This is a genomic window from Nonomuraea sp. NPDC050556 (assembly GCF_044457355.1).
Taxonomy (GTDB): Bacteria; Actinomycetota; Actinomycetes; order Streptosporangiales; family Streptosporangiaceae; genus Nonomuraea.
The window spans coordinates 1021987-1078199 of the sequence record NZ_JBITGU010000004.1; the positions used below are offsets into that span (position 1 = coordinate 1021987).

A 56213-nucleotide genomic window follows, 5' to 3' on the forward strand; every position below is an offset into this window, starting at 1 on the left:
GTGAGCGGCACCAGGTAGGCGGTCGGGTCGCCGGAGACGTCGGTGACCACCATGAACTCGATCCCGACCTCGCCCTGCGGGTCGTCCAGCCGGAACCCGCCGGCCTTGGCCAGCTCGGGCTCGCCTGCGCCGAGGTACCAGGGCCGGGTGGGGAGCCAGGCGGTGAGCAGCTCCAGCTTGGTGGGCGTGACGACGGTGTGGTGGATGACGGCCATGACGAGAACCTACAGTTCCTTCCTCATGTGGAGGGCGTGGCGGTTGCCGATGGACTCCTCGTGGAGGCGCCGGTAGCCCAGCGACTCGTACAGGGCGATGTTCCGCGCCATCTTCACGTTCGTGTAGAGCCGTACGGCAGGCAGTCCCAGGCGTTCGGCCTCCGCCTCGGCGTACGCCATGAGGGTGCGCCCCATGCCCCGCCCGTGCAGCTCCGGCCGGACCGCCACGTTGTCGACGAGCAGCACGCCGTCCTCGGGGACGAGCACGATGAGGCCGCCGAGGTCGTCCAGGTGCACGTGCCCTGCGGCGATGAGCGCCGGGTAGTCGGCCTCCATCGGCAGCGGGCGCATCCCGATGACGTCGATCCACGGCGTGTAGGCCGCCTGGACGATCTCCTGCACGACCTCAAGGTCCTCGGGTGTCGCGAGACGCATGCCGAGAGCCTAGCGGCCATTGACTTGCCATAGTGCAATCTGCAATATAGAGAAATGCGTATCCTCATTATCGGCGCCACCGGGCGCACCGGCAGGCATGTGGTCGCCCAGGGCATCGAGCGTGGTCACGAGATCACCGCCTACTCCAGGAAGCAGACCGTCGTCGACGGCCACGAGACGGTCACCGACCTCGCCTCGGCGGTCGAGGGGCAGGACGCGGTGATCTGCGCGATCGGGGCGAGCGACCTGGCCAGGCGGCTCATCCCGGCCATGCGGGACGCCGGGGTCGGCAGGCTGGTGATGACCAGCAGCCGCTCGGTCCCCGCCACCCGGCCGCGGCTTCCCGTCGCGCTGGCGTGGCTGGTGTTCCGCTCGGCGTACGTGGACCTGGCCAGGGCCGAGGGGATGCTGGAGATGAGCGGGCTCGACTGGACGGTGGCCAGGGGCACGATGCTGACCGACAAGCCGGGCGTGGGGCGGGTCCACATCGACTTCGCGGCCAACGCCACAGGCGGCAAGACGACCCTCCCCAGGGCCGACTACGCGATGGCGTTGCTCGACGCGGCGGAGAACCCGGAGCTCATCGGCAGAGCCCTGGGCGTGTGCGGCGCCCAGCGCGACTAAACGTAGGTCGAGCGGCCGCCGTCGACCAGGATGCGCTGGCCGGTGATGAAGCCCGCGCCGTCGGAGGCGAGGAAGCTGACGGCGTGCGCGACGTCGTCTGGATCGCCGAAACGCCCTGCGGGCACGGTGGCCAGGTAGGCGGTGCGGTCGGCCTCGGGGACGTCCGCGTGCCGTTCCACAGGGATGAATCCCGGCGCGACCGTGTTGACGGTGATCCCGTGCGGTGCCAGCTCGTGCGCCCACGCGCGGGCCAGCCCGATCTGGGCGTTCTTGGCCGTCGCATAGGCGGACCTGCCGACCGGCGGCCGGTCGGCGACCTCGGAGTCGATGTGCACGATCCGCCCGAACCCGCGCTCGATCATCCCGGGAATCACCGCCTTCCCGAGCAGCAACGGGCTGCGCACGAAGAAGTCGAGCTGGTCCAGATGGTCCTGCCATCCGGCTTCGAGGATCGGCGCCTCGGGCTGCGGCCCGGTGGCGTTCAGCACCAGCACGTCGATGCGCCCGATCCGGGCCACCAGGTCGGCGACCTCGTCCGCCGAGGTGACGTCCGCGTAGTAGACATCGTCGGCCGAGCCGTCCAGGCCGTTGCGCGCCACCCGCATGCCGTCGGCCGCCAGCCTGTGCGCGATCGCACTGCCCAGCCCCCGCGTGCTTCCCGTCACCAGCGCGACTCGCTCCATAGCCCCCTTCTACCTGTTTGATGGCCGGGACCGCCAGGGGCGGGGACCAGCGAGCGGCCCCGGCCTGGCGCGGGCAGGCACTCCTGCCCGCACCCCCCTCGCCGACCATCACATCGCGCCGGACGGCCACGCCGACAGGACCACTCCCCCGCGAAAACCGCTACTCAGTGGAGAACGCCGCGTCGAAGGCGGCCGTCGGCGGGGTGATCGCGTTGAGCTTCCTGATGTACGCCAGGGCCTCGGGAGCGCCGTCGAGCCGGTCCATCCCGGCGTCCTCCCACTCGATCGAGATCGGCCCGGCGTAGCCGATGGAGTTGAGCGCGCGGAAGCAGTCCTCCCACGGCACGTCGCCGCGCCCGGTCGACACGAAGTCCCACCCCCTGCGCAGGTCCGCCCAGGGCAGGTGCGACGACAGCCGGCCGCGCCGCCCGTCGCCGACCCTGACCCTGGTGTCCTTGCAGTCCACGTGGTAGATCCGGTCGGCGAAGTCGAGGATGAACCCGACCGGGTCGAGGTCCTGCCACACCATGTGCGAGGGATCCCAGTTCAGCCCGAAGGCGGTACGGTGCCCGATCGCCTCCAGCGTCCTCTGCGTGGTGACGTAGTCGTAGGCGATCTCCGACGGGTGCACCTCGTGCGCGAACCGCACCCCCGCCTCGTCGAACACGTCGAGGATCGGGTTCCAGCGGTCGGCGAAGTCCCGGTATCCCGCCTCGACCATGGAGGCGGGCACCGGCGGGAACATCGCCACCGTGTGCCAGATCGACGACCCGGTGAACCCGACCACGGTGTCCACGCCGAGGGCCGCCGCCGCGCGCGCTGTGGTCTTCATCTCCTCGGCCGCCGCCTGCCGTACCTGCTCTGGGTCGCCGTTCCCCCAGATGCGGGCGGGCAGGATCGCCTGGTGCCTGGCGTCGATGGGGTGGTCGCACACCGCCTGCCCGAGCAGGTGGTTGGAGATCGCCCAGACCTTGAGCCCGTATTTATCCAGCACCTCACGCTTCCGGCGGATATATCCGTCGTCGGAGGCCTGGGTGACGTCGAAGTGGTCGCCCCAGCAGGCGATCTCCAGCCCGTCGTAACCCCACTCGCCCGCCAGCCTGCACACCTCCTCGAACGGCAGGTCAGCCCACTGGCCGGTAAACAGCGTCACTGGTCTTGAGCCCTCCTTCGTCGGGCTCAAGACCAGGTCGCTGTTCCTATTGATGCCTTCGCTTCGCTCAGTCATGGGATCTCCTTGTAACAGCCGTCGGCCGCCGACGCCTCGACCGCCTCCAGCACCCGCTGTACCCGCAGCCCGTCGGCGAACGACGGCGACGGCTCGGCGCCGGTCCCGATCGCCTCCAGGAAGTCCCTGATCTCGTGGGTGAAGGTGTGCTCGTAGCCCAGCCCGTGCCCCGGCGGCCACCAGGCGCCGACGTACGGATGCTCGGGCTCGGTCACCAGGATCCTGGTGAAACCGGCGTCGCCCTCGGAGACCCACAGCTCGTTCATCGCCTCGAAGTCGAAGGACAACGATCCGTCCGAGCCGTTCAGCTCGATGCGCAGCGAGTTCTTGCGCCCGGTGGCGAACCTGGTGGCCTCGAAGGAGGCGACGGCGCCGCCGTCCATCCTGCCGAAGAACAGGGCGGCGTCGTCGACGGTGACCTCGCCGCCCGGCCTGTCCTTGATGAACGTCTCGGTGAGCCCGGAGACGCCGGTCAGCAGCTGTCCGCTGATGAACTGGGCGGTGTCGATGATGTGCGCGCCGATGTCGCCCAGCGCCCCCGACCCGGCCAGCTCCTTGCGCAACCGCCACACCAGCGGGAACTCCGGGTCGACGATCCAGTCCTGCAGATACTGCGCCCGCACGTGCCTGATCGTGCCCAGCCTGCCCTCGGCGACCAGCTTCCTGGCCAGGGCCACGGCGGGCACCCGGCGGTAGTTGAAGGCCACCATGCTCTTCGCCGTCGAGGCGGCGGCGGCCGACGCCATCGCCGACGCCTCCGCCACCGTGTTCGCCAGCGGCTTCTCGCACAACACGTGCTTGCCCGCTTCGAGCGCGGCGATCGCGATCTCGGCGTGCGAGTCGCCCGGCGTGCAGATGTCGATGATCTGCACGTCGTCCCGCTCGATCAGCCTGCGCCAGTCGGTCTCCACCGACGCCCAGCCGAACCTGTCCGCCGCCAGCTTCACGTCGGCGGCCGACCTGCCGCAGACAGCCGTCATCGACGGCTTCACCGGCAGGTCGAAGAAGGCGGCGACGCTCCGCCAGGCCTGCGAGTGGACACGGCCCATGAAGGCGTAGCCGACCATGCCCACACCCAGTCGTTCCTCGGTCATTCCGCTCCCCGATCGCGTGATGTCACTACTTCTTACCGCCCCAGTACTCGGGGAACCCGGGCATGCTCTCGCAACCACACAGCGCGTAGTGCAGCGGAGGCATGTTGGGCTGCAGGTACTTGTCCAGGTTCTCGGCGGTGATCTTGGGCTGCGGGAGGTTCCAGACCTTCGGCACCTCCTCCCCCTTGAGGATCTTCAGCGCCGCGATGATCGGGGTGCGCCACTGGTAGGTGGGGTAGGTCGGCGCCATCGCGGTGAGGTTGCCGTCCTTCCACTTCTTCAGGAAGTCCTGCTGGTCCTCGCCGTTGATCGGCGGCACCGGCTGGCCCGCGTCCTCGAACGCCTCGATCGCCGCGACGGCCGTGGCCCCGGCGTCCATCCAGATACCGTCGATCTTGCCGTGGCGGGCGATGTAGTCACTCACGATCGACTTGGTCTTGGCCGCGTCGCCGTCGGTGAACTCCACCCCGACGACCTTGAGCTGCGACTTGTCGAACGCGACCTTGGCCGCCGACCAGCGGGTCTCCAGCACGTCAACGCCGGGCAGGATGCGCAGCGCGAGGATCTTCCCGCCCGCCGGCACCTTCTCGATGAGGAACTCCGCCGCGTCCGCGCCGAAGGCATAGCCGCCGATGGGCTTGATGAACGTCACCGGGCAGTCGGTCTCGACCCCGCGGTCGAACACGATCACCGGGACCTTCGGGCACGCGCCACTGACCGCGGGCGTCAGCGTGGCCGTGGTGTTCGGCGAGATGATCAGCGCGTCGCACCCCTTGGCCTGCAGCTCGGCGATGTCGGAAATCTGCTTGTCGTCCTTGCCCTCGGCGTCCAGCGCGGTCAGCTTGGTGATCTCCTTGTGCAGCGCCACCTCGGCCTGCATGGTCTTCCAGCCGACCTGACGCCACGGGTTGTTGACCGCCGCGTTGGAGAAGCAGAGGTTGTACGGCCCGGCCTTCTTGTATTTGGCGGTATCCGCCATCTGCGGATTTATCGCCTGTTCCCAGGGTTTGTCCGCTGGGCCGGTGGGCTGCTGCGACCGCATGGCGAGCTGGGCGTCGTAGTCCGCCTGGACGAAGAACTTGGACTGGTCGCCCGTGCCCGCCGCCGTCTCCTGGGGAGCGGCTGACGCCGGTTTGGTGGTCGTCGCTGTGGGCTTGTCCGTGGTGCAGGCGGTGGCGGCTAACGCCACCACCACGGCGGTGAGGGCCAGTTGACGTCGCATGACATCCCTCCTAGTCGGTTCGTGCTGCTTTCGTCGTCAGCAGGCGCGGCAGCCGTACGGCTCCCGCCGCCACGGCGGCGATGATGATCACGCCCTGCACGGTGAACTCCAGCGCCCCGGAGATTCCGTACAGGTTGAGCAGGGTGAACAGCGCCTCAAGGGTGAACGCGCCGGCCATGGCGGCCACGACCGAGCCGCGCCCGCCGCCCAGCGCCACTCCGCCGAGGACGACCGCGGTGATGGCCGAGAACTCCAGCCCCTGGCCGACCTGCGCCGACACCCCGGCGAACCCGCCGAGCAGGATCCCGGCGACCGCCGCTGCCAGCCCCGACAGGACGAAGGCGATGATCCGTACCCGATCCGTCCTGACCCCGGACAGCGCCGAGGCCCGCTCGTTGTCGCCGGTCGCGATGAGCGTCTTGCCGAAGTCGGCGCGCATCAGCAGGATCGCCGCGACGCCCACGGCCGCCACGACGAGGACGGCCCACAACGTGTCGCGGCCGAAGACGCGGAACGCCTGCGACAGCGCGCCGCGCGGCGCCCCGCCCGTCCACAGGAAGACCGCGCCGGACAGCACGAGCATCATGCCGAGCGTCGTGATGAACGACGGCACCTTCAGCTTCGTGGTGATCACCCCGTTGACCAGCCCGACGGCCAGCCCCAGCACGATCAGGAGCGCGAGCACCGGCCAGGTCGCGGCCTCGTCGCCGTCGATCAGCCGCGCCGCGACCACCACCTCGACGGTCACCAGCGACCCGACCGACAGGTCGAACTCGCCGGACACGATCACGAAATACTGCCCGGCGGCCAGGATCACCAGCGGCGCGGCCCGCTTGACGAAGGCCAGGAACCCGGCCGGTTGCAGGAAGTAGGGGTTGGCCAGCGCGATCAGCACCAGCAGTACGGCCAGCACGGCCAGGATGGGGATCGCACGCTTCATACCCGGCTCCGTTTCGCCGCGCGGCGGGCGTAGACGGCCACGGCCGCGACGATCACCACGCCTCTGACGACGTCCTTGAAGAAGGAGTTGACCTCGAGCTGGTTGAAGACGCTGTCGAGTACGGCCAGCAGCAGCACGCCGCCCACCGTGCCCGAGATGCCGCCCCTGCCGCCCGCCAGCGCCGTCCCGCCGAGCACGACGGCGGCGATGGACTCCAGGTCGTAGCCGCCGTCCGTGCCCACGGTCGGCGCGCCGGCGCCCAGCCTGCTCGCCAGCAGCAGCCCGGCGATGCCCGCGCACACCGAGCACAGGATGTGGGTGACGATCACCACCCGGTCGGTCCTGACGCCGGACAGCCTGGCCACCTCGACGTCGCCGCCCACCGCGTAGGTGCGGTAGCCGTACCTGGTCCGCTTGAGCAGGAACCAGGCAGCGGCGGCCACGGCCGCCCAGAGCAGCGCCGACACCGGGATGGGGCCGAGCCTGTCGTATCCGAGATGCTGGAACGACTCGGGCACCTTGCCCGCCGGGCCGTCGTAGAGGTGGTCGAGGACGCCCTTGATGATCAGCGCGACGCCCAGGGTGGCGATGAAGGCGTGCACCTTGAGCTTGGTGATCACCACGCCGTTGACCAGGCCGACGAGCGCGCTGACGCCCAGGACTGCCGCGATCGCGGGGAGGACGGCGCCGGTCTCCATGATCTCGGCGGCGACCAGGGAGGCGAGGCTGATCAGGTAGGCGACGGAGAGGTCGAGCGAACCGGCGAGGATCGCGAGCGTCTGACCGACGGCGACGATCCCCAGGGCGGCTGACCGCTGCTGGACGCCGACGATCGTCTCCAGGGTGAGCAGGTTGCCCCCGTCGATCGCCACCAGGATGGCGCCGACGACCGTGACGAGGATGAGCGCCAGGAACACCACCCGGGCGTTCACGTCGCCACCTCGCTCGCCGCCAGGTGGATGACCGCTTCCTCGGACGGCCCCGCGGGCAGCTCGCCCGCGATCCGCCCGTCACGCAGGACCACGATGCGGTCGCTCATCCCGATCAGCTCAGGTAGCTCTGACGAGATCATCATGATCGCCATCCCGCCGTTCGCCAGCTCGCGCATCAGGTCGTGGATGGCCGCCTTCGCCCCCACGTCCACGCCGCGCGTCGGCTCGTCGAACAGCAGCACCCTCGGCGCCACCGACATCCACTTGGCCAGGACGACCTTCTGCTGGTTGCCGCCCGACAGGAAGCGCACCTCCTGCTCCTGGCGGGGCGGCGACAGCCGTACCCGCTGGAGCAGTTCCAGCACTTTGGGACGTTTCTTCTGCGTCCTGGCCACCAGCAGGGCGTTGTCGCGCACCGACTGCCGGAGCGCCAGGCCTTCCTCCTTGCGGTCCTCGGTCACCAGCCCGATGCCCGCCGCGACCCCCTCACGCACGGACCTGGGCATCGCGGGCGTCATGCTCCCCTGGGTGAACGGCTCCGCCCCGAACAGCGCCTTGGCCAGCTCCGTCCGCCCCGAGCCCTGGAGCCCGGCGATCCCCACGATCTCGCCGGCGTACAGCTCCAGGTCGATGTCGTGGAGCCGGTCATTGCCCCCTTTGGCGACGCTCAGCCGTACCTCGCCCCTCTGGGTGGACCGAGGCGGGTAGTAGGTCCCGAGCTCCCTGCCGACCATGAGCCTGACCAGCTCGTCCCGGGTGACGTCCGCGGTGGGCCGGGTGGCGACCAGGGCTCCGTCCTTGAGTACGGTCACCGTCGAGGCGAGATCGAAGACCTCCTTGAGGCGGTGGGAGATGTAGAGCACCGCGATCCCCCGCTCCTGCAGCCGTCTGACCAGCCGATAGAGCAGCTCCACCTCATGCTCCGCGAGCGCTGCGGTCGGCTCGTCCATCACCACGATGCGAGCGTCGACGGACAGCGCCTTGACGATCTCAACGACCTGCTGCTGGGCGACCGATAACCGTTTCACCAGGTCATCAGGGCTGAACGACTCCTCACCCAGCTCGTGGAGCAGCGTTCGGGTGGCTCTGGACATCGCCGCCCTGTCCACCAGGCCCCGCCGTACGGGCTCGCGCCCCAGGAAGACGTTCTCCGCGACACTGCGCTCGGGGAGGAGGTTGAACTCCTGGTAGATGATCGCCACACCGGCGCGCTGGGCCTGGCTGGGATGACTGAAGCCGACCGCCCGCCCATCGATCTCAATCGAACCTTCGTCCGGCGTGTACACCCCGGCGAGGACCTTCATCAGGGTCGACTTCCCGGCCCCGTTCTCCCCGACGATCGCATGCACGTGCCCTGAGTCGGCCGTGAGATCGACCCCAGTAAGAACCCGCACCCCCAGAAAGGACTTGCCGATGCCCTTCATCACCAGGGCAGGAGGTTTTTCGAGGACTGTCCGGCCTATGTCCGCCACATTTCAGGATCGTAAAGACCACTTATGCCGACGGTCAAGCAAAAGTCCAATCCACATCCCCAAAACCCGCCCGGCTCTGATGTGAAGGCGATCTCCCATGCATTGGGCACAGCGGAGCAAGAGCAGGGGCCTGGCGCGGTGAGGCGGCAGGCCCCCGCAGGCGTCAGAGCATCTGCTTCATCGAGTCCTGAGCCGTCAGGACATACGGCTGCTCCGTCATGATGGCCTCCCAGTGCTCCGAGATCGCCTCCGGCGTGAGGTCGTCGGTCTTCCACCCCGGCCCCTCCGCCACGAACACCCGCGCCACCCGCCCCCCGCCCACGCTGAAGACCTCGCCCGTCACCTCGCACGACTCGTGCACCAGATAAGCCACCAGCGCACTGACCCGCTCCGGCGTGAACTTGGCCTCGAACTCCGCCGGCAGCAGCATCTCCGTCATCCGCGTCCACGCGATAGGCGCGATCGCGTTCGCCTTGATCCCGCTACGAGCCCCTTCGATGCCGAGCGTCTTGGTGAGCCCGACGAGTCCCATCTTGGCCGTCGAGTAGTTGGCCTGCCCGAAGTTGCCGAACAGCCCGGCCGGCGAGGAGGTGTTGACGATCCGGCCGTAGCCGTTCTCCTTCATGTACGGATAAGCCGCCTGACTCACCAGATAAGACCCACGCACGTGTACGGCGAGCACCCCGTCGAACTCCTCGACGGTCATCTTGCCGAGCGACTTGTCGCGCAGGATCCCGGCGTTGTTGACGACGATGTCGATCTTGCCGAACGCGTCGACGGCCGCCTGGACGATCGCGCGCGCCCCTTCAGGAGTGGCGACGTTGTCGGTGTTGGCGACGGCCTCGCCGCCGTTCTTCCTGATCAGCTCGACCACGTCGGCCGCCGGACCGGTTGAGGCGCCGGTGCCGTCGAGCGCGCCGCCCAGGTCGTTGACCACGACCTTCGCCCCGCGCTCCGCCAGCAGGAGCGCGTGCGACCTGCCGAGACCGTGACCGGCCCCCGTGATGATCGCGACCCTGTCATCGAACCGAAGCATCGAACCTCCACCCAGAGGAGAATAACATTCTAGTAAGTGCACAATAACCCGCCCCACGCGAGACAGACCATCGTTGCGGATAGTGATCGTGCGGATCTTTTTCTGCTAGAGTTCTGGACCCCCGCACGGGCGCTGGTCACTGCGACTCGTCCCCCTTGAACGGCCACCGCCCTCCCTCGGGGCTGGAGGCCTCGCATGCGCACAAAGCCGCCCATCCGCGTGGTCCAGTGGGCCACCGGCGCCGTCGGCCGATATTCGTTGCGCGCTGTGCTGAGCCGACCATCGCTGGAACTCGCCGGGGTCCTCGTCTACGACCCCGACAAGATCGGCAAGGACGCCGGTGAGGTCGTCGGCCTCCCCCCGGCCGACGTGATCTGCACCGACGACGTCGAACGCATCCTGGCGCTGGACGCCGACTGCGTCCTGCACATGCCGCTGCCCGCCGCCTACTTCGGCGGCGACCACACCACGGATGTCGAGACCATCTGCGCGCTGCTCGCCTCGGGCAAGAACGTCATCACCACGACCGGGTTCGTCTATCCGAAGTCGTATGGTCCGGGAATCGTGGAGCGCCTCGAGGCCGCCTGCGAGCAGGGCGGGACGACGCTGCACGGCACGGGCATCAACCCGGGGTTCATGAGCGACTTCCTGCCGCTGGCGCTGACCGGGCTGTCGACCCGCCTCGACCACCTGTACGTGCGGGAGTCCTCCGACTTCCGCGGGCACCCTTCGCGGCAGATCGTGGTGGATCTGGTGGGATTCACCCGCTCGGCCAAGGACTACATCGCAGCGGTCCGGCCGTACAGGACCTTCCAGCGGGCGTTGTTCGCAGAGAGCGTCCAGCTGGTGGCGGACGCGCTGGACGTCCGGCTCGACGAGGTGGAGGAGAGCGACGAGTTCGAGCTGGCGACGGAGGAGTTCGAGATCGCGGCCGGGCTGGTGCGGGCAGGGACGGTGTGCGCATCACGATGGGTCTTCTGCGGGCTGGTGCGCGGGCGCCCGTTCATGACGATCGAGTGCGTGTACAAGGCGGACGCCACCAAGGTGCGCCGCTGGCCGGACCCGGGGTTCACGATCCACATCGAGGGCGTGCCGCAGATGACGGTGACGGTCGACGAGGTCTCCCACGGTCTGGCCGCGGCGGCGGCGCACGCGGTCAACTCGATCCCCGCGGTGGTCGCGGCCGCGCCCGGCATCCACACCCTCCTCGACCTCCCCCTCCCCACCGGCCGCGGAACCGTCCGCCTGGCCTGACAACCTTTTGGAGGTACGGCGAAGCCAGGAGACACCCAACCGCCGTAGGTGGCTGGCCTCCTTCCAGGGACACAGCCGACGAGCGCACCCCCGACCCACCGCAACGCCCGCCCGCTCCACCCCTTGCACGGACCAAACCCCGATCCACTACACGTCCGCGTGACCCACCCCCGCCCTCACACGGCCCCGCCACCATGCGGACCCCAGCCACACCCCACAAAGCGCGTGCCGCCCTCCGGTGCGGACCAAGCGCCCATTCGCCCCTGCCCGCCACTCGCCACCCCCACGCGATCCCAGGCCGCACCCCACGCGGCGCTGCCCCTACCCACCTCGCCCCCACGACCCCGCCCATCGCTCGCCACCCCCGTGCGGCTCCCGCCCCTTACTCGCCACACCCCATGCGGCCCCGCCCCTCACTCACCGCGCCTCCATGCAGGCCCCGCCGCACCTCACAGAACGCCCAGCACCACAAACGCCCATGCGGTTGTCTCAGGTCGCGTCAGGGGCCAGGAGGGCGTGGAGCCCGGAGCGGATGGTTCGTGCGTCGATGTCGCCCAGCAGCAAGTACTGGATGACGAACCCCGGCAGAAAGCACAGCAGCGTGGCCCCCACCGCGTGCGGATCCGCGTCCGCCGCCAGCAGCCCCTCCACCTGCATGCGCTCGGCCAGCCGTACCAGGTGGGCACGCAGCCCGGCCATGGGTTGCCTGGCACCGTCGAGCAACTCGGGGGACGCCAGCGCCGCCGACCACGCGTGCGGGGCCAGCCGGATCGCCCCGTCCGGCCCGGCGTTGTCCACGACCGCTGCTGCGTACTGCCCCAGGATCTCCTCCAGCGGCGGCATCGGCTCCTGCGCGGTGATCTCCTCCAGGAGCCGGTCCAGCGAGCCCGCGGTACGGGCGGCGAGGGCGGCGATGATGTCGTCCTTGCTCTTGAAATACCGGTAGATCGCCCCAGCCGACAGACCGGACTCCTTGATCACATCCTGCATGGACGACTGGTGGAAGCCCTTGCGCGCGAAGCAGGCGCGGGCCGACTCGAGGATCTGGTCCCGGCGCATCTCAAGGTGTTCATCGCTGACCTTCGGCATGCGCCCAAAATAAAACGAACATTCATTCTTGACAAACCCGCCACACCGGCAGACTCTCAAAAGAGAACGAACGTCCGCTTTTTATAGGAGCAACGACATGAACACCCTCCACGTCGTCGTGACCAGCGTCGCCATCGCCGCCACCGGGTTCTCGGGCGTCGCCGCGCTGGCCAGGTTCAAGCCGATCCTTCCCGGAATGGCCAGGGCGGGCGTGCCCGCGTCGTGGCTGGTCTTCCCGATCGGCACGCTCAAGACGGCGGGTGCGCTGGGACTGCTGGCGGGGTTACTCGGCCTCGCCCCGATCGGGACTGCGGCCGCGGCCGGCCTGGTCCTGTTCTTCGTATGCGCGGTCCACACCCACCTGCTGGCCCGCGACTACTCAGCCCAGTTCGCCCTGGCCATCGGCTTCCTGGCCCTGACCAGCACCACCCTCACCCTGAACCTGACGACCACAACCGCCTAACCCCCCCACCTGGATCTGACGACCACACAGACCCTCGCCGTAGACCCGACAACCCGCACAGGCCCCTCGCCGTAGACGCAGCGGGCCGCGGACGCGAAGCCCTGACGACCCGCACGCCCCTCGCCGGAGACGCAGCGGGCCCCGCACGCGGAGCCGCGCACGGCCCCGCCCCGCACGCGAGGGCCGCACGTGTATGACGCGCACCCCGGACCCTTGCGGCCCACGCATGGCCGCCCACGGCCCGCGCCTCGCGCGAAGGACGCACGCCCTTGGCGCCGGCCCAGCGGCCCCACGCGGCCATGTGCGACCCCCGCCTTGGCACTGACGGTCTCCACACATGGGCGCTCATGTCGGAGTGTCGGCCCGCCCTCGGCGCACACGCGCACGGACGAAAGGTCGTGCACGTGTGGCTGTGCAGGGTGATCGGCCCGCGCTAGCGGTCGCGCCGGGGGGAGGTGCGCGACCGCTCGCGGGGCCAGGGCGGGAGGGCATCGCGAGGCTTGTGCGGGAAGGGCTCGCGAGGCTAATGCCGGAGAGACTCGTGGGGTTAGTGCCGGAGAACTCGCGGGGCTAGTGCGGGAGGAAGCGGCCGTAGCGCCCCTGGTGGTACAGCAAGGGTCGGGCGCCGAAGACCTCCGCCTGTGCCACCTGTCCCACCACCAGGATGTGGTCGCCGATGTCCACCGTGGTGTGCGGCAGGCAGATGAGATGCGCCGACACGTCCTCCAGCAACGGTGCCCCATACGGCCCAGGTCGCCACCGGGTCGGTTCGCCGAAACGGTCTATGCCCTTGCGGGCGAACCGGGTGGCGATCCCCGACTGCTCCCCCGCCAGCACGTTCACCGCGAAATGGTCGGCCAGCCGCAACCAGGGCCACGTGGTCGAGGACCGGTCGACGTAGAAGGACACCAGCGGCGGCGCCAAGCTCACCGACGAGAACGAAGTGGCGGTCAACCCCACAGGCACCCCCTCCGACAGCGCCGTCACCACGACGACGCCCGCCGCGTGCTGCGCCAGTGCTCTGCGGAACCGGTCGGTGTCGATGGTCGTCACGGTCATCTGAGCGCTCCTTCTCTCAGCGTGATCTGCGGTGAGACGAGTTCGGCCCAGGCGGCGAGCACCTCGTCCCCGGGAAGGTCGGACTCCAGCAGCGCCAGCCCCGGGGTGGGGACGAACGCCCCCAACTCCACCAGCAGCGGGCGGAAGTGCACCTCGACCGCCAAGGCGTGCCGCGGATGACCCATCACGAGGATCGGCAGCGCCGTCTTGCCGGCCAGCGCCCCCGATGGCAGCCGGTCGAGGAACGCCTTGAGCAGCCCCGTGTAGGTCGCCTTGTAGGTGGGACTCGCCAGGACGACCACGGAGGCGGAGGTCACCAGCTCGATCGCGACCTCCAGCCCGGGATGGGCACCCGGGTCGAGCAGTACGGGCGCCAGCGCCGACAGGTCGATGAGGTCCTTCTGCCCGGGAAGGCCGAGCGCCTCGGTCGCCGCCACGGCGGCCGCGAGCGTCCTGGACCCGGCGCGCGGGTTGCCCACCACCGTCACGACGCTCATCGCGCCACCAGCTCACGGGTGGCGGGCCTGGCCAGGCCGTACCGGTCGCGCAGGGTCGTCCCCGAGTACTCCGTCCTGAACAACCCCCTGATCTGCAGCTCAGGCACCACGTGGTCGACGAAGTCGGCCAGCCCGCTCGGCAGCACCGGCGGCATGATGTTGAACCCGTCCGCGGCGCCGTTCTCGTACCACTCCTGCAACTGGTCGGCGATCTGCTCCGGCGTCCCGGCCACGACGCGGTGCCCGCGCCCGCCGGCCAGCCTGGCGATGAGCTCGCGGATCGTCAGCCGCTCCCGCGCGGCCAGCGAGGTGACCAGCTCGAACCTGCTCTGCTGGCCGTCCGGGTTGGGCGCCACGTCGGGCAGCGGCCCGTCGAGCTGGTCCTCGCTGAGCTCGACGCCGAGGATGTTGGACAGCTGGGCCAGGCCGTACGCGGGAATGATCAGTTCTTCCAGCTCGCGCTCCAGCAGGAGCGCCTCACGCTCGGTCGAGCCGATGATCGGCGAGATCCCGGGCAGGATCTTGACCTGGTACGGCTCGCGCCCGTAGGCGGGCAGCCTGCGCTTGAGGTCGGCGTAGAACTCCTGCGCGTCCTCCAGCGTCTGCTGGGCGGTGAAGACGGCCTCGGCGAAGCGGGCGGCGAACTCCTTGCCGTCCTCCGACGAACCCGCCTGGACCAGCAGCGGATGCCCCTGCGGCGGCCGCTGCACGTTGAGCGGCCCCTTGACCTTGAAATGCGTCCCCACGTGGTCGAGCGGTGTGATGCGCGAGGTGTCGGCATAAACGCCGGTCGTACGGTCACCGACGACGGCGTCGTCCTGCCAGCTGTCCCACAGCGCGGTCGCCACCTCCAGGAACTCCTCGGCCCGGTGGTAACGCTCGCTGTGCGAGGGCCGCTGGATGCCGAAGTTCAGCGCCTCGGCCTCGGTGGCCGAGGTGACGATGTTCCACCCGGCGCGCCCGCCGCTGAGGTGGTCGAGCGAGGCGAACTTGCGCGCCACGTGGAACGGCTCGTTGTACGTCGTGGACACGGTGGCGATCAGCCCGATGTGCTCGGTCACCGCCGCGAGAGCGGACAGCAGCGTGAGCGGTTCGAACCCGCCCAGCGCGTTGTGCCGGACATTTCCCCACAGCGCCAGGCCGTCGGCGAGGAAGAGCGAGTCGAGCTTGCCGCGCTCCGCCGTCTTCGCCAGGTTCTGGAAGTGCCGCAGATCGGTGATACCCGACGGTTCCGTACGCGGGTGGCGCCAGGCGGCCTCGTGGTGGCCGACGCCCATGAGGAAGGCGTTGAGGTGCATCATGTGGTCCTCCACGTCGAGAATCGGCGCTCAAAGCGCACGAGCGCGGCGTTGAACAGCAGGCCGAGGACGGAGATCGTGATGATCCCCGCGTACATGTCGGGGACTTCGAAGTTGAACTGCGCGTAGTTGATGAGGTAGCCGAGCCCGGCCTTGGCGCCGACCATCTCGGCGGCGACCAGGACGAGGATGGAGTACGCACCAGCCAGCCGTACGCCGGTGAAGACGGTCGGGACGGCGGCGGGCAGGATCACCTTCTGGAACAGGCGGGCCGCGCCGAGCCCCATGCTTCTGGCCGACTTGATCAGCAGCGGGTCGACGCCTTTGACGCCCGCGATGGTGTTGAGCAGGATCGGCCAGAAGCAGGCGTAGAGGATGATCGAGATCTTCGAGGTCTCGCCGAGGCCCAGGACGAGGACGAACACCGGGAGCAGCGCTAGGGCGGCGGTGTTGCGGAAGAGCTCGAGCACCGGGTTGAGGAACTCCGCCAGCGGGCGGTACCACCCGATGGCGAGCCCGAGGGGGATGGCGACGAGGATCGCGAGGCCGAAGCCGGAGAACGACCTGACGAGGCTGGCTTGCGCGTGCTCGAACAGCTCGCCGGTGCGGAGGAGGTCGTACCAGGCGACGAGCACGTCGCTGAGTGGGGGGAGGAAGGTGGAGTTCACGGCGCCGGTGCGCGGGAGGACCTCCCAGATGAGCGCCAGCACCGCGATCGCCAGCGAAGCCCGCACCCCCCGCCGCACCCCAATCCCCCAGGCCCTCCCCCGCTTCGCAGGAAGGCTTCCAAGCGTCGGGTCGGCGGAGGTGACGAGTGCTGGGCGAGACCCCAGGGGCTTCTCCAGCGCCGGGTCGGCGAGAAGGTGGTCGGCGGAACTCGGCGCAACGGGTACGGCGACCGACGCGGGGGCGACGGCGGTGGCGGTGGCTACGGACGTGGTGGAGGTTGTGGAGACGCGCGTGGGCGACGTAGTGGTGGGCCGAGGTGCCGCGGGATCCAGCACCAAATCGTGGGGAGCGGCGCCGTCCAGAGCGGAAGACGACAGGCTCGCCGTACCAGACGAAGGCCTAGCCAACGGGAACCGCCTCCTCCCGCAACAGCGACCAGATCTCGTGCCGATACTCCCCGAACAGCGGCTGAGCCCGCAGATCCCCTTCGCGAGACGTGAACGACACGTCGAAGACCGTCCGGATCCGCCCAGGCGACGCCGACATCACCGCCACCCGCTGCCCCAGGTAGACCGCCTCGTCGATCCCATGCGTGATGAACACGATCGTCTTCCCGGTCTTCTCCCAGATCCGCAGCAGCTCCTCCTGCAGCGACTCCCGGGTCTGCGCGTCCAGCGCGGCGAACGGCTCGTCCATCAGCAGCACGTCAGGATCGAACGCCAGCGACCGAGCGATCGCCACCCGCTGCCGCATCCCCCCGGACAGCTCGTGCGGATAGCGGTCGGCGAACCCGTGCAACCCGACGAGCTCCAGGTAGGAGAGCGCCAGAGCCCGCCGCTCCCGCCGCGGCACCCCCTTCGCCTCCAGCCCGAACTCGACGTTGGCGACAGCCGTACGCCAGGGAAAGAGCGCGTACTGCTGGAACACGATCCCCCGGTCGAGACCGGGCCCCGACACCGGCACCCCGTCGATGAGGATCTCCCCCGACGTCGGTTTGACCAGCCCGGTGAGCAGGTCGAGCAGCGTCGACTTGCCGCACCCCGACGGCCCGACGAGCGTCAGGAACTCCCCTTCACGCACCTCCAGCGAGATGTCGGAAAGCGCGGTGAACGGTACGGAGGAGTCCCGGACGGGAAAGGACTTGGTCACGTCAACGAACTGGATCTTCATCGGTTCGCTCCGAACGGGTTGTAGGCGTTCGTGTAGGCGTCAGCGGCCTTGACCTGGCCATGCGTGAGCGAGCCCTCCCGCTCCAGCCAGTCGATCCACCGCTGGAACTCCAGCGGCGCGATCACCCCGCCGGGTGTGGCGACGCCGCTGCTCTTCCAGAAACCGACCGCCGTGGCGTCCTCGCTCCTGTGCCGCTTGGCGATGATCTCCTTGAACTTCGCGACCACCTCGTCGCGGCTGTGCGTCTGCGTCCACTGGATCGCCTTGGCCGTGGCCTCGACGAACTTGCGTGTCGTGCCGGGGTTCCGCTCGATGAACTGCTTGGTGAGCACGTAGGACCCGGCGGAGAACTCGCCGAACAGGTCCACGTCGGTGAACAGCGGCCGGATGCCGCCGCGCTCCAGCGCCTTGTCGCGCAGGATGCCGCCGAGCACGGCGACCTCGATCTGCCCCTGGCGCAGGCTCTGCTCGGTGTTGACAGGCGGCACGACGACGGGCTCGACCTGCTTGACCTCGGCGGGCGTGAGGCCGCCGCGCTTCAGATACTCCTTGAGTACGGCTTCCGCGTGCGCGCCCAGCGTGTTCATCCCGATCTTCTTGCCGATGAGGTCGCGCGCGCTCTTGATGGGGCTGTCCGCGAGGACGAAGTAGCCCTGGTAGGAGTTCTTGTCCGAGCCGTAGTAGCTGATGACCGCCTTGATCGGCGCCTTTGCCGCGATCAGCTTGACGATGGCGCCGTTGAACGCGCCGCCGAAGTCGGTCTGGCCGGTGGCCGCGGCCTGGATGTCCTGGGGACCACTGATCGTGTTACCGATCCACTTGAGCTTGAGAGGGGCGAGGTAGCCGAGGTCCTCGGCCAGCTCGGGGAAGGTGACGGCGCCGACGCTGCCCTGGTAGCGAAGCTCCTGCGCTTCGCTGGCCTGGGCGGTTCCGCACGACGCGGTGAGAAGAACGAGGAGAGGAAGGAGACGTTTGATCACGAGATGTCCTCAGAAAAGGGGGGACAGAGAACGAAAAATCGTGATCAGTAACACTGGGCGCTGACGACGCGGCAGAAGTCGACATGCGCGCGCCGGATCAGGAACAGGACCGGGCTCATGCGAAAGACGCTACGCACGCCCGGCCACTAAGTCAACATTTCCTACTTGATTTACATGGAATCTACGATCACTCGTAGCGCACGGGCCAGATCCGCGGCCGACGGCGCCCGTGACGGGTCGACCACCCACTGCATCATCACGCCGCTGAACAGCGCCTGGTAGAACGACCCGACCGCCTGCGCGTCCTCCTCGCTCGCCCCCGCCAGCAGGTGCGCCAGGCCCATCCGCCCGTCCTGCAGCCCGTCCGCGATCTCCTTGCGTAGCTCGGGCACGTGCTCGGCCTGGACGGCCGCGTCCATGGTCGCCGCCCACACCACGCGCTGCTCCCGGAACGACTCGATGACCGTGGTCCAGTAGTGCTCGAAGCGTCCATAGGGATCGGACGGCCCGGGATCGGCGGCCAGCCTGCGACCGAAGCCGTCACCCCACTCGTCCATGAGCTCCACGACCGCCTTGGTCAGCAGAGCCTCGCGCGAGCCGTAGTGATATCCGATCGCCGCCATGCTCACGCCCGCCTCCGTCGCGATGTCGCGCACCGACGTGCGCGCGTATCCCCGCGTCAGGAGGCAGCGCTTCGCACCGGCCAGAAGGTCCTCTCGATTTCCCATGCACAACAGTCTAGCGCGAACGCCTTGCGCGATCGCCTAAGACGAGCGTACAGTCTCAATCATGAAGAACATCCTGATCTCCGGCGCCAGCATCGCCGGCCCCGCACTCGCCTACTGGCTAACCCACCATGGTTTTTCTGTGACCGTCGTGGAGCGCGCCCCCACCGTCCGCGACGGCGGCCAGGCGCTCGACTTCCGCGGCCCGGCCCACCTGGGCGTGCTGGAGAAGATGGGCATCCTCGACGAGATCCGCGCCCACCAGACGGGCGGCGGCCGGGTGAGCATCGTCGACGCGGACGGCAGGCAGATCTCGAGCCTGCCCTCCGAGATCATGAGCGGCGACGTCGAGATCCACCGCGGCGACCTGGCCAAGCTCATGTACGAGGCGACCAAGGACAGCACCGAGTACCTGTTCAACGACTCGATCAGCACGCTGGAGGAGACCGCCACTGGCGTCGAGGTCACCCTCGAGAACGGCGGAGCCCGCACGTTCGACCTGGTCATCGGCGCCGACGGGCTGCACTCCAACGTGCGGAAGCTGACCTTCGGCGACGAGAAGCAGTTCCGCCACGACCTCGGCTTCTACGTGGCGATCTACAGCCTGGCGAGCCCGGTGCCGAACGCGATGTACAGCGTGCCGGGCCGTACGGCCAGCGTCTTCGGCAACAAGGGCGTCTTCTACTTCGCCTCAGACCCCATCGACTACGACTACCGCGACGTCGAGCAGCAGCGGGAGATCCTCGCCGAGGTCTTCGAGGGCGTGGACGGCTGGCAGGTGCCCGAGCTGATGCGGCAGATGTGGCTGGCGCCCGACTTCTACTTCGACTCGGTCAGCCAGATCCGCATGGACACCTTCCACAAGGGCCGCGTCGCGCTGATCGGCGACGCTGGCTACGGCGCCTCGCTCGGCGGCATGGGCACCGGCCTGTCCGTGGTGGGCGCGTACGTGCTCGCCGGCGAGCTGGCCAGGGCGGACGGCGACCACGAGACGGCCTTCGCCAGGCACGACGAGATCATGAAGCCCTACGTGCGCGCCTGCCAGAAGATGGGCGAGGGCGGCGTCGACTTCCTCGCTCCGGCGACCAAGGGCAAGCTGCGCATGCGCAACCTCATGTGGAAGAGCCTGCCGTACCTGCCCTGGAAGGGGATGTTCAGCAAGATGGGCCTCAAGGCGGCGACCGCCGTCGAGCTCAGTGACTACTGAACCAGAGGTCGGGCTCGCCCGGGACGCTGCGCGCGCGTCCCTTGGCCTCCAGCCAGACCAGGTGCGCGAGCGTCTCGTTGTTGGCCGCGCGGCGCATGAACGGCGGGATCGTCTCCCACGGCCGCGACCAGGTCAGCCGGGTGGCGACGTCCCAGCAGGTGATCCCGTCGGAGGACAGGAGTGCCTCGATCTCGGCCAGCCGCTCGTCGTGGTGGGCCATCACGTAGTCGACGCGCTCGGCCAGCTCCAGGAACCGGTACTCGTGGGCCGGCAGCACCTCGTCCACGTCCAGCTTCCGTACGGTGGCCAGCGAGTCGAGGTAGTCGGCCAGCGGATTCGGCCCCGACTGCGGATGCACGGCCACGATCGGAGTGATCTTCGCGAGCACGTGGTCGCCGGAGAAGAGCACCCGCCGGTCGGGCGCCACGAAGCACAGGTGGCCGGGCGAGTGCCCGGGGGTCCAGACGGCACGCAGGTCCCAGCCGCCCAGCTCCAGCAGGTCACCGTCCTCGACCAGGCGGTCCGGCTTGGCCATCGCCACCATGTGCCTGATCATCATCGACGCCCCGGCCAGCTCGTCCAGGGTGAGCTGCGGCACCCCCGACCTGACCAGCACCTCCCGCTCCTGCGCCACCAGCGACTCGATCGCGGCGTCGTCGTAGCGGCCGTGGATGAGGTCGGCGTCGGCCGGGTGCAGGGCGATCCAGGCGCCCGACATCTCGCGGACGCGCCCGGCCAGCCCGTAGTGGTCGGGGTGGATGTGGGTGACCAGCACCCCCTGGACGTCGGTGATCGCGTAACCGGCCACGGCGAGGCCGTCGACGAGCGCCTGGTAGGCCTCGTCGGTGTTCCAGCCCGCGTCGATGATCACGACGCCCTTGGCGACCTCCAGGGCGTAGACCAGCACGTAGCGAAGGGGGTTGATCGGAATGGGCACCGGGATCGACCAGAGCCCCGGGCGCACGCGCTCGACGTCCGGAATCGTCCCGCCGAGCCACGCAGCCCGCTGCGTCTCGTTCGCCGCCGTCACCACAAACTTCGCCATGCGCTCGATTCTGCCCCCTCACACCGAATCATGTTCTACTGGGGTCCGTAGTCGCACGAAGAGTGGCGTGGCGGCCAGCACGAGCACCGCGACCAGCGCCCAGGTGACCCCCACTCCCCACACGGACGCCAGCACGCCGAGCAGCGCGGTCGACGAAGCCCCGCCCACCTGCAGCGACAGCGAGCTGATCGAGGTCATCGTGGTGCGCTCGGCAGCGGTGACCACCAGATGCGTCATCTCCATGCGGAGCAGCCCGCTCGCGCCGATCCCCGCGAACAGCACCATGTAGGCAGCGGCGGCGCAGGCCAGACCCGGCCATCCGGAAATCCCCGCCGAGGCCGCGAGCCCGCCCAGCGCGAGCACCGCGAGCACGTGACCCGCCGCCGATCCACGCGCGCTCCCCCGCGCCACCCGCGCCAGTCCAGGCGCGACCGCCGATCCGATCGCGCTGCCAGCGAAGCCGAGCGCGGCCACCGCGGCATAGGCGGTGGCGCCGAGCTTGGCGCCGCCCGCGAGTTGCGCCAGCCGTACAGGAGTCAGGAGCTCCACCGAGCTCAGCGCGAGCCCTGTGACGGCGGACAGCAGCATCAGGCGCCGCAACACGCCGCGCCCCGCCGCCATCCGCAGCCCGGACACGACGGTCGCCGGCACCTCGCGGAGCACCGAGCCCAGCGCCCGGCGAGCGTGCGTCGGCTCGGGCAGCGCGAGAACCACGACCACCAGGAGCACGACGGCCGCGGCAGCGGCCAGCAGCGGCGGCGCGGCCAGCGGGAAGATCAGCGCGGGCGGCACGACCAGCGGCACCACGCCGCCGACCAGCACGCCGCCGCACAGCGCCACGGACGCCATCGACTCGCCCCTGGCCAGCCCCGGCTTGAGGTCGGCGCCGGGCCCCTCCAGGTCGTGCAGCGTGTCGACGTACCAGGCCGCGGCGGGACCGCTGGACAGCGCCCTGGCCGCGCCCTGGAGCATCCCGGTGATGAGGAACATCCACATCGTGGTCGAGAACGCCATCGCGAGCATCGCGACCACGCTCACAGCGGCCGACGCGGCGAGCACCATGCGCCTGCCGATCACGTCGGCCAGCCCGCCCGTGGGCAGTTCGAGGGTGATCGTCGTGACGGAGTAGACCGTCCAGACGAGACCCACCTCGGCGAGACTGAGCCCGCGTCCGGACATCAGCAGCACCATCGGGCCGAGCAGCAGCCCGGTCGGCAGCCAGCTCAGGAAGGAGACCAGGGCGTAGCGTCTACGGGCCGATAACGGGGTCACGACCACAGGAACCCTCCCAGCCAGATGTGGACGGACCGGTTGTCCTCATGGTCGGCGTAGCGCTCCTCCAGCTCACGCACCAGCGCCGTCGCCCGCTCCTCGAACTCGCGCAGCCCCTCGGGCGGCAGCCGTACCAGGTAGTCGCTGAGCCCGCCCTCGTCACTCTCCTGTACGGCGCGGCCGAGCGTTTCGACCTGGCGCAGTCGCATGATGCGGTCGGCCTCGCGCCCCTCCGGGGTGGCCGACATCTCCTCCGGGTCCCACGAGGTGATCCGGTGCCTGGCCCGCCAGCGCCGCTCGCGGCCGTCCGGCGAGGGGTCCTCCTCGATGAAGCCGTACTTGGCCAGCTCGCGCAGGTGGTAGCTGGTGGACCCCGAGCTCTCCCCCACCGTACGGCCGAGCTGGCTGGCGGTGGCCGGGCCGTCGGCGCGCAGGTGGGCGAGCAACCTCACCCGCAGCGGGTGCGCGACGACCTTGAGCACCTCGGGATCGCTGATCCGGTAGGCCTCTTCCATGCGGCGAGCATAAACCGCAAAGACAATTTTGCAAATTATCCAGCGACCGCCGCGACGACGATGCCCAGGAAGACCAGCAGGAGGAACGCGACGAGCACGCCCAGGATGATGAACTGGGCCACCAGTCCGGGCCACGGCTGCGGCGCCGGGCCGAGCGCGCCCCTGGAGAAGGCCCACAGCGGCGCCCGGTACTCCACCTCCAGCGCCTGACCAGGCTGGATCCAGACCGTCTGGTCAGCGGGCCCGATCTGCGACGGCACCAGGTAAGGGACGTGGACGTGCAGGTGGTACTGCCCTGGCTGGAGCGGGATCGGGATCCGCCCCCACCTCACGCCGGGGACGTGGTGACCGTTCAGCATGACCACCGGGGTGAACATGCCGAACATGAACGCCATCCAGTGGTGCTTGATGTCGAGCACGAGATGCGATTGCGGGGGGTACACGAACGTCCTCTCTCGAAGCTTTAGGCTGACCATCATGCTGGAAGAGATCCACGTTGACCCGTCCGTTTTCGCACTTCGGCCGGATTTCGCCGTCCTCGTCATCACCGCGCACGGCCTGACCAACGGCCCGACCGACGAGCGGTCGCGCGCCTGGCTGGCCTCCGCCGAGGCCGTGGCGAACGACGACCCGAAGCTGGAGGCCTGGCGCGACGCCTACCGCGCGTTCGGCGCGAAGCCCTCGCGGACGAGACCCTCGGTCGACGCGCTCTCCCGGCGGCTGCCGCTGCCCGAGATCAACCGGGTGGTCGACGCCTACAACTCCATCAGCGTGAAGCACGTGCTGCCGATCGGCGGCGAGGACCTGCGCGCCTACCAGGGCCCGGCCAGGCTCATCCGAGCGGTCGGCGACGAGCCGTCCGAGGAGGTCATCGGCGTCCCGGAGCCAGGGGAGGTGGTCTGGCGCGACGACCTGGGCGTCACCTGCCGCCGGTGGAACTGGCGCCAGGGCGTGCGCACCCGGCTCACCGAGGAGACCGTCGACGCGATCTTCCTCCTGGAGCGCCTGGAGCCCCTCTCGCTCGACGAGCTGAAGGTCGCCGGCGAGGAGCTGGCCGACCTCCTGACGGAGATCTCCCCTGACGTGCGCATCAGCACCCGGCTCATCCAGTCCGGGAATTAAACCTCCGTCAGACTGTTGATACCGAAAGGTAACAATGGCTGTACCACCTGGGGGTGCTGCTCTCCTGAGAGGATCGGGCGGGGTGGCAGCGTCTCTCCGGCACACGCTGCCGGTCCGGGCGAGTAGCCTTGGACAGGTTCTCTAACATCAACGCCGATCGTCGGAAGAGGGCGATTTCCGCCGTGTCGTCTGAGTCGTCGCGGACAAACCCGCTGGCAAGCTTTGGGCAGAACGAGTGGCTTGTCGACGAGCTGTACCAGAAGTACCTCCAGGATCCCGAGTCTGTGGACAAGGCCTGGTGGAACTTCTTCGCTGACTACAACCCTGACTACGGACCGGGTAGAACCCCGGCCAGGGAGGCGGCGAACGGCACAGCTACCGCCCCGCCTCCCGCAGCACCCCCACCGGCTGCCACCAAGCCGGTTGTTGACAAGCCGAAGCCTCAAGCTGTCGCGACCCCGGTTCCGGCCGGGGCGGAAGAGGTCAAGCTGCGCGGCGCAGCCGCTCGCACGGTGCTCAACATGGAGAGCTCGCTGACGGTTCCGACCGCCACGAGCGTCCGTGCCATCCCGGCCAAGTTGCTCATCGACAACCGCATTGTGATCAACAATCACCTCAAGCGGGGTCGTGGCGGCAAGGTCTCCTTCACCCACCTGATCGGCTATGCCGTGGTCAGGGCGCTGAGGGCCATGCCGGAGATGAACTACTCCTACACCGAGGTCGACGGCAAGCCGACCCTGGTGAAGCCCGAGCACGTCGGCCTCGGTCTCGCGATCGACGTGCAGAAGAGCAACGGCGAGCGCCAGCTCCTCGTGCCCTCGATCAAGGGCGCGGAGGACATGGACTTCCGCCAGTTCTGGATGGCCTACGAAGAGGTCGTGCGCAAGGCACGCTCCGGCAAGCTCGGCGTCGACGACTTCCAGGGCACCTCGATCTCGCTCACCAACCCGGGCACGATCGGCACGGTCCACTCGGTGCCGCGCCTCATGCCGGGGCAGGGCACGATCATCGGCGTCGGCGCCATGGAGTACCCGGCCGAGTACCAGGGCGCGTCCCCGGACACGCTCTCCCGGCTGGCCGTCTCCAAGGTCATGACGCTCACGAGCACCTACGACCACCGGATCATCCAGGGCGCCCAGTCGGGCGACTTCCTGCGGCAGATCCACCGGTCGCTGCTCGGCGAGGACGGCTTCTACGACGAGATCTTCGAGGCGCTCCGGATCCCTTACGAGCCGGTCCGCTGGGTGCAGGACGTCTCCACCTCGCACGACGACGACGTCTCCAAGTCGGCGCGCGTCATCGAGCTGATCCACGCCTACCGGGTACGCGGCCACCTCATGGCCGAGACCGACCCGCTGGAGTACAAGCAGCGCAAGCACCCCGACCTCGACATCCAGTCGCACGGCCTCACGCTGTGGGACCTGGAGCGCGAGTTCGCCACGGGCGGGTTCGGCGGCAAGCCGCTGGCCAAGCTGCGCGAGATCCTGGGCGTGCTGCGTGACTCCTACTGCCGCACCATCGGCATCGAGTACATGCACATCCAGAACCCCGAGGAGCGCGCCTGGATCCAGGCGCGGGTGGAGAAGCCGCACAAGAGCCCGGACCGCGAGGAGCAGCTGCACATCCTCAGCAGGCTCAACACCGCCGAGGCCTTCGAGACGTTCCTGCAGACGAAGTTCGTCGGCCAGAAGCGCTTCTCGCTGGAGGGCGGCGAGTCGCTGATCCCGCTGCTCGACTCGGTGATGGGCGCGGCCGCCTGCGAGGGCCTCGACGAGGTCGTCATCGGCATGGCGCACCGCGGCAGGCTCAACGTGCTGGCCAACATCGTGGGCAAGTCCTATGCCCAGATCTTCGGCGAGTTCGAGGGCAACATCGACCCGCGCACCGCGCACGGTTCCGGCGACGTCAAGTACCACCTCGGCGCCACCGGCACCTTCACCGCGCACCAGGGCAAGACGATCGTCTCCTCGGTGGTCGCCAACCCCTCCCACCTGGAGGCGGTCGACCCGGTGCTGGAAGGCGTCGTGCGCGCCAAGCAGGACCTCCTGGAGCGCGGCGAGGAGGGCTTCTCGGTCCTTCCCGTCCTCGTGCACGGCGACGCGGCCTTCGCCGGCCAGGGCGTCGTGGCCGAGACGCTCAACCTGTCGCAGCTTCGCGGCTACCGCACCGGTGGCACGGTGCACATCGTGGTCAACAACCAGGTCGGCTTCACCACCTCGCCCGCCTCGTCGCGAAGCAGCGTCTACGCGACCGACGTGGCGCGGATGATCCAGGCGCCGATCTTCCACGTCAACGGCGACGACCCCGAGGCCGTCGTCCGCGTGGGCAAGCTGGCCTACGAGTACCGGCAGGCGTTCCGCAAGGACGTCGTCATCGACATGATCTGCTACCGCCGCCGTGGCCACAACGAGGGCGACAACCCCGCCTTCACCCAGCCGCTGATGTACGACATCATCGACGCCAAGCGGTCGACTCGTAAGCTCTACACCGAGGCCCTGATCGGCCGCGGCGACATCACGGTCGAAGAGGCCGAGCAGGCGCTGCGCGACTACCAGGCCAAGCTGGAGCAGGCCTTCACCGAGGTCCGCGAGGCGGTCAAGAAGCCGCAGGAGTCGAGCGACCTGCGCGTCCCGCCGACCGAGATCGTCAAGTGGTCGCACGCCGACACACCCACCGCGATCTCCGACGAGACGCTCAAGCGCATCGTCGACACCCAGCTCAACCTGCCCGAGGGCTTCACGATCCACCCGCGCCTGGCGCCGGTGATCCAGCGCCGCGGTCAGATGGTGGAGCAGGACACGATCGACTGGGGCATGGGTGAGACGCTGGCCTTCGGCTCGCTGCTCATCGACGGCCACCCGGTGCGCGTCGTCGGGCAGGACACTCGCCGCGGCACGTTCGTCCAGCGCCACGCGGTGCTGGTCGACCGGATCACCGGCGAGGAGCACACCCCGCTCAAGACGTTCAACCACGGCACGACGAAGTTCTACATCTACGACTCGCTGCTCAGCGAGTTCGCGGCGCTGGGCTTCGAGTACGGCTACAGCGTGGTCAGGCCGGACGCCCTGGTGGCGTGGGAGGCCCAGTTCGGCGACTTCGTCAACGGCGCACAGACGATCATCGACGAGTTCATCTCGTCCGGTGAGCAGAAGTGGGGCCAGCGTTCCGGCGTCGTCATGCTGCTCCCGCACGGTTACGAGGGTCAGGGTCCCGACCACAGCAGCGCCCGGATCGAGCGCTTCCTGCAGGTCTGCGCCCTGGACAACATGACCGTCGCGCAGCCGACCACGCCGGCCAACTACTTCCACCTGCTCAGGTGGCAGGTGGAGTCCGGCAGGCACAAGCCGATGGTCGTCTTCACGCCGAAGTCGCTGCTGCGGCACAAGAAGGCCACGTCCAAGGCGTCCGACTTCACCTCGGGCACCTTCCAGCCGGTCATCGGCGACACCACGGCCGACCCGGCCAAGGTCACCAAGGTGGTGCTCTGCTCCGGCAGGATCTACTACGACCTGGTGGCCGGGCGCGAGCAGGCGGGTGGCGACAACGTCGCCATCGTCCGGCTCGAGCGGCTCTACCCGTTCCCGGAGGAGGAGCTCAACGCCGAGCTCTCCCGTTACGGCTCCGACGTGGAGCTGGTCTGGGCGCAGGACGAGCCGGTCAACATGGGGCCGTGGCCGTACCTCACGCTGAAGCTGGCCGAGAACCCGCAGCTGCTCGGCGGCCGCGGCCTGCGCCGCGTGTCGCGCACCCCCAACAGCTCACCGGCGACGGGTTCGCACTCGTCGCACGACAACGAGCTCGCTGGGATCCTCACCGAGTTGTTCTGATCCAGGCAGTAAGGATGCCCCGGCTGGGCTACCGGCCGGGGCATCCTCGCGTTTCAGGATGGCGGTAACTGCTAAACTCTCATCTGTTAGCAGCTAATTAGCTGCTAACAGCACGCGATATAGCAGGTGACGTGTGAAGCTTCCCAAGAAACCACCACCGTGGCTTCACCTCCTGAGCACCGACCTCCTTCCGCTGCTCATGGAGCACGGCCGCACCATAGGCCCCGCCGACAAGTACCGCCCATGGGACGAGGTGCGCTGGCGATCGGCACCGGAAGGCATGACACATGAGCAGTACTGGGCGGCCATCAAGCTCGCCAGGATCGGGATGCGGCGCGAACTCCCCCTGACCAGCACATCCGGCCTGCTCTTCAGCTATGCCCTGCCCGATGAGGTTCTCCAGGGCGTGGACTGGGTGAGCAGGCATGCGAGCGGGCAGATCATCGCACCTCCCGCGACCATCACTGACGAGAATCGCGACACGTACATCGTCAGCTCCCTCATGGCGGAAGCCATTACCTCCAGCCAGCTCGAAGGCGCCCAAACCGCCTACGCCGTCGCGAAGGACATGCTCCGGACCGGGCGCAAGCCGCGCACCCACGACGAACTAATGATCGTCAACAACTACCAGGCGATGCGCTATATCGGGACGATCCGTAATGAGCCGCTAACGCCAGAGCTGATCTGCGAACTTCATCGCCTGGTCACCGATGGGACGCTGGACAACCCGGCGGCCGCGGGCCGCCCACAACTTCCCGGCGAGCGCCGAGTAGTAGTGACCGACGCTTATGGCGAGGTCCTCCACGAGCCACCGCCCGCCGAGGAGCTTCCCGATCGGCTGTCCAGGCTCTGCGCGTTCGCGAACGCCCAGAGCGACAGCCCCTACCTGCCGCCGGTCATCCGAGCGGTCATCACCCACTTCATGCTCGGCTACGACCACCCCTTCGTCGACGGCAACGGTCGGACCGCGCGGGCCCTGTTCTACTGGTCAATGCTCAACCAGGGATACTGGCTCACCGAGTTCGTCTCCGTGTCGCGGCTCCTCAAAGGGGCACAGGCCCGCTACGCCAGGAGCTTCCTGCACAGCGAAGACGACGATGGCGACCTCACCTACTTCGTCATCTACCAGCTCGAGATCCTGCAGCGGGCCATCAGGGAACTGCACGACTACATCCAGCGGAAGGCGAACGAAACGGAGCGGCTCCGGCGCGCGATCGAAGGCAGGGTGGGTGAGTTCAATCACCGGCAGTTGGCCGTCCTTCAACATGCCATCAGGCATCCCAAGGCCCGGTTCACCGTGACCTCTCACGCCTCGAGTCACAACGTCGTCGCCCAGACCTCACGCACGGATCTACGCGAGCTCGAGGAAAGGGGACTCCTCGCTAGAGTTGCGCAGGGCCGCGGACATGCGTGGACACCCGTCGAGAACCTCAGCGACCTGCTGTGCCAATGACCAGGAGAAACAGATGTACTTCACCGATCGGGGGATCGAGGAGCTCGTCCAGCGACGGGGCGAGGAGGAGGTCTCCCTGCTGTGGCTGGGTGAGCGGCTGCGCGAGTTCGTGGATCTCAACCCCGAGTTCGAGACGCCGGTCGAGCGGTTGGCGACCTGGCTGGCCAGACTGGACGATGAGGACGAATAGGACACGATACATCTTGAGTTTTCGGCAGACGCGACATATCGTGTCTGTAGGAAGCGGTGTCACGACGAAGGGCTTGGATCATGCCGCAGTGGACCATAGAGGCGCCTGAGCACCTGTCCTTCGACAGTGTCACCTCGCTCAACGTACGCGTGGTGGCCGGCAGGCTCGCCGTTCTGGCCAGCGAGGGCCCGCCCACCCTCGAAGTGGCCGAGATCGACACCTCGCCGCTGATCGTGACCCACGACGAGGACGGCACGCTCACCGTGGCGTACCGCGACCTCACCTGGGACGGCCTGCTCGGCTGGCTGCGCAGGACGGGCAAGCGGAGCAGCGTGCTCACCATCACCGTCCCCAAGGACTGCCCGGTCAAGGTCGGCGTCGTGTCCGCCTCGGCGGTCGTCGCCGGGTTCGAGCGGCGCACCCACGTCAGGTCGGTCTCCGGCGAGGTCGTCCTGGACGGCGTGAGCGGCGACGTCAACGCCGAGACCGTCTCCGGCGACGTGGAGAGCCGCGCGATGGAGGGCGACCTGGCGTTCAAGAGCGTCTCAGGCGACCTCGCCGTCGCCGACGGGGTGCCGCGCCGCCTGCGGGCCAACACGATCTCCGGCCGCATCACGGCCGACCTGCGGCTGAGCCCGACCGGTCACGTCACGTTCAACTCGGTCTCCGGCGACGTCATGGTGCGCGTGCCGCACGACACCGAGGCAGACGTCACCATCCGCTCGACCTCGGGCAAGCTCGGCACCACCTTCCCCGAGCTGGCCAACCTGTCGAGCCCAGGCTCCAGAACGTTGTCGGGCAGGCTCTCCGGCGGCATGGCCTCGCTCACCGCCACGACCGTCTCCGGCGACGTCACGCTGCTCAAGGGGGAGAAGGAATGAGTCCGGTCTTCGGGCACGGGCGCCTGCGCCTGTACTTGCTCAAGCTGCTCGAGGAGAGCCCGCGCCACGGCTACGAGGTCATCCGGCTGTTGCAGGACCGCTTCCTCGGCGTCTACTCCCCCTCCCCGGGAACGATCTACCCGCGCCTGGCCAGGCTCGAAGAGGAGGGCCTGGTCACCCACGAGGTGGTCGAGGGCAAGAAGGTCTTCTCGATCACCGACAAGGGCAGGGAGGAGCTCAACTCCCGGCTCGACGAGCTGGCCGACCTGGAGCAGGAGATCAACGCCTCGGTGCGGGACATCGCCCGCGAGGTCAAGGAGGACGTCCGCGACACCGTCAAGTCGCTCCGCGAGGAGCTGTCGAAGATGGCCAAGGACGTCCGCACCGGCTCCACCCAGGAGCTCCGCCGGGTCAAGGAGCAGCAGAAGCGCCAGTGGATGGACCACGTCCAGAGCTGGACGGGCGAGGGCGAGCGGCTCGGCAGGGAGTGGCGCAGGGTCTGGTCCGAGGTCTGGCAGACCGTCGGCGGCGTCACCGACAACCGCGCCGCGCTCGACGCCGAGCTGGGCGAGCGGCTGGCCGACTTCGTCGCCCAGGTGCGCGCCGAGGCCTCGGACTCCCGGCTGACCAGGGAGAAGCTCGACGAGTGCCAGGCTGCGATCGACGACGCCGCCGCGCGCATCCGCGACACCCTGCGCTAGCCGCGCCTGGCCCGGTAGGCGATGGGCAGGTATCTGACCCGCTCGGGCAGGCGCGGGGCGACGGCGGCGACCGTACGGCCCAGCGCGCGCAGCCTGCGCTCGTCGCGCGCCGTCCACGCCAGCCCGAGCTTCTCGCGTACGGCGGGCGGCAGCGTGCCGGTCGTGACGAAGACGTTGAGCCGCCCGGAGCCCAGGCCGACCGGCTTCCACAGCGCCCGCGGCACGTGCGGCGGCGGGCCGACGCTCCTGGCGACGTCGAGCACGTCGTGCGCGGTCGGGTGGTCTTCGAGGGTGTGCTCGACCATGTCGTCGAAGTAGGCCCAGTAGTCCTCGACGGTCGGCGGGAACATCCGCTCGGGCACCTGAAGGATCGCCCCGAGCTGCAGGATCTCCGCGTAGACCCGGCGCTCCTCCTCAGGTGTGTACGGCTCGCCGAAGTAGCGGGCCATCGTCACCGCGCGCTCGAAAGCCGTCAGATGCACCCAGGCATACGGCTCCGCACTCAGCGCATGATATTTCCTGCCCTGGGAGTCGATGCCGGAGATGTCCTTGTGCATCTCCCGCAGCCGCCGCCCCTCCTCGATCGCACCGGCTCCGCCGTACACCCAGGTCTGCAGGGACGTGATCGAGCGGGACAGCCGCCCCCACGGGTCGGTCTTGTAGACCGACTGCTCGCCGACGGCGGCGCCGATCGCGGGGTGCATGACCTGCAGGATCAGCGCGCCGCCGAGCACGAACATCAACCTGGCGTCGCCCATGCCCTCCCAGAGCATGGAGCCTGGACCGAACGGCTTGACGTCCATACTCTGTAAGTTACCACTTACTCAGCTGGTGAAAACTATCTTCCCGAACACGTCGCCCTCGTGCATCGCGGCGAAGCCGTCGCGCGCCCGCGTCATCGGCATCGCCCTGTCGATGACCGGGCGCACCCCGGTCTGCTCCAGGAAGACCGCGAGGCGCTGGAGCTGGTCGCGGGTGCCCATGGTCGAGCCGACCACGGAGAGCTGCAGGAAGAACACCCGGTTGAGGTCGGCGGGCGGCACGGCGCCGCTGGTCGCGCCGGAGACCACGATGCGGCCGCCGGGGCGCAGCGACTTGAGCGAATGGTCCCAGGTGGCCTGACCGACGGTCTCCATGACCGCGTCCACCCGCTCCGGCAGCCGCGCGCCAGGCTCGAAGACCTGGTCGGCGCCCGTTTGAAGGGCTCGCTCCCGCTTCTCGGCCGACCTGCTGGTGGCCCACATCCGGTAGCCGCCCGCGCGGCCGAGCGCGATGAGCGCGGTGGCCACGCCGCCGCCCGCGCCCTGGACGAGCACGGTCGAGCCCGGCTGCAGCTCGGCCTTGTCGAACAACATCCGGTAGGCGGTCAGCCACGCCGTGGGCAGACACGCCGCCTCCTCGAAGCTGAGCGCGGCCGGCTTGGGCACGAGATTCCTTCTGGGTACGGTGACCCGCTCGGCGAACGTGCCGTCGTGGACCTCGGAGAGCAGGCTGCGCTTGGGGTCGAGGGTCTCGTCTGCGCCCGATCCGATGACGGAGTGCACGATGACCTCGTTACCGTCCTCGTCCACGCCCGCGGCGTCGCAGCCGAGCACGATCGGCAGCCGGTCCTGGCGGATGCCGACGCCCTTGAGCGTCCAGAGGTCGTGGTGGTTGAGCGCGGCCGCCTTGACGGTGACCGTGGTCCAGCCGTCCTGGGCCTTCGGCTCCGGGTGCTCACCCAGCGTCAGTCCGGCGAGCGGGTTGTCGGGGTCGGTCTGTGTGGCGGTTACGGCGAACATGGCCGCACCCTACTTGAGAGTCACCCTGATCTCCGCGATCGCCTCCTGCACGAAGGACGGCTCGCCCACGGCGCACACCAGCACGTCGCCCCGGCACACCTTGCGGGCGAAGCGCCCGTGCCCGCCGATGATCGACGGCATCCTGGACCTCTCGTCGCAGCCGGGGGTGGGGATGATCGCCACCATGTCCCCCGCGGCCCCGCCGAACCACAGTTGCGGACCGACCGGCTCGCCGCGGGCCATCTCGCCCGGCGCGGCCAGGCGGACGGGGGGCGTCGCCGTCAGGACGAGGTAGCCGTCCTTGGTGACCTTTCCCTTGAGCTTCTCCGCCCAGGTGACGCGCTGCTCGAAGGTGAGCGCGTCGGCCCGGTCGTAGAGGGCCAGCCGCCAGTCGCCGAAGGCGAACATCAGCACCTGGCCGCCCGAACCGCTGCCCGGCTGGCGCGGCCACAACGTGACGTTCGGCGCGAACTCCCTGATCGCCTCACCGCCCCTGGTGATCTCGGCCTCGCCCGAGTAGGGCGCCTCCAGCCTGCGGAAGAGCATCATGTCGCTGTCGATCCAGCCGCCCACGAACGGCCTGGCCCCGAGGTTGTCGAGCGCGATGCGCGGCGGGTAGCGCACCTCGGCGCGCCGCCCGTCGGGGAAGACGACGTCGATGACCTTCTTGCCGGCCTTCCTCCTGGGCACGGGGTGGAGCAGGTTGTTGGCGCCGCTGACCATGGGGCCGATCGAGCTGATCGACGACGGCGTGACGGGTGCCGGCTTGGCGGGCACCTTCCTGTTGGTGATCAGGATGAGGATGCCCGCGCCGACGAGAACGAGCAGCACCCCGATGCCCAGCCATCGCCTGCGGCCCGCCGATCCCGCTTCGATGACGTCCACGGCGATCCTCCCTTGGGCACAGTTCAGTTGAGCGGGAGGTGTCTCCGCAATTGGCCCGGGGTCACGAATTCACAACCGCATGTCACCAAATCGCGGTATTGATCGTCCCGTTGGTGGTGATGGTCACCTGCTGGCCGACGAGCTCGCGCGACTCCGCGTCGGCGATCAGGTCGGCCTGCCGTACCTGGGCGTGGGCGCGGCGGCCGTCGGGCAGGTCGAGCACCAGGATGGCCTTCTCCGGCTCGCCGTCGCGGGAGTGCGCGACGGTGTATCCGGCCACCGACGCGGGACCCTCGTAGAGGTCGGCGATCGGCACCGGCTCGGCCACGTGGACCGGCGCGGCCGACCCGAGCGTGCCGCCAGGCTCGCTGGACCAGATCGCGTAGGTGTGCTTGGTCAGGTGCATCCCGACACCGGTGACCAGGCCGTGGCCACCGTCCCTGAGCAGGCCCGCCATGGTGGCGGTCGAGTGCAGCACGTAGTTGCTGGCCGGCCCTCCGGCGTACGGCAGGCCGCCGGTGACGGTCAGGCCGCGCGGGTCGTTCTGGTCGATGCCGGTCGCGTCGCAGGCCTGCCTGATGGCGATGGCGAAGCAGCTGTAGACGTCGAGGGCGTGCATGTCCTCCAGGCCCAGACCCGCTCGCTGGGTCGCGGCTTCCGCGGCTTTCGCGATGGCTGTCGAGGCGCCGAGCTCCGGTCTCGCCGCCACCTCCCAGGTGTCCTCGGCGTAGGCCCAGCCGCGCAGGTAGGTGCGCTGGCTCTGCGGGATTCCCAGGCGGTCGGCGAGCCTGGTGCTGACCAGGACGACGGCCGCTGCCTGGTCGACCTCCATGATCGCGACCGTGCCCTTGGTGTACGGCCAGCCGACGAAGCGGGTGTCTGCTGCCAGCTCCTCCGGGGTGCGCGGGGTTCTGCGCCAGGCGTAGGGGTTGGCCGCAGCGACCTCGGTCATGGGGCTCATGAGCCGCCCCCGATCCCCCATTTCCTGAAATATCGACATACCCCGGGCGGCTCTTCTCGCGGTTTCCATGATCGCGTAGGTGTGCACGGGGAAGAACAGCTCGTGCGCCAGCTCCGCCGGGTGCGGCGGCCGTTCCCAGCCGTAGGGCGGCTTGGGGTCGGCGGGGTGGCTCCACCTGACGCTCTCGCCGGCCTGACGGTAGGCCCGGCGCGTGGCCAGCGCCTCAGCCCCCACGACCAGCGCCGCCTCCAGCTCACCTCCCGCGATCCTCTCCGCCGCCGCGCCGATGAGCAGTTGCGGAGCCGTACCGCTGACCCTGGAGTAGGCCCGGTGCTTGGGCGCGGCCCCCAGCCGGTCGGCCAGGCGGTCCACCGGGGCGTCGTACTGCCAGGAGTCGCTGTAGACGATCTGCACGGAGTCGAGCAGGTCGAGCGGCAGCCTCGCCTCGTCTGCCGCCCGCCGGGACACGGACTCCCAGAGGTCGAGGGGCTCAGGGCCGGGCTGTTCGCGAATGGTCAACTGGGCGGCGCCGACGAGGCAGGGAGTGAGGGGGCTCATGTTCATATCTAAGCAGAACAATATTCCAGTGATAAGTGTGGCGCATGTTGCCGATGGGTTTTCTGTCAATTCTTTGCGGCTCCGACCTGGTGAAATGCTTTCTTTGAATACATGCGATTTGGTTATTTCAATAACGGAATGGAACCGTCCCAGACTTTTTGACGTCGTTTCCTGGATCACACCTTGCGCCATTCAGTAGCGTTCCCAACGTTTTCCTGGCTCACCGGGGCACAGCACCTCGCTCTGAGCCGCCGAGAACTTGGAAGGAGCTCTATGTTTTCCCGAGCAAGGCGCATCTCGATCCCCCTCGCCGGTGTCCTCCTGGCCACCGGATGGATCGGCGCGACAGCAGCCGGCGCAGGCGCGACCGGCCCGACCGACGTCATCTCCAAGCAGGCGGCAGCCTCCCAGCAGGAGGCCACCGAGTTCTGGACGCCAGCGAAGATGAAGGCGGCCACGGACGTCACCGACGGTCTCGACATGAGCGTCAGGGGCCTCAAGGCGGCCAACTCCACGCCTGACGGTCCTCCCGGATCCGTCCCGCCGATCGGCGAGGAGAAGACCAAGACGATCAAGAGCAAGCAGCTCAACCTGCCCAACACGGTCGGCCGGGTGTTCTTCACCCTCCCCGGCGCCAACCCGGACGACCCGAAGAGCTGGAAGTTCTGCTCGGGCAGCTCCGTGCAGAGCAAGTACCGCAACCTGGTGGCCACGTCGGCGCACTGCGTCTACGACACCGTGCACAACACCTTCTACGACAACTGGGTCTTCATCCCCTCCTACTGGGACGGCGACCAGGCGTGGGAGGGCAAGGCTCCCTACGGCATCTACGCGGCCAAGACGTTCAACGCGCACGACGACTTCGTGGTGAAGGAGGACTACGACTTCGACTACGCGTTCGTCAACGTCTACTCCGGCATCAAGATCAAGTGGGAGAAGATCGACGGGCAGTGGCGTCCGACCGTCAAGAACGTCGGCCGTCTCGGCGACAACGTCGGCGGCCAGGGCTTCACCTGGAACCGCAGCACCAAGGCGACGGTGTTCTCGTTCGGCTACCCGGCCGGCGCGCACCCCGACGGTGACAAGCCGTTCTCCGGCCGCACCATGAAGTGGTGCTACGGCAAGACGGCTCCGATGCCCGAGGCGCCCAAGTACAACCTGCAGGAGCACGTCGGCTTCAAGTGCTCCTTCACCGCGGGCGCCAGTGGCGGTCCGTTCATCTACAACTACAAGAGCGCGAGCCGGACCGGCTACCTCTACGGCGTGAACAGCGTCGCGTGGGACACCGACGGCAACGACAGGTACGACCACATCTCGACGCCGTACTTCAACAGCGACACGTACAAGGTCTACAAGGCTGCGGCCAACCTCTGGACCAAGTAGGGCACCCTCGATCCTGACGGGCTCGGCGCTGTCCGGGCCCGTCAGGGCTTTTCCCTGCTCAATGCGGTACGGTCGCCGTAACGGCGGTTGGTTTGCCCGCTCGGTGAGCGTCTCCCTCCCACGGGCGCCGGCCACGTACGGCGGGTGGCGTTTGGGGCGGCTTCGCCGTAATTTAAAGCCCTTCACAGGGGTCTTACGACGCGTATACCACCCTTGATCAGATAACGAATCCAGATCCGAGCTGCACGACACCCTGTTGATCTGGAAAAATCACCCCTTACGGCACGAAGGAAGGCATTTCATGATCCCCCGGGCGAGGACCCTCGTAGCGGCTGCCATCGGCGGCGCGCTGCTGATGGCGTCCGCCCTCACCGGGACCGCCTCCGCCGCCACCAGCTACATCTACTCGGCCACGCTCGCCAAGACCGAGGCCGACGCCAAGAAGGTCGCCGAGTACTGGAAGCCCGACCGGCTCAAGAAGGCCGACAGCTCCACCCCCGCGACCCCCGGCGCCAAGTCGACCGCCACCTCAGCGGCCGCCGCCACCGCAGGACCCAAGACCTCCGCCGCACCCAAGACCGCGGCCACCCCCGTCCGCGACGTCCTGCCCGCCGCGCCCGCCAAGGGCGGCCCGGCCAGGACCATGGGCAAGGTCTTCTTCCTCTTCGGCGGCAAGGAGTACTGGTGCTCGGCCAGCGCCGTCGCCTCCAAGGGCCACAACCTCGTCGCCACCGCCGGGCACTGCGCCTACGACGTGCGCCAGTCCGCCCCGGCCGACAACTGGATCTTCGTCCCGAACCCGGGCGCCGACGGCAGCACGCCGGACGGCTTCTACGTCGGCGCGACGCTCAGCATGCACGAGGACTGGGCCGGCCAGGCCGACTACGACCGCGACTTCGCCTTCGTCACCGTGCACCGCGGCTACCGCTGGGTGACCGGCAAGGACGGCAGCCTCGACCTGCAGGACGCGGGCCAGCTCCAGGACAACGTCGGCGGCCAGGGACTCACCACGGGCAAGGGGTTCCGCAACCAGATCACCGCCTTCGGCTACCCGGCGGGCGCGCAGCCGAACGGCACCCGCCCCTTCGACGGCCGCACGCTGAAGACCTGCGAGGGGATGACCAACAAGACCGTCGCCCCGGCCCGCGGTCTCGACCAGGGTGTGCAGCTGCGCGGATGCGACTTCAGCGCCGGCGCGAGCGGCGGGCCGTGGCTGCTGAACTTCCAGCCGTCGACCAAGCTGGGCGTCCTCAACGGCATCAACAGCCTCACGTGGCAGGGCACGCAGGGCAAGTACGACGCGATCTCCTCCCCCGCGTTCACCGCCGTGACCTACGAGGTCTACAGGCACGCCGAGGGTCGCGACTCCTGAAGTGTGACCTAACTCACTTTCGCTGGTACGGCCTTGCCGAGTGATCTGCACCGATGTCGATCTCGTTCCGATTACTTCGGACATTTCGCCCCTTGACATGATCTTCCGGTAATTCCCATGACCAGAGTCAGCCCGGTAGGTTTTCGATCTCGTGAAACGAATCTTCCTCCCGATCTCCGGCGCAGTCGCAGCGACCGGCCTGCTGATGTCGGGGCTCGTCGGCTCCGCCCAGGCCGCTGACGACGTCGCCACCGACCCGATGGCCAACAACACCAAGGAGGCGGCGTCGGTCGCTTCCTTCTGGGCCGCGTCGAACGGCGCCGCCCTCCGCGCCGCCTCGGCGTACTACTGGGACGCGAACGAGGTCAAGAAGGTCGTCTCCAAGGGTGGATACAGCCCTGACGGCCGTCCTGGCGTCACCGCGCCCACCGGTTCCGAGAAGTCCGGTGGCCGCGCGCAGAACGTGAACCTGCCCAAGACGATCGGCAAGGTCTTCTTCGTCGACGCGGGCGGCAAGTTCCGCTGGTGCTCCGCGACCTCGATCCAGGCCAACTACCGCAACCTGGTCGCCACCGCGGGCCACTGCGTCTACGACACCGACGGCAACCGCGCCGTCATGGACAACTGGGTCTTCGTGCCCGGTTACTACCAGGGCAAGGCGCCCTGGGGCATCTACGTGGGCAAGCAGGCCTTCACCCACTACGACTTCGACGTCTACGAGGACTACGACCGCGACTACGCGTTCGTCACCGTCTACAACGGCATCGCGTTCGACGGCGTGAAGCAGGTGGACCGCAAGGACTACGAGCGTTTCGTCGGCCCGAAGTGGTCGCGTGACGGTCACTTCTACATCGCGCTCTCCAAGGACGCCGGTCGCCTCGGCGACAACGTCGGCGGTCAGGGCTTCGCCTGGAACCAGGCGACCGGCAAGACGGTCCGCGCGTTCGGCTACCCCGCCGCGCCGCACCCCGACGGCCACAAGGCGTACACGGGCGTGACCCCGAAGACCTGCTACGGCCCCACCACGGCCAAGGCGGTCGGTGCGTCGTGGCTCAAGATCGAGGAGCACATCGGCCTCAAGTGCGCCGTGACCCCCGGGTACGACGGCGGGCCGTGGCTCCTCAACTACAGCAACGCGAAGCGGCTGGGTTACGTGAACGGCGTCACCAGCACCTTCGCCGACCAGGACGGGAACGACAGGATCGACATGATCACGTCCCCGTACTTCGACGGCGAGACGGCGGCTGTGTACAACGCCGCGAAGAACGTCGCGTCCGGCAAGATCGTCGGCCCGAACGGCGAACTGTACAAGTAGCACCCTTTGTTGAAGGGGCCCGGCGGTCACCCGCCGGGCCCCTTCGGCATTTCCCCCACGCCCGCCCCTGGTCCTGCTGTGGTGGGCCACTTCTGGCAGTGTCCGTCCGTTCGGAGACCGCACACAAACACCCCGCCTCGCATGCGACACGCTTCATGAAGCTGATCCAGAACTGGTGATCCCACGGGCAACTCGACCTGGGGGCGGATTATGGGCGGTGGAGGCACGAAGCTGGGGCGGGTGATCTGCCGTTCGGCGAACGTGGCCAGACAGATCGCGTCCAGCTTGTCGGTATTGGGTTGGCCGGGCATGCGCTTGACGTGTTGGGAGTTGACCAACCGGACCGCCTCCAGCAGGCACAAGACCGGCTTCTGGTAGTCGGAGGTGGCCTCGATCACCACCCGAATCACGCTCAGGCAGCGCAGGAGGTCAGACGAAACCAGCAGCGAGCGGGACATATGCAGTAGGTGTCAGCCTTCTGCAGTCACTACCCGGGTGTGGTCTCGCCGGGCACCCGGACGCACCAGCAGGCTAGCTTTACCAATGTCGCCGCGTGGGAGGGCGGTCGGCCCGGGGTAAGCAACGTCCCGCTTCCGGACCAAGGACTGCCGCCTTGCGCTTTGGCTAGACCTTTGGGCACCCCGGGAGCACTCTGACCGATAGCGGACAAACCCCTCTCCACGCGGGTTTTGGAACGTTACGTTGATCAGCTCGGGGATCTTCGCGGTGTGGGAGGCACAAATGGTGTTGAAGATCGCCCAGATCCTGGTCCTGGTTCTGGTCGGCGGCTGCGGTGCCTCGGCGCCAGGGAAGCCGGTGACTGTACCCCCCATGAAGGGAAAGCAGCTGACCGTCGCGGAGGCGGACGCCCTGCGCCTCGGCCTGACGCTCATCGAGTCCGGCCTCTTCCCCGGATCCTTCTGCCTGCCCGATGAGTCCTGCGTCATCTACGCCATGCAACCCCCCGCCGGCACCCAGGTGCAGCCGGGCAGCCGCGTGACGGTCAAGGTGCTCAACGCGGGCCAGTCGGTGTTCTACCGCAAGAACAAGGTGATGCCGGACCTGGTCGGCAAGGACTCCGTCTGGGCGGACGCGTACCTGGAGCCGGTGATCGGCCTGGTCAAGGAGTCCGTCAGGGAGAACGCCGCCCTCCCCCCAGGCACCCAGCGCGTGCTCGCCCAGTCACCCAGAGCAGGTGCCAAGCTCAGAATGGGCCAGACGATCAGACTGATCATCGGCTACAAGGATCGAGTCACTACCCGGCCCCAGGTCAGGCTGAAGGCCCATACGGGAGATCACCGCGCCGATTCTGTCAGTGCCCCCTGAGAGGCTTGACCAGTGCAGCTGCGGTACAACTTTCGTCTCTACCCGACCCTCGTTCAGCGGAATGCGCTAGCCAGGGCCTTCGGATCCGCGCGGACGGTGTTCAATGATGGGCTGCATGCACGGCAGGAAGCCCGCGCGAACGGCTTGCCGTACATCTCGGACGGGGACCTTTCCAAGAGGGTGATCACACAGGCGAAGGCGACATCGGAGCGTTCTTGGCTGGGCGAGGTGTCCGCGGTGGTGCTCCAACAGGCACTGGCGGATCTGAATGTCGCCTACCGAAATTTCTTCAATTCCTTGTCAGGCAAGCGCAAGGGTCGCAGAGTCGCACCGCCCCGGTTCAAGTCGCGCAAGGACAACCGGCAGGCAATCCGGTTCACCAAGAACGCCCGGTTCGCGCTGACCCCCGGCGGAAGCCTGCGCCTTCCGAAGATCGGGGATGTACCAGTCCGCTGGTCGAGGGTGTTGCCGTCAGAGCCGTCGAGCGTGACGGTGATCAAGGATTCGGCAGGACGATACTTTGCCTCATTCGTCGTGCAGACGACGGACGAGAAGCTGCCGGATGCAGACACCGAGATCGGAATCGACTTGGGGTTGAAGCACTTCGCGGTGTTGTCGGATGGGTCAAAGGTGGCCAACCCGCGAATCCTGCGCCGTGCGGCCAAGAAGCTGCGCAAAGCACAGAAAGCACTGAGTCGTAAGGAGAAAGACTCAGCCAACAGGCAGAAAGCAACGAGGGCGGTGGCCAGGGCACATGCCAGAGCGACCGACACCCGCCGCGACTTCGCCCACAAGCTGTCCACCGCGTTGATCCGCGACAACCAAGCGGTATACGTGGAGGATCTGCCTGTGTCCGGTCTGGCGCGCACCAAGCTTGCAAAGAGCGTGCACGACGCGGGCTGGGCCCAGTTCGTTGGCATGCTGGAGTACAAAGCGAAACGGTTTGGCCGTACCTTCGCCAAGATCAATCGCTGGTTCCCTAGCAGCAAGCGGTGCTCGGCGTGCGGGACAGTGATCGAGAGAATGCCCCTCCATGTCCGATCATGGACCTGCACGTGCGGGGCGACCCATGACCGCGACGTGAACGCCGCGATCAACATCCTGGCCGCCGGGCAGGCGGACAGGCTAAATGACTGTGGAGCACAGGTAAGACCGGGACATGTCCTGGCACCGCGCCGAGAAGCAGTAACCCACCCGACGCCGTACATGCGGCAGGCGGGACTCTCCGCCCTCTAGGTGGCGAGGATGCCAAAACGCGGCCACTCTCTCTGTGGAGCGTTCTTAGACGTGGATCACCGGGATTCGGTGCCATGAGTTCCCTGTGATCTGGATCACATTTCGCTAGTCACGGGTTGTGTTGCTCCCCTTACGGCACTTTTGTCACATCCGAAGCAACCCCCCTGTGGCCAGTAAGAACGTAGCCCTTCGGACACGCGCCGCATTTATCTCTGACTGATAACAACAAGGTCACGGCGGTAAGGCTGTCTACCAGATGGGTCGAAACGCCTTCCACCTGCGAAGATCCCCCATGTATGTTCCTTGCTATCCCTTTACTGACGCATGGGGCGCATGTCGCGCCTCACGACAGAGCAAGGAGCAACACCCTTGAAGCGCATCCTCATCCCCGCCAGCGGCGCCGTACTGGCCACCGGTCTGCTGGCCGCCGGCCTCGCCGGAACGGCTCAGGCCGCCGGCGACGTCGCCACTGACCCGATGGCGAAGAACGCCGCCGTCGCCCAGGACATCGCGTCCTTCTGGGCCGACTCGAACGGTGCCGCCCTCAAGGCTGCCACCGCCTCGAACGTCTGGGACAACAAGGACATCACCAAGATCAAGAGCAAGGGCGGCTACTCGCCCGACTCCAAGCCTGGTGTGACCCCGCCGATCGGCGAAGAGAAGAAGACGACCGCCAAGGTCCAGAACGTCAACATGCCGAAGACCATCGGCAAGGTGTTCTTCGTCAACTCCAAGGGCGAGAAGAAGTGGTGTTCCGCCACCTCGATCCAGTCGAACTACCGCAACCTGGTCTCCACGGCCGGCCACTGCGTGTACGACACGGCTGGTAACACGGACACCATGTCCAAGTGGGTCTTCGTCCCGGGTTACTACCAGGGCAAGGCTCCTTGGGGCATCTACGTGGGCAAGCAGGCCTTCACCCACTACGACTTCGACGTCTACGAGGACTACGACCGCGACTACGCGTTCGTCACGGTCTACAACGGCATCTCGGGCACCATCGGAAACTCCAAGAAGGTTTCCGAGGACGTCTACAAGGCCCACAAGGGCGAGAAGTACGTCAAGACGCACGAGATCACCAAGGCGGAGTACGACAACTGCAAGGGGCCGGACAACGCTCCCGAGCGCGCCGAGTGCTACTCGAAGACCACCAAGGCTGACGAGGTCGGCAGCCCGGACAGCGACAAGACCGCTCTGACCAGCCTTGAGGTCAGCAGGGACAAGTACCTTGCCGCCCCCAAGCCCGAGGGCGACGCTGCCCCCAGCAAGAAGGGTGACCAGCCCGCCAACTACACGCAGGCCGGCACCCTTCAGAAGACGTTCGCCACCAAGGACGAGTACGACAAGTACACGGGCCCCGGCTACAAGTTCGTCGACAAGTACGGCAACTACATCGTCGAGCAGTACTTCCTGAACGTCTGGGTCGTCAAGGACGTCACGACGATCAAGTACTACGCCGATGAGTTCTACGTGGTCTCCAACGACCTCAAGGACGCCGGTCGCCTCGGTGACAACGTCGGCGGCCAGGGCTTCGCCTGGAACCAGCCCACGGGCAAGTACGTCCGCGTGTTCGGTTACCCGGCCGCCCCGCACCCCGACGGCAACAAGCCCTACACGGGCGTCACGCCCAAGTGGTGCTACGGCAAGACCAGCGCCAAGACGGTTCAGGCCGCCGCCAAGAAGATCGAGGAGCACGTCGCGCTCAAGTGCGCGATGACCGAGGGCGCCGACGGTGGCCCCTGGCTCCTCAAGTACAGCAACGCCAAGCGTCTCGGCTACGTGAACGGTGTCACGAGCACCTTCGCCGACCAGGACGGCAACGACCGCGTTGACACGATCACCTCCCCGTACTTCGACGGCGAGACCGCCTCGGTCTACAACGCCGCGAAGAACGTGTGGTCCGGCAAGATCGTCAACTAGTGGTTGAGCGTGGGGGTTTCTGACCCCTGTAAAGGCTGAGGGGCCCGGCATAGCCGGGCCCCTCAGTCGTTTTTGTGGGCCCCTTGGACGCGTGGAGCGCCGATACGGTGCCATCAATCCAATGTGATCTGCGTCACACACAGAACGCGTGGCCGACCAGAGCAACACTCCAGCCACCACCGTCACACTAACAACATCTTTATGCTGATCTGCGGATATGCGGTTTAAGGCCCGATCTGCCACGTCATGAGCGCTACCCCCGCAAACATCACGGAACGATCACGCCCTCCTTGGTCCATCTTTTCCCACCAAAGCGGGTTCCTGTTCCCAAGATCAACACTGTATGTTCCTGGCTATCCCTTTACTGACGCCTGGGACGCAAGAGGCGTTCCACGACAGCGCAAGGAGTTACCTTGAAGCGCATCCTCCTCCCCGCCAGTGGTGCCGTTCTGGCCACTGGTCTCCTGGCCGCCGGTCTTGCCGGTACCGCTCAGGCTGGCACCGACGTCGCCACTGACGTGCTCGCCCGTGAGGCCCAGGTCGGGGCCATCCTCGACTTCTGGACCAAGTCGGACGGCGCCGCCCTCAAGTCCGCTGAGGCGTACCACTACGACTACAAGGACATCAAGAAGATCGTGTCCAAGGGCGGTTACTCGCCCGACGGCAAGCCCGGTGTCACCCCGCCGATTGGCGAGGAGAAGAAGGTCTCGGCCAAGGTTCAGAACGTGAACCTGCCCAAGACCATCGGCAAGGTCTTCTTCGAGGGTCGTGACGGCAAGCTGTACTGGTGCTCCGGCACCTCGATCCAGGCCAACTACCGCAACCTGGTTGCGACCGCTGGTCACTGCGTGTACGACGTCGCCGGCAACGACGAGGTCGTCTCCCGCTGGGTCTTCGTCCCGGGTTACTACCAGGGCAAGGCTCCCTGGGGCCTGTACATCGGCAAGCAGGCGTTCACGCACTACGACTTCGACGTCTACGAGGACTACGACCGCGACTACGCGTTCGTCACCGTTTACAACGGCCTCAAGGGCACCCTCAACAAGTCGCGCGAGGTCTCCAAGGCCGAGTACGACGCGTACAAGGGTCAGAAGTACGTTGACACGAAGAGCCTGACCAAGGCTGAGTACGACGCGTGCCACGGCCCGGTCAACAAGCCGGAGACGCCGGACTGCTACTCCCTGACCACCAAGTCTGACAAGCTGGGTAGCCCGGGTCACCCCGACACCAAGCTGACCCAGATCGAGGTTGGCCGGGACAAGTACCTCGCCGCCCCCGAGCCCACTGACGCTGCGCCGAACTACCCGGGCGTCCAGCCCGACAACTTCAGCAAGGCTCAGTCGTACCAGGAGTACTTCGCCACCAAGGACGAGTACGACAAGTACACCGGCCCGGGCTACAAGTTCATCGACAAGGGCGGCAACTACATCGTAGAGAAGTACTTCCTCTACGTGTGGGTGCTGAAGAACGTCACCGAGACGACCTACCACAGCGACAAGTTCTATGTCGTTGAGCACGTCGTCGCCGACGCCGGTCGCCTGGGTGACAACGTTGGTGGCCAGGGCTTCGCCTGGAACCAGCCCACCGGCAAGTACGTCCGCACCTTCGGTTACCCCTCGGCTGAGCACCCCGACGGCAGCAAGCCGTACACCGGTGTTACGCCGAAGTGGTGCTACGGCAAGACCGGCGCCAAGGCGACGGTTGCTGCCTCCAAGAAGGTCGAGGAGCACGTTGCTCTGAAGTGCGCCGTGACCGGCGGGTACGACGGTGGCCCCTGGCTGCTCAAGTACAGCAACGCCAAGCGTCTCGGCTACGTCAACGGCGTCACCAGCCTGTTCTGGGACACCGACGGCAACGACCGTGTCGACTACATCTCCTCCCCGTACTTCGACGGCGAGACCAACGCTGTCTACAGCGCGGCGAAGAACGTTTGGTCGGGCCCGGTCCTGTCCAAGTAGTCTCACGCTCCACCGAGTTGGGGGTCCAAACCTCAGCTCACCTGCTTCAAACCGAAGGGCTCGGCGCAAGCCGGGCCCTTCGGCCTTTTACAGGCAACTCTCAGGAAACTCCCCTACCAGGGAGATCTCAGGACCGATAGGGTTCAATAACCCCTCCTGCACCTCCCGTGGAGCACCCCCTTGAAGCGCCTTCTCCTTCCTCTCGCCGTAGCCGGTCTCACGGCTGCTGCTCTGGCGACCCCGGCTCAAGCCACCCCCGACTGGGTCAAAGACGCCCTGGCCGCCACTCCCGCAGACGCGTACGGCACCGCCGCCTTCTGGCTGGACGCCAACGGCGCGGCTCTCAAGAAGGCCACCGAGTACGCCTACGACTCCAAGGACGTCGCCAAGATCGTCCCCAGCCAGTCCAAGGGCGGTGACGACGGCAAGCCCGGCATGACCGCCCCCACTGGAACCACCGGGTCCGGCGGCAAGGTGCAGAACGTCAACCTGCCCAGGACCATCGGCAAGGTGTTCTTCCTCGACCGCAAGGGCAACTACCGCTGGTGCTCCGCGACCTCCATCCAGTCCAGGCACCGCAACCTGGTCGTCACCGCGGGCCACTGCGTGTACGAAGAGGGCAAGGACGTCTTCTCCAAGTGGGTCTTCATCCCCGGCTACTACCAGGGCAAGGCGCCGTGGGGCGTGTACTCGGGCGCCTACGCCTTCACGCACTACGACCTCGACACCTATGACGACTTCGACGGCGACTACGCCTTCGTCGCGGTGAACAACGGGTTCGCGCTGGCCGGGAACAAAGAGGTCACCAAGGGCGAGTTCCACGACTGGGCCGGCGACAAGTGGGTCCAGAGCGAAGAGGTCAAGAAGGACGAGTACGACGCGGGCTTCGCCAAGTACGGCGTGGCCGGGCCGTACTGGTCGAAGGACTTCGACACCAGCCCGGAGAAGGTCGGCCACGACTACACGGGCGCGAAGGTCCTGACCAAGGTCGAGGTCACCGACCTCGAGTACGGCAAGGCCGCCAAGTCCACCACGGCCAACGTGAACGGCGAGCAGTACGAGTCCACGCGCGACGCCATCAGCCTCGAAGAGTACAAGAAGCTCGTCGCGGAGAAGGCGGCCGGGAAGGTCCTCGGCAAGCTTGAAGCCGACAAGGACAGGAACGGCACCGAGACCGCCTGGTACTACAGCCGCTACTACGTCAAGCAGTGGGTCAAGCCGAGCGAGAAGTACCAGAAGTACTACCGCGACCACTACTTCATCGGCATCGCCAAGGACACCGGTCGGCTCGGCGATGTGGTTGGTGGGCAGGGGTTCGCGTGGAACCAGCCGCTGGCCCAGCAGACGTTCGTCTTCGGGTACCCCAGCGCCCCCCACCCCGACGGTCACAAGGCCTACACCGGTCTCACGCCCAAGTACTGCTACGGCAAGACCGGCACCAAGTCCTACCAGGTCAACACCTTCAAGGTGGAAACCCACCAGGTGCTCAAGTGCTCCATGACCCCCGGCGCCGACGGCGGTCCCTGGCTCATCAAGTACAGCAACGCCAAGCGTCTCGGCTACGTCAACGGTGTCACCAGCCTGTTCCACGACACCGACGGCAATGACCGCATCGACACCATCAGCTCCGCCTACTTCGACGGCGAGACGGCCGACGTCTACAACAAGGCCAACTACGCCGAGACCAAGAGGATCGTCGGACCCAACGGCGAACTCCTGCAGTAAAGGGGAGAAGGCCGTCCGGGGTCCATACCCCGGGCGGCCTTCTCAAAGAGGGTCACACCAGCGCGTGATCGCGGGCGAAGTCGACGAACGACCCCGCGGGACGCCCGACGACCGACTCGAAGTCGGGGGTGGTGAAGTCGCCCCACCCCGCCGAGTACGCCTTGCCGTACTCGACGCTCACCGCGGACACCCACTCCCCCATCCCGGCCCCGATCATCGCCGCATAGGCGTCTTCCGAGGAGACCGGCTGGTAGGCAGCGCCGATGGACTCGGCCGCCTCGCCCAGGGAGATGCTCGACGGGCCGGTGATCGTGTAGGTCTTGCCCGCGTGCGGCGTGGGGTTACGAAGAACCTCGGCCGCGAACGACGCGATGTCGCGGACGTCGATCAGTCCCAGCTTCCCTGAACCTGTGGGCCCGTAGAAGGTGCCGCCCACGACGGAGCCGAGCAGGTTCTGCATGAAGAAGGCGGGCTTGATGATCGTCCAGTCGATGCCGGACGCGCGCAGCTCGTTGTCCGACAGCGCGTGCAACCGCCCGTTGCGGGTCGGCGCGTCGTGCGCCGCCCCGATCGCGGACAGCCGCACGATGTGGCGCACACCGGCCTCGCGAGCCGCCCACACCGCGTTCATGCTGGCGTGCGGAGCCTGCGGCCCCATCGCGGTCAGCAGCCAGAGGGTGTCGACACCGTCGAAGGCGGCAGCCAGCGAGGAGGGGTCGTCCAGGTCGCCGACGACAACGTCGGAAACACCCGAAGGCGCCTTCGAGGCATCGCGGACAAGGACTCGGACATCCTCCGACGGAAGGGAGCGAAGAAGGGCACTGGACACATTTCCGGTAGCACCGGTGATCAGGATCGTCATGTCTTCGACGATATAGTAAGAATCAGTGACCGTCAAGATTGGTGACTAAATCCAGATGCGGCTCCAGCCGCCTGCGCAGGTCCGCCGCGTACGACCTGGTCCTGGCCGACTGCAGCTCCCCCGCCAGCGCGAACGCGTCGGACGCCACGGAGCACGACTCCTCGACCTCCCCGCTCTGCAGCAACCCGGCGGCCAGCAACGACAGGTTGAACATGCGCCCCCGCACGTAGCGCCCGTCCATGACCAGGGAGCGGCGGGCGTGCTCGACGGTGCGCCTCCCGTCACCCAGGTCCCGGTAGCAGTGGGCGAACTTCGCCGACAGGTACGCCTCGTCGAAGTAGCCGAGCCACGAGGGTTCGTCGCCCGGCGTGCGCTGCCCGAACGACTCCTCGGCCTTCCCCAGAGCCTGGGAGCACGCGTGCGCGTCACCGAGCCCGGCGTGGGCGTGCGCCTCCAGCACGTGGCCCGCCGCCATGAGCGTGTGCACACCGGCGCGCTGCGCCGAGAGCTGGGCGGCGCGGGCCAGGTCGAGGGCGTGTGCGTGCTGGCCCATGTAGATGGCCTGGTGCGCCATCCCGGCCAGGATCTCGCTGCCGAGCCCGTTGTCGGCCGCGCCCCTGGCCAGGCGCAGGGCCTGGATGAGGTAGCGCTGGGCCAGACCGTGCTGCTCCAGGTCGTAGGCCATCCAGCCGGCGAGCCTGGTCAGCTCGGCGGCCGCGGCGGCGAGCTCCCTGCCGGTCTGCTCGCCGTACGAACCGTCTTTGAGAAGGGGGGTGACCGCGGTGTCGAGATATTTCACCACCGACGAGCGCACGCGCCCGCTCCCGAACCGGTTGTCGAGCTCCCCGAACGACCGCGTGACCTCATGGATCGCGGCGATGTCTGCCTTGCCCACCTTGCGCCCACCCACGCTCGACGGACGTACCTCGGGCGGCGACGTCAGCCACCGCACGGCCCCCACGGACCCCACCCCGATCGCGAACGTGGAGTCGAGCAGGAACCTGCGCCTCTCCACATCCGCCCGCCACAGTGCCGTCACTGTCGCGACCCCCTCCCGCCACGTGTGCGTGAACTCCTGTCCGAGATCGAGAGGGGTGCTCATTGCCGGCATGCCGAGGTCTTCCGCCGTGACCGGCCGCCCGAGGCGCAGCGCGAAGATCTCGGCCAGGAGGCATGGAACGGGGTCCCTCGGCCGCTGACCACCGATCCAGCGCAGGACGGAGCTGTGGTCGTACTTCAGGCCGGGGGTTCCGCGGGCGATGCCCAGGTCGTTGAGCCGTCTGGCCAACCCCTTGTGCGAGAAGCCCGCTTCCGCGATGAGCTGCTGGAGCAGTCGATTGGGCTCGCGTTCCATCGCTCTCCTCATGGCAACAGAGAGCATTATTTGTAGCACGAAGGGTAACGAGAGTTTCGGCGTTCCCTAAAGGATGGGCCCGAGGGCCCATCCTGCAGGGACTAAAGGCGGGCGACCCCGTCGGCGCGCGCCTGTGCGGAGACGGCGGCGATGACGGCGGGCGCGACGCGGGCGTCGAACGGGCTCGGGATGACGTAGTCGGCCGACAGGTCGTCGCCCACCACTCCGGCCAGGGCGTTGGCCGCCGCGACCTTCATGTTCTCGGTGATGGTGGTGGCGCGGACGTCCAGGGCGCCGCGGAAGACGCCGGGGAAGGCCAGGACGTTGTTGATCTGGTTGGGGAAGTCGGAGCGCCCGGTGGCGACCACCCTGGCGTACTGGCGGGCCACCGAGGGGTGCACCTCGGGCGTCGGGTTGGACAGGGCGAAGACGATCGACTCGGGCGCCATGGAGGCGATCGACGCCTCGGACACCGTGGAGCCGGACAGGCCGAGGAACACGTCGGCACCGGCCAGCGCCTGCTCGGTGGAGCCGGTGTAGCCGTCCTTGTTGGTGTCGCGGGCCAGGGCCTGCTTGACGGAGTTGAGTCCCTCGCGGCCGTCGAAGATGATCCCCTTGGAGTCGGAGACCGCGATGTCGCCGATGCCCGCTTCGAGGAGGATGCGGGTCACCGCGACGCCGGAGGCTCCGGCACCGGCCACGACCGCGCGCAGGTCGCCCAGGGAGCGCCCGGTGAGCCTGGCGGCGTTCTTCAGCGCGGCCAGCGCCACGATGGCGGTGCCGTGCTGGTCGTCGTGGAAGACGGGGATGTCGAGCATCGCCCGCAGCCGGTCCTCCACCTCGAAGCAGCGCGGGGCGCTGATGTCCTCGAGGTTGATGCCGCCGAAGGACGGCGCGAGGCGGGCGACGGTCTCCACGATCGCGTCGACGTCGGTGCAGTCGATGCAGATCGGGACGGCGTCGACCCCGGCGAACTCCTTGAACAGCAGCGCCTTGCCCTCCATGACCGGCATGGCGGCCGCCGGGCCGATGTCACCCAGTCCGAGTACGGCGGTGCCGTCCGAGACGACGGCGACCACGTTGGAGACCCAGGTGTAGTCGCTGACGAGTTCCGGATTCTCGGCGATGGCGGTGCAGACTCTGGCGACGCCGGGGGTATAGGCAAGAGAAAGATCGTCGGCGTTGCGCACGGGGATGGTGGATCGGATCTCGAGCTTGCCGCCGCGGTGGAGAGCGAAGGCGGGATCGAGATCGAGGGCTTCGAGGGAAGTAGAAGATGCGGGCGTGACTGCCACAGCGACCCCTGTAGTTCATCGGATGGGAAGACTCCACAAGAGGCCTGGCTTCTGTAGGTGCCAGGATCCCCTTCGGTGGGGGTACGGGGGTCACCCGTTCCCCGATTGTGCCACACGGAACCAGGGCCGATCCGTTGACACATCGTTAAATCCTCGATGACTGACCGCTACGTAATGCCACGTAAACTTCACAAAACTCCAATTTGATGCTTATTACACCGAGGAGGCCGCATGGCCCTCAGGAACCGCACCTATGCGGCAGGCGCACTCACCGTCGCAGCCGCGCTCATGCTCACGGCCTGTGGCAGCAATTCCTCAGGCACGGGCAGCACCACGAGTGCCTCTGCCGATGCGGCAGGCGGGGCCAAGGTCGTCAACCCTGGCAAGTTGACCACCTGCACCAACATCCCGTACGAGCCGTTCCAGTTCAAGGATGACAGCGGCAAGATCGTCGGGTTCGACGTCGACATCGTGGACCTGGCCGCCAAGAAGCTCGGCCTGACCCAGGAGATCGTCGACATCGACTTCGCTCAGATCAAGAGCGGTGCGGCCATGGCCAGCGGCAAGTGTGACGTTGCCGCCGCCGGCATGACCATCACCGACGAGCGCAAGCAGAACATCGACTTCTCCGTGCCGTACTTCGACGCCACGCAGGCCCTGCTGGCCAAGAAGGGCACAGGGGCCAAGTCGCTGGACGACGTCAAGGCGAAGGGACTCAAGCTCGGCGCCCAGGCCAGCACCACCGGCCTCGACTACGTCAAGGGCAAGGGCCTCGACCCGACCGAGTACGCGGACTCCCCCAAGGAGCTCCTCGCGCTGCAGGCCGGCCAGGCCGACGTGATCGTCCAGGACCTGCCTGTGGTCCTCACGTGGCTCAAGAAGCCGGACGTCGCCGAGAAGTTCGAGCTGATCGCCAGCCTGGACACCGGCGAGCAGTACGGCGTGGGCCTCAAGAAGGGCGCCGACCCGGTCCTGCTCAAGACGATCAACGAGACGATCGAGAACGCCAAGAAGGACGGCACCTACGAGCAGATCTTCGTCAAGTGGTTCGGCAAGAAGCCCGGTGAGCTCGGCTGATGACGAGTCCGTCGGTGGCGGCTGAGCCGGCGAAGGCCCGGCTCAGCCCGCGCAAGAAGCAGCGGATCATACGGGTTACTCAATACACCGTCCTGATCGTCGCCGCTCTGTTCGTCCTGCTCTATGTGGACTGGCCGAGCCTGGCGGACGTCTTCGCCAAGCCCAAGGTGGCGGAGAAGATGCTCCCCGAGCTCTTCACCATCGCCCTGGCGAACACGGTCATCTACACGGCGGGCGGCTTCGCGCTGTCCTTCGTGTTCGGCCTGCTCCTCGCCTTGATGAAGATGTCCGAGGTCCGGCCCTACCGCTGGATCGCGAACATCTACATCGAGATCTTCCGCGGACTGCCGGCCGTGCTGGTGTTCATCATGATCACCTTCATCCCTCTGGCGTTCCACGGCACCGATATCCCGGGAGGCATCACGGGGAAGGCCATCTTCGGCTTGGCGCTGATCGGAACCGCCTACCAGGCGGAGGTGTTCAGGGCAGGTCTGCTGGCGGTGCCCAAGGGGCAGACCGAGGCCGCCAGGTCGCTCGGCATGTCGGCCATCAGGGCGCAGTTCACCGTGGTCATCCCGCAAGCGATCAGGATCGTCATCCCACCGACGACCAACCAGCTCGTGGCGCTGCTCAAGGACTCCTCGCTCGTCCAGTTCATCGGGGTGTCCAGCGCCTATGTGGAGCTGGCCAAGTACGGGAACGACGTGGCGTCGCAGTACTCCAACGGCACGCCGATCATGGTCGCCGGCCTGACCTACCTGATCGTCACGATCCCGCTGGGTCTCCTGGCGCGCAGGCTGGAGAAGCGATGACACACGCCATCGAGGTCAAGGACCTGCACAAGCACTTCGGCACCAACGAAGTGCTCAAGGGCATCGACTTCACCGTCGAGACCGGCCAGGTCGTCTGCGTGATCGGCCCCTCGGGCTCGGGCAAGTCCACGCTGCTGCGCTGCGTGAACCTGCTGGAAGAGCCCACCAAGGGGCAGGTCTGCGTCCAGGGCATCGAGCTGACCGACCCGGATGTCGACATCGACGCCGCCAGGCGTCACATCGGCATGGTGTTCCAGAGCTTCAACCTGTTCCCGCACATGACCGCGCTGCAGAACGTCATGATCGCTCAGCAGCGCGTGCTCAAGCGGAGCAAGGCCGAGGCCGAGGTCGTCGCCCGCGACAACCTCAACAAGGTCGGCGTCGGCGAGAAGTGCGACGCCTATCCGGCGCAGCTCTCCGGCGGGCAGCAGCAGCGGGTCGCCATCGCCAGAGCCCTGGCGATGAACCCGGCGCTGATGCTCTTCGACGAGCCCACCTCAGCCCTCGACCCCGAGCTGGTCGGTGACGTGCTCAACGTCATGCGCAAGCTCGCGGAAGAAGGCATGACCATGCTGGTGGTGACCCACGAGATGGGGTTCGCCAGCGAGGTGGCCGACCGGGTGGTCTTCATGGACGGTGGCGTCATCGTCGAGGACGGCCCGCCGTCGCAGGTCATCGGCGCACCTCAGCACGAAAGGACGCGTACTTTCCTCAAGCGCGTCCTCCATCCAGAAGAACGTTGATTTCTCGTCTATGTCTGCACAGCACCCTTCACTCATGAAGATCCTCACCCACGCGTCGGCGGCCGGGGCCCTCATCCTGGCCCTGGTCGCCTGCGCGGCGGAACCGGCCACCAACCCCTCGGCCGACGGCAAGCTCACGATGTGCACCAACGCGCCCTACGACCCGTTCGAGTTCGACGACAACGGCAAGATCGTCGGTTTCGACGTCGACCTCGTCGGGTTGGTCGCGAAGGAGACCGGTCAGCAACTGGAGGTCGTCAACACCGACTTCGACGCCATACAGAACGGCAGCGCCCTGCGCAACGGCACCTGCGAGATCGCGGCCGCCGGGCTGACCATCACCGACCAGCGCAAGCGGGACCTCGACTTCTCCGCGCCCTACTTCGACGCCACCCAGGCGGTCATGACGAGGAAGGGCAGCAAGATCCACTCGCTCGACGACGTGAAGCAGGGCAAGGTCGGGGTGCAGACCGGCACCACGGGGCTCGACTTCGTCAAGAGCAAGGGGCTGGAGTCGGTGAAGTACGACGACTCGCTGCAGCAGCTCATCGCGCTGCAGACCGGCCAGGTGGACGCGCTGGTGCAGGACCGGCCGGTGATCGCGGTCTGGCTGACCAAGCTCAAGCTCGGTGGCGAGCTGAAGGTCGCGGACTCGCTGGAGACCGGCGAGCAGTACGGCATCGCCGTACGAAAAGGGGACGCCAAGCTGCTGACCAGCGTCGACAAGGCACTGAGCACCGCCAAGGCGAACGGCTCCTACGCGCAGCTCTACACCAGGTGGTTCGGCGTCAAGCCCGCCGCCTGAGCGGCCAGTAGCGCAGGACGACCCGGCCGACGATCTCGGTGACCGGGCCGAAGTCCCAGCTGTCGCGGCGGCCGGAAGCCCGCTGGTTGTCGCTCTCCAGCCACCAGCCGTCCTCACCGTGCCACTGCGCCCGCTTCACGATGAGCTGGGCGGGGTCGCCGGGCAGGCGTGCGACGACGATGTCACCGGGGCGTACGGCTGCGCTCCGCCGTACGAACAGCCAGTCTCCGGGCAGGAGAGCGGGACGCATCGAGTCACCCTCCACCCGCACCCTCATAAGCCTCGGCTCCCCTTCGCGAGTAAGGTCGTTCCTGGACCAAGCTGATTTCAGCATCAAGGAAGGACTTTCTGATGCTCGCACGACTGCTACGACCCAAGCACGTCGCCTCCGCGCACTGCGACCTGCCCTGCGGTGTCTACGACCCCGCCCAGGCTCGCATCGAGGCCGAGTCGGTCAAGGCGATCATGGAGAAGTACGCAGGCAACGAGGACCCGGTCTTCCGCTCGCGCGCCCTCTCCATCAAGGAGGAGCGCGCCGAGCTGGTCAAGCACCACCTCTGGGTGCTCTGGACCGACTACTTCAAGCCCCCGCACCTCGAGACCTACCCGCAGCTGCACCAGCTCTTCTGGGAGGCCACCAAGCTCGCCGGCGCCGCCGGTGGCAAGGGCACGGTCGACGTGGCCAAGGCCGACGACCTCCTGGGCAAGATCGACGAGATCTCGAAGATCTTCTGGGAGACCAAGGCCGCCTAAACGGTCTCAAAAGGCCCCGCACCCGCGGGGCCTTTTTCCTTTGATGGCGCGTCTGAATCCGCCAACGACCGCCCAGGGGCGGTAAGTTGCAGACAGCACCCCGCTACCCCAAGCGGGGACGCTCCAAGCGAGGAGGAACGTGACCGAGGAGACCGAGACGCGCGCCGAGGGCATGGCCGGCATCCGCGACGTGGTCAGCGTCCGGCTGCCCGCCGCGAGCGCCTACCTGTCCGTGCTGCGTACGGCTACCGCCGGGCTGGCCGCGCGCCTGGACTTCACGCTGGACGAGATCGAGGATCTCCGGATCGCGGTCGACGAAGCGTGCGCCATGCTGCTGGCGGAGGCGGTGCCTGGCACCGACCTGACCGCCGAGTTCGAGCTCACCGGGCAGGAGATGCAGGTCCGGGTCGAGGTCGCGACCGTCGGCAGCTCCGCGCCCAAACGAGATGATTTCGCGTGGATGGTGCTGACTGCCCTGGCAGACGATGTCGACGCCGTGACAGACTCCCCCGACCGCATGGCGATCGTCCTGCGTAAGCGCCGAGGCGCGGCCCAGTCTTCAGCGGGGCCGGCGTGACGGAAAGGACGGGTGCCATGGCCACCAGCGACCACGCCGTGCCCGACAGGGTGCGCGCCCGCATGCTCTTCGGCGAGCTCGCCGAGCTCGGTCCCGACGAGCCGCGCAGGCAACGCATCAGGGACGAACTGGTCGAGCTGCACCTTCCCCTGGTCGAATACCTGGCCCGCCGGTTCCGCAACAGAGGCGAGTGGCTCGACGACCTCACCCAGGTCGC

The 56213-nt window shown here is 67.6% G+C and carries 56 protein-coding genes (2 of these 56 only partly in view); 25 read left to right on the forward strand and 31 right to left on the reverse strand.

What is annotated here, in order from left to right; all coding sequences use genetic code 11:
* Together ACIBG8_RS41745 and ACIBG8_RS41750 are read right to left on the reverse strand one after the other, a co-directional pair.
* Positions 1-215, reverse strand: partial view of a 1,4-alpha-glucan branching protein gene (locus ACIBG8_RS41745; protein WP_397348760.1) — the beginning only. Its footprint begins 412 nt before the window's first position; the window shows 215 of its 627 coding nt (coding positions 1-215); its start codon is at positions 213-215; its stop codon lies off the left edge, out of view.
* A 9-nt stretch (positions 216-224) separates the two neighbouring features.
* Positions 225-650, reverse strand: a complete 426-nt coding sequence (locus ACIBG8_RS41750; protein WP_397348761.1) for a GNAT family N-acetyltransferase — start codon at positions 648-650, stop codon at positions 225-227.
* A 54-nt stretch (positions 651-704) separates the two neighbouring features.
* Here ACIBG8_RS41750 and ACIBG8_RS41755 point away from each other — a divergent pair, with 54 nt between their 5' ends.
* On the forward strand, positions 705-1274 hold the full coding sequence (locus ACIBG8_RS41755) for an NAD(P)-dependent oxidoreductase (RefSeq protein ID WP_397348762.1): 570 nt from the start codon (positions 705-707) through the stop codon (positions 1272-1274).
* Here ACIBG8_RS41755 and ACIBG8_RS41760 read toward each other — a convergent pair.
* From ACIBG8_RS41760 to ACIBG8_RS41795, 8 genes are all read right to left on the reverse strand, one after another.
* Positions 1271-1957 carry an SDR family NAD(P)-dependent oxidoreductase gene (locus tag ACIBG8_RS41760; protein ID WP_397348763.1) on the reverse strand — a complete coding sequence of 229 codons (687 nt, stop codon included), beginning with the start codon at positions 1955-1957 and terminating at the stop codon, positions 1271-1273. The genes ACIBG8_RS41755 and ACIBG8_RS41760 overlap by 4 nt on opposite strands.
* 160 nt (positions 1958-2117) lie before the next feature.
* The gene (locus ACIBG8_RS41765; RefSeq protein WP_397348764.1) at positions 2118-3185 is read right to left on the reverse strand and encodes a sugar phosphate isomerase/epimerase family protein; all 1068 of its coding nucleotides are present in this window, start codon (positions 3183-3185) and stop codon (positions 2118-2120) included.
* A complete protein-coding gene (locus ACIBG8_RS41770; RefSeq protein ID WP_397348765.1) occupies positions 3182-4279 on the reverse strand; it encodes a Gfo/Idh/MocA family protein in 1098 nt (365 codons plus the stop codon). The genes ACIBG8_RS41765 and ACIBG8_RS41770 overlap by 4 nt, the downstream gene beginning before the upstream one ends.
* Before the next feature lie 25 nt (positions 4280-4304).
* Positions 4305-5501: an ABC transporter substrate-binding protein gene (locus tag ACIBG8_RS41775; protein ID WP_397348766.1), complete on the reverse strand. Its 1197-nt coding sequence runs from the start codon at positions 5499-5501 to the stop codon at positions 4305-4307.
* A 10-nt stretch (positions 5502-5511) separates the two neighbouring features.
* Entirely contained in the window at positions 5512-6441 is a 930-nt protein-coding gene (locus ACIBG8_RS41780; protein ID WP_397348767.1) for an ABC transporter permease, read from the reverse strand.
* Positions 6438-7373 carry an ABC transporter permease gene (locus tag ACIBG8_RS41785; RefSeq protein ID WP_397348768.1) on the reverse strand — a complete coding sequence of 312 codons (936 nt, stop codon included), beginning with the start codon at positions 7371-7373 and terminating at the stop codon, positions 6438-6440. Before ACIBG8_RS41785 ends, ACIBG8_RS41780 begins: the two co-directional genes overlap by 4 nt.
* Entirely contained in the window at positions 7370-8845 is a 1476-nt protein-coding gene (locus ACIBG8_RS41790) for a sugar ABC transporter ATP-binding protein (RefSeq protein ID WP_397348769.1), read from the reverse strand. Before ACIBG8_RS41790 ends, ACIBG8_RS41785 begins: the two co-directional genes overlap by 4 nt.
* A 163-nt stretch (positions 8846-9008) precedes the next feature.
* A complete protein-coding gene (locus ACIBG8_RS41795) occupies positions 9009-9881 on the reverse strand; it encodes an SDR family oxidoreductase (protein ID WP_397348770.1) in 873 nt (290 codons plus the stop codon).
* A 195-nt stretch (positions 9882-10076) separates the two neighbouring features.
* Between ACIBG8_RS41795 and ACIBG8_RS41800 the strand changes: the two genes are divergently transcribed.
* Positions 10077-11135, forward strand: coding sequence for a dihydrodipicolinate reductase (locus tag ACIBG8_RS41800; RefSeq protein WP_397348771.1), 1059 nt, complete (start codon positions 10077-10079; stop codon positions 11133-11135).
* Positions 11136-11624: 489 nt separating this feature from the next.
* Here ACIBG8_RS41800 and ACIBG8_RS41805 read toward each other — a convergent pair whose 3' ends face one another.
* On the reverse strand, positions 11625-12224 hold the full coding sequence (locus ACIBG8_RS41805; RefSeq protein ID WP_397348772.1) for a TetR/AcrR family transcriptional regulator: 600 nt from the start codon (positions 12222-12224) through the stop codon (positions 11625-11627).
* Between the two features lie 97 nt (positions 12225-12321).
* On the opposite strand from ACIBG8_RS41805, the gene ACIBG8_RS41810 reads away from it, so the two are divergent.
* Positions 12322-12687 carry a DoxX family protein gene (locus ACIBG8_RS41810; protein WP_397348773.1) on the forward strand — a complete coding sequence of 122 codons (366 nt, stop codon included), beginning with the start codon at positions 12322-12324 and terminating at the stop codon, positions 12685-12687.
* A 570-nt stretch (positions 12688-13257) separates the two neighbouring features.
* On the opposite strand, the gene ACIBG8_RS41815 is transcribed toward ACIBG8_RS41810, so the two are convergent.
* The 7 genes from ACIBG8_RS41815 to ACIBG8_RS41845 all read right to left on the reverse strand — a co-directional run bounded on the left by ACIBG8_RS41815 (position 13258) and on the right by ACIBG8_RS41845 (position 19088).
* Positions 13258-13746, reverse strand: a complete 489-nt coding sequence (locus ACIBG8_RS41815; RefSeq protein ID WP_397348774.1) for a flavin reductase family protein — start codon at positions 13744-13746, stop codon at positions 13258-13260.
* Complete coding sequence (locus ACIBG8_RS41820; RefSeq protein WP_397348775.1) at positions 13743-14243, reverse strand: NADPH-dependent FMN reductase; 501 nt, start codon at positions 14241-14243, stop codon at positions 13743-13745. Before ACIBG8_RS41820 ends, ACIBG8_RS41815 begins: the two co-directional genes overlap by 4 nt.
* Positions 14240-15544 carry an LLM class flavin-dependent oxidoreductase gene (locus tag ACIBG8_RS41825; RefSeq protein ID WP_397348776.1) on the reverse strand — a complete coding sequence of 435 codons (1305 nt, stop codon included), beginning with the start codon at positions 15542-15544 and terminating at the stop codon, positions 14240-14242. Before ACIBG8_RS41825 ends, ACIBG8_RS41820 begins: the two co-directional genes overlap by 4 nt.
* Positions 15541-16275 (reverse strand): ABC transporter permease, encoded by a 735-nt coding sequence (locus ACIBG8_RS41830; RefSeq protein WP_397348777.1) that lies wholly within the window; start codon positions 16273-16275, stop codon positions 15541-15543. Before ACIBG8_RS41830 ends, ACIBG8_RS41825 begins: the two co-directional genes overlap by 4 nt.
* A 334-nt stretch (positions 16276-16609) precedes the next feature.
* Positions 16610-17380 (reverse strand): ABC transporter ATP-binding protein, encoded by a 771-nt coding sequence (locus ACIBG8_RS41835; protein ID WP_397348778.1) that lies wholly within the window; start codon positions 17378-17380, stop codon positions 16610-16612.
* Positions 17377-18360, reverse strand: a complete 984-nt coding sequence (locus ACIBG8_RS41840; RefSeq protein ID WP_397348779.1) for an ABC transporter substrate-binding protein — start codon at positions 18358-18360, stop codon at positions 17377-17379. The genes ACIBG8_RS41835 and ACIBG8_RS41840 overlap by 4 nt, the downstream gene beginning before the upstream one ends.
* 170 nt (positions 18361-18530) lie before the next feature.
* The gene (locus ACIBG8_RS41845; RefSeq protein WP_397348780.1) at positions 18531-19088 is read right to left on the reverse strand and encodes a TetR/AcrR family transcriptional regulator; all 558 of its coding nucleotides are present in this window, start codon (positions 19086-19088) and stop codon (positions 18531-18533) included.
* Between the two features lie 61 nt (positions 19089-19149).
* Here ACIBG8_RS41845 and ACIBG8_RS41850 point away from each other — a divergent pair, with 61 nt between their 5' ends.
* Complete coding sequence (locus ACIBG8_RS41850) at positions 19150-20292, forward strand: FAD-dependent monooxygenase (RefSeq protein ID WP_397348781.1); 1143 nt, start codon at positions 19150-19152, stop codon at positions 20290-20292.
* Here ACIBG8_RS41850 and ACIBG8_RS41855 read toward each other — a convergent pair.
* Genes ACIBG8_RS41855 through ACIBG8_RS41870 form a run of 4 tightly spaced genes read right to left on the reverse strand, consistent with a single transcriptional unit; the run spans position 20279 to position 23567 of the window.
* Positions 20279-21337, reverse strand: coding sequence for an MBL fold metallo-hydrolase (locus ACIBG8_RS41855; RefSeq protein ID WP_397348782.1), 1059 nt, complete (start codon positions 21335-21337; stop codon positions 20279-20281). The genes ACIBG8_RS41850 and ACIBG8_RS41855 overlap by 14 nt on opposite strands.
* Before the next feature lie 18 nt (positions 21338-21355).
* Positions 21356-22609, reverse strand: coding sequence for an MFS transporter (locus ACIBG8_RS41860; protein WP_397348783.1), 1254 nt, complete (start codon positions 22607-22609; stop codon positions 21356-21358).
* Positions 22606-23124: a winged helix-turn-helix domain-containing protein gene (locus tag ACIBG8_RS41865; protein ID WP_397348784.1), complete on the reverse strand. Its 519-nt coding sequence runs from the start codon at positions 23122-23124 to the stop codon at positions 22606-22608. The genes ACIBG8_RS41860 and ACIBG8_RS41865 overlap by 4 nt, the downstream gene beginning before the upstream one ends.
* 35 nt (positions 23125-23159) lie before the next feature.
* Positions 23160-23567 (reverse strand): hypothetical protein, encoded by a 408-nt coding sequence (locus ACIBG8_RS41870; RefSeq protein ID WP_397348785.1) that lies wholly within the window; start codon positions 23565-23567, stop codon positions 23160-23162.
* Between the two features lie 34 nt (positions 23568-23601).
* On the opposite strand from ACIBG8_RS41870, the gene ACIBG8_RS41875 reads away from it, so the two are divergent.
* The 6 genes from ACIBG8_RS41875 (at position 23602) to ACIBG8_RS41900 (ending at position 31298) form a co-directional block, all read left to right on the forward strand.
* A complete protein-coding gene (locus ACIBG8_RS41875; RefSeq protein WP_397348786.1) occupies positions 23602-24246 on the forward strand; it encodes a B3/4 domain-containing protein in 645 nt (214 codons plus the stop codon).
* Positions 24247-24428: 182 nt separating this feature from the next.
* On the forward strand, positions 24429-28073 hold the full coding sequence (locus ACIBG8_RS41880; RefSeq protein WP_397348787.1) for a multifunctional oxoglutarate decarboxylase/oxoglutarate dehydrogenase thiamine pyrophosphate-binding subunit/dihydrolipoyllysine-residue succinyltransferase subunit: 3645 nt from the start codon (positions 24429-24431) through the stop codon (positions 28071-28073).
* 133 nt (positions 28074-28206) lie between these two features.
* Positions 28207-29526, forward strand: coding sequence for a Fic family protein (locus ACIBG8_RS41885; protein ID WP_397348788.1), 1320 nt, complete (start codon positions 28207-28209; stop codon positions 29524-29526).
* 13 nt (positions 29527-29539) lie between these two features.
* Positions 29540-29716, forward strand: a complete 177-nt coding sequence (locus ACIBG8_RS41890) for a DUF6104 family protein (protein WP_397348789.1) — start codon at positions 29540-29542, stop codon at positions 29714-29716.
* 80 nt (positions 29717-29796) lie between these two features.
* The gene (locus tag ACIBG8_RS41895) at positions 29797-30597 is read left to right on the forward strand and encodes a DUF4097 family beta strand repeat-containing protein (protein ID WP_397348790.1); all 801 of its coding nucleotides are present in this window, start codon (positions 29797-29799) and stop codon (positions 30595-30597) included.
* Complete coding sequence (locus ACIBG8_RS41900) at positions 30594-31298, forward strand: PadR family transcriptional regulator (protein ID WP_397348791.1); 705 nt, start codon at positions 30594-30596, stop codon at positions 31296-31298. The genes ACIBG8_RS41895 and ACIBG8_RS41900 overlap by 4 nt, the downstream gene beginning before the upstream one ends.
* On the opposite strand, the gene ACIBG8_RS41905 is transcribed toward ACIBG8_RS41900, so the two are convergent.
* The 4 genes from ACIBG8_RS41905 to ACIBG8_RS41920 all read right to left on the reverse strand — a co-directional run bounded on the left by ACIBG8_RS41905 (position 31295) and on the right by ACIBG8_RS41920 (position 35483).
* Entirely contained in the window at positions 31295-32101 is an 807-nt protein-coding gene (locus tag ACIBG8_RS41905; protein WP_397348792.1) for an oxygenase MpaB family protein, read from the reverse strand. The two genes, ACIBG8_RS41900 and ACIBG8_RS41905, sit on opposite strands and share 4 nt — an antisense overlap.
* Positions 32102-32122: 21 nt before the next feature.
* Positions 32123-33079, reverse strand: a complete 957-nt coding sequence (locus tag ACIBG8_RS41910; protein WP_397348793.1) for a zinc-binding dehydrogenase — start codon at positions 33077-33079, stop codon at positions 32123-32125.
* A gap of 9 nt (positions 33080-33088) precedes the next feature.
* Positions 33089-33964: a hypothetical protein gene (locus ACIBG8_RS41915; RefSeq protein WP_397348794.1), complete on the reverse strand. Its 876-nt coding sequence runs from the start codon at positions 33962-33964 to the stop codon at positions 33089-33091.
* Between the two features lie 82 nt (positions 33965-34046).
* Positions 34047-35483, reverse strand: coding sequence for an acetyl-CoA synthetase (locus ACIBG8_RS41920; RefSeq protein WP_397348795.1), 1437 nt, complete (start codon positions 35481-35483; stop codon positions 34047-34049).
* 273 nt (positions 35484-35756) lie between these two features.
* On the opposite strand from ACIBG8_RS41920, the gene ACIBG8_RS41925 reads away from it, so the two are divergent.
* The 3 genes from ACIBG8_RS41925 (at position 35757) to ACIBG8_RS41935 (ending at position 39553) form a co-directional block, all read left to right on the forward strand.
* On the forward strand, positions 35757-36866 hold the full coding sequence (locus ACIBG8_RS41925) for a trypsin-like serine peptidase (protein WP_397348796.1): 1110 nt from the start codon (positions 35757-35759) through the stop codon (positions 36864-36866).
* Positions 36867-37167: 301 nt separating this feature from the next.
* Positions 37168-38238, forward strand: coding sequence for a trypsin-like serine peptidase (locus ACIBG8_RS41930; RefSeq protein WP_397348797.1), 1071 nt, complete (start codon positions 37168-37170; stop codon positions 38236-38238).
* A 151-nt stretch (positions 38239-38389) separates the two neighbouring features.
* Positions 38390-39553, forward strand: a complete 1164-nt coding sequence (locus ACIBG8_RS41935; RefSeq protein WP_397348798.1) for a trypsin-like serine peptidase — start codon at positions 38390-38392, stop codon at positions 39551-39553.
* A 26-nt stretch (positions 39554-39579) separates the two neighbouring features.
* Here ACIBG8_RS41935 and ACIBG8_RS41940 read toward each other — a convergent pair whose 3' ends face one another.
* Entirely contained in the window at positions 39580-40011 is a 432-nt protein-coding gene (locus tag ACIBG8_RS41940) for a hypothetical protein (protein ID WP_397348799.1), read from the reverse strand.
* A 283-nt stretch (positions 40012-40294) separates the two neighbouring features.
* Here ACIBG8_RS41940 and ACIBG8_RS41945 point away from each other — a divergent pair, with 283 nt between their 5' ends.
* The 5 genes from ACIBG8_RS41945 (at position 40295) to ACIBG8_RS41965 (ending at position 47718) form a co-directional block, all read left to right on the forward strand.
* Positions 40295-40879, forward strand: coding sequence for a PASTA domain-containing protein (locus ACIBG8_RS41945; protein ID WP_397348800.1), 585 nt, complete (start codon positions 40295-40297; stop codon positions 40877-40879).
* A 12-nt stretch (positions 40880-40891) separates the two neighbouring features.
* Positions 40892-42115: an RNA-guided endonuclease InsQ/TnpB family protein gene (locus ACIBG8_RS41950; protein ID WP_397348801.1), complete on the forward strand. Its 1224-nt coding sequence runs from the start codon at positions 40892-40894 to the stop codon at positions 42113-42115.
* A gap of 369 nt (positions 42116-42484) precedes the next feature.
* Positions 42485-44035 carry a trypsin-like serine peptidase gene (locus ACIBG8_RS41955; protein ID WP_397348802.1) on the forward strand — a complete coding sequence of 517 codons (1551 nt, stop codon included), beginning with the start codon at positions 42485-42487 and terminating at the stop codon, positions 44033-44035.
* A 413-nt stretch (positions 44036-44448) separates the two neighbouring features.
* Positions 44449-45993, forward strand: coding sequence for a trypsin-like serine peptidase (locus ACIBG8_RS41960; protein WP_397348803.1), 1545 nt, complete (start codon positions 44449-44451; stop codon positions 45991-45993).
* A 180-nt stretch (positions 45994-46173) separates the two neighbouring features.
* On the forward strand, positions 46174-47718 hold the full coding sequence (locus ACIBG8_RS41965; protein WP_397348804.1) for a hypothetical protein: 1545 nt from the start codon (positions 46174-46176) through the stop codon (positions 47716-47718).
* A 52-nt stretch (positions 47719-47770) separates the two neighbouring features.
* On the opposite strand, the gene ACIBG8_RS41970 is transcribed toward ACIBG8_RS41965, so the two are convergent.
* The 3 genes from ACIBG8_RS41970 to ACIBG8_RS41980 all read right to left on the reverse strand — a co-directional run bounded on the left by ACIBG8_RS41970 (position 47771) and on the right by ACIBG8_RS41980 (position 51229).
* Complete coding sequence (locus tag ACIBG8_RS41970; RefSeq protein ID WP_397348805.1) at positions 47771-48580, reverse strand: SDR family oxidoreductase; 810 nt, start codon at positions 48578-48580, stop codon at positions 47771-47773.
* 22 nt (positions 48581-48602) lie between these two features.
* Complete coding sequence (locus ACIBG8_RS41975; RefSeq protein ID WP_397348806.1) at positions 48603-49934, reverse strand: hypothetical protein; 1332 nt, start codon at positions 49932-49934, stop codon at positions 48603-48605.
* 101 nt (positions 49935-50035) lie between these two features.
* Positions 50036-51229, reverse strand: coding sequence for an NADP-dependent malic enzyme (locus ACIBG8_RS41980; protein WP_397348807.1), 1194 nt, complete (start codon positions 51227-51229; stop codon positions 50036-50038).
* A 231-nt stretch (positions 51230-51460) separates the two neighbouring features.
* Between ACIBG8_RS41980 and ACIBG8_RS41985 the strand changes: the two genes are divergently transcribed.
* Genes ACIBG8_RS41985 through ACIBG8_RS42000 form a run of 4 tightly spaced genes read left to right on the forward strand, consistent with a single transcriptional unit; the run spans position 51461 to position 54666 of the window.
* The gene (locus tag ACIBG8_RS41985) at positions 51461-52306 is read left to right on the forward strand and encodes an ABC transporter substrate-binding protein (RefSeq protein ID WP_397348808.1); all 846 of its coding nucleotides are present in this window, start codon (positions 51461-51463) and stop codon (positions 52304-52306) included.
* Complete coding sequence (locus ACIBG8_RS41990) at positions 52306-53118, forward strand: amino acid ABC transporter permease (protein ID WP_397348809.1); 813 nt, start codon at positions 52306-52308, stop codon at positions 53116-53118. The genes ACIBG8_RS41985 and ACIBG8_RS41990 overlap by 1 nt, the downstream gene beginning before the upstream one ends.
* On the forward strand, positions 53115-53861 hold the full coding sequence (locus tag ACIBG8_RS41995; protein WP_397348810.1) for an amino acid ABC transporter ATP-binding protein: 747 nt from the start codon (positions 53115-53117) through the stop codon (positions 53859-53861). Before ACIBG8_RS41990 ends, ACIBG8_RS41995 begins: the two co-directional genes overlap by 4 nt.
* Positions 53862-53895: 34 nt before the next feature.
* Entirely contained in the window at positions 53896-54666 is a 771-nt protein-coding gene (locus ACIBG8_RS42000; protein WP_397348811.1) for a transporter substrate-binding domain-containing protein, read from the forward strand.
* Here ACIBG8_RS42000 and ACIBG8_RS42005 read toward each other — a convergent pair.
* Positions 54650-55000 carry a S24 family peptidase gene (locus tag ACIBG8_RS42005; protein WP_397348812.1) on the reverse strand — a complete coding sequence of 117 codons (351 nt, stop codon included), beginning with the start codon at positions 54998-55000 and terminating at the stop codon, positions 54650-54652. The two genes, ACIBG8_RS42000 and ACIBG8_RS42005, sit on opposite strands and share 17 nt — an antisense overlap.
* Before the next feature lie 17 nt (positions 55001-55017).
* Here ACIBG8_RS42005 and sodN point away from each other — a divergent pair, with 17 nt between their 5' ends.
* From sodN to ACIBG8_RS42020, 3 genes are all read left to right on the forward strand, one after another.
* Positions 55018-55419: a superoxide dismutase, Ni gene (gene sodN / locus ACIBG8_RS42010; RefSeq protein WP_397348813.1), complete on the forward strand. Its 402-nt coding sequence runs from the start codon at positions 55018-55020 to the stop codon at positions 55417-55419.
* Positions 55420-55558: 139 nt separating this feature from the next.
* The gene (locus ACIBG8_RS42015) at positions 55559-55996 is read left to right on the forward strand and encodes an anti-sigma factor (protein ID WP_397348814.1); all 438 of its coding nucleotides are present in this window, start codon (positions 55559-55561) and stop codon (positions 55994-55996) included.
* Positions 55997-56013: 17 nt separating this feature from the next.
* A protein-coding gene (locus ACIBG8_RS42020) for an RNA polymerase sigma factor SigF (RefSeq protein WP_397348815.1) crosses the window boundary here: on the forward strand, positions 56014-56213 show its 5' portion. It continues 580 nt past the right edge of the window; only the first 200 of its 780 coding nucleotides appear in the window; its start codon is at positions 56014-56016; its stop codon lies beyond the right edge, outside the window.

Coding starts and splice junctions, on each gene's coding strand:
- ACIBG8_RS41750 (WP_397348761.1), bottom strand. CDS start 650: ATGCGTCTCGCGACACCCGAGGACCTTGAGGTCGTGCAGGAGATCGTC.
- ACIBG8_RS41755 (WP_397348762.1), top strand. CDS start 705: ATGCGTATCCTCATTATCGGCGCCACCGGGCGCACCGGCAGGCATGTG.
- ACIBG8_RS41760 (WP_397348763.1), bottom strand. CDS start 1,957: ATGGAGCGAGTCGCGCTGGTGACGGGAAGCACGCGGGGGCTGGGCAGT.
- ACIBG8_RS41765 (WP_397348764.1), bottom strand. CDS start 3,185: ATGACTGAGCGAAGCGAAGGCATCAATAGGAACAGCGACCTGGTCTTG.
- ACIBG8_RS41770 (WP_397348765.1), bottom strand. CDS start 4,279: ATGACCGAGGAACGACTGGGTGTGGGCATGGTCGGCTACGCCTTCATG.
- ACIBG8_RS41775 (WP_397348766.1), bottom strand. CDS start 5,501: ATGCGACGTCAACTGGCCCTCACCGCCGTGGTGGTGGCGTTAGCCGCC.
- ACIBG8_RS41780 (WP_397348767.1), bottom strand. CDS start 6,441: ATGAAGCGTGCGATCCCCATCCTGGCCGTGCTGGCCGTACTGCTGGTG.
- ACIBG8_RS41795 (WP_397348770.1), bottom strand. CDS start 9,881: ATGCTTCGGTTCGATGACAGGGTCGCGATCATCACGGGGGCCGGTCAC.
- ACIBG8_RS41800 (WP_397348771.1), top strand. CDS start 10,077: ATGCGCACAAAGCCGCCCATCCGCGTGGTCCAGTGGGCCACCGGCGCC.
- ACIBG8_RS41805 (WP_397348772.1), bottom strand. CDS start 12,224: ATGCCGAAGGTCAGCGATGAACACCTTGAGATGCGCCGGGACCAGATC.
- ACIBG8_RS41810 (WP_397348773.1), top strand. CDS start 12,322: ATGAACACCCTCCACGTCGTCGTGACCAGCGTCGCCATCGCCGCCACC.
- ACIBG8_RS41815 (WP_397348774.1), bottom strand. CDS start 13,746: ATGACCGTGACGACCATCGACACCGACCGGTTCCGCAGAGCACTGGCG.
- ACIBG8_RS41820 (WP_397348775.1), bottom strand. CDS start 14,243: ATGAGCGTCGTGACGGTGGTGGGCAACCCGCGCGCCGGGTCCAGGACG.
- ACIBG8_RS41825 (WP_397348776.1), bottom strand. CDS start 15,544: ATGATGCACCTCAACGCCTTCCTCATGGGCGTCGGCCACCACGAGGCC.
- ACIBG8_RS41835 (WP_397348778.1), bottom strand. CDS start 17,380: ATGAAGATCCAGTTCGTTGACGTGACCAAGTCCTTTCCCGTCCGGGAC.
- ACIBG8_RS41845 (WP_397348780.1), bottom strand. CDS start 19,088: ATGGGAAATCGAGAGGACCTTCTGGCCGGTGCGAAGCGCTGCCTCCTG.
- ACIBG8_RS41850 (WP_397348781.1), top strand. CDS start 19,150: ATGAAGAACATCCTGATCTCCGGCGCCAGCATCGCCGGCCCCGCACTC.
- ACIBG8_RS41855 (WP_397348782.1), bottom strand. CDS start 21,337: ATGGCGAAGTTTGTGGTGACGGCGGCGAACGAGACGCAGCGGGCTGCG.
- ACIBG8_RS41865 (WP_397348784.1), bottom strand. CDS start 23,124: ATGGAAGAGGCCTACCGGATCAGCGATCCCGAGGTGCTCAAGGTCGTC.
- ACIBG8_RS41875 (WP_397348786.1), top strand. CDS start 23,602: ATGCTGGAAGAGATCCACGTTGACCCGTCCGTTTTCGCACTTCGGCCG.
- ACIBG8_RS41890 (WP_397348789.1), top strand. CDS start 29,540: ATGTACTTCACCGATCGGGGGATCGAGGAGCTCGTCCAGCGACGGGGC.
- ACIBG8_RS41895 (WP_397348790.1), top strand. CDS start 29,797: ATGCCGCAGTGGACCATAGAGGCGCCTGAGCACCTGTCCTTCGACAGT.
- ACIBG8_RS41900 (WP_397348791.1), top strand. CDS start 30,594: ATGAGTCCGGTCTTCGGGCACGGGCGCCTGCGCCTGTACTTGCTCAAG.
- ACIBG8_RS41905 (WP_397348792.1), bottom strand. CDS start 32,101: ATGGACGTCAAGCCGTTCGGTCCAGGCTCCATGCTCTGGGAGGGCATG.
- ACIBG8_RS41910 (WP_397348793.1), bottom strand. CDS start 33,079: ATGTTCGCCGTAACCGCCACACAGACCGACCCCGACAACCCGCTCGCC.
- ACIBG8_RS41920 (WP_397348795.1), bottom strand. CDS start 35,483: ATGAGCCCCCTCACTCCCTGCCTCGTCGGCGCCGCCCAGTTGACCATT.
- ACIBG8_RS41925 (WP_397348796.1), top strand. CDS start 35,757: ATGTTTTCCCGAGCAAGGCGCATCTCGATCCCCCTCGCCGGTGTCCTC.
- ACIBG8_RS41930 (WP_397348797.1), top strand. CDS start 37,168: ATGATCCCCCGGGCGAGGACCCTCGTAGCGGCTGCCATCGGCGGCGCG.
- ACIBG8_RS41940 (WP_397348799.1), bottom strand. CDS start 40,011: ATGTCCCGCTCGCTGCTGGTTTCGTCTGACCTCCTGCGCTGCCTGAGC.
- ACIBG8_RS41945 (WP_397348800.1), top strand. CDS start 40,295: ATGGTGTTGAAGATCGCCCAGATCCTGGTCCTGGTTCTGGTCGGCGGC.
- ACIBG8_RS41970 (WP_397348805.1), bottom strand. CDS start 48,580: ATGACGATCCTGATCACCGGTGCTACCGGAAATGTGTCCAGTGCCCTT.
- ACIBG8_RS41975 (WP_397348806.1), bottom strand. CDS start 49,934: ATGGAACGCGAGCCCAATCGACTGCTCCAGCAGCTCATCGCGGAAGCG.
- ACIBG8_RS41985 (WP_397348808.1), top strand. CDS start 51,461: ATGGCCCTCAGGAACCGCACCTATGCGGCAGGCGCACTCACCGTCGCA.
- ACIBG8_RS41990 (WP_397348809.1), top strand. CDS start 52,306: ATGACGAGTCCGTCGGTGGCGGCTGAGCCGGCGAAGGCCCGGCTCAGC.
- ACIBG8_RS41995 (WP_397348810.1), top strand. CDS start 53,115: ATGACACACGCCATCGAGGTCAAGGACCTGCACAAGCACTTCGGCACC.
- ACIBG8_RS42000 (WP_397348811.1), top strand. CDS start 53,896: ATGAAGATCCTCACCCACGCGTCGGCGGCCGGGGCCCTCATCCTGGCC.
- ACIBG8_RS42005 (WP_397348812.1), bottom strand. CDS start 55,000: ATGCTGAAATCAGCTTGGTCCAGGAACGACCTTACTCGCGAAGGGGAG.
- sodN (WP_397348813.1), top strand. CDS start 55,018: ATGCTCGCACGACTGCTACGACCCAAGCACGTCGCCTCCGCGCACTGC.